This window comes from Paraburkholderia sediminicola (assembly GCF_046026895.1).
Classification (GTDB): domain Bacteria; phylum Pseudomonadota; class Gammaproteobacteria; order Burkholderiales; family Burkholderiaceae; genus Paraburkholderia; species Paraburkholderia sediminicola_C.
In genome coordinates, this window is sequence record NZ_JAQQEU010000007.1 from 115,343 (window position 1) to 173,013 (window position 57,671).

Genomic DNA, 57,671 nt, shown 5'->3' on the forward strand with positions numbered 1-57,671 from the left:
ATTCCGTGGAAATACTACGGAGAAGGCTGGAACACGTTCGTCAGCAACCCGGCGACGAGCGTCTACTGCAACATCTGCAACCCGTTCCTATACGAGACGTCGATCATGACGAACCAGCAGGTCCGCGATACGCACCTTGCCGACACAACCGACCTGTATGCGGACATCAGCGCGGGCAACCTGCCGGCGGTGTCGTTCGTCAAGCCGGGTGGCAAGCTCGACGGGCATGCGACATCGTCAAAGTTTGGCCTGTATGAGGCCTTCGTGCATAAGATCGTCGATGCAGTGCAGAGCAATCCGAAGCTGTGGGCCAGTACAGCGATCCTGATTACGGTGGACGAAGGCGGCGGCTACTACGATTCGGGCTATATCCAACCAGTGGACTTCTTCGGCGATGGCCCACGCATTCCGATGATCGCGGTGTCGCCGTATTCGCAGGGCGGCCACGTCGCACACGGCTATGCCGACCACGCATCGCTGGCCAAGTTCATCGAACGCAACTGGGGGCTGCCGCCGATCACTGACCGCAGCCGCGACAACCTGCCGAACCCGGTCCAGCGGAACAAGAACCCGTACGTGCCTGTCAATGCGCCGGCGCTTGGCGATCTGTTCGACATGTTCAATTTCGATTCGGGTCATGGTCACGGCGGCGATAACCGGCAAATCGGCAACGCGAATGCCGACGAGCCGAGCGGCGCCAAAGGGGCGATGCCGTTCTGATCGGTTTTGAGCTGCGCGTGGCGGGCTAGGTCACTCATCGCCTCGCGTGGCAATTCGTTGATTTGAGGAGCCCGTTCCAGTGGACATGCTGCGAACGGGCTTTTTTGCATGACGGCAAGAGCAGTGTGGCAGTCGCGCGACTGGGGGGTGTTCACCAGCCTGGCGATCGCCGAGAAAAACGGCTTCGTCACGTTAAATAGCGACATATACACGCGACGCAAATGGCCGTTGTTTGAGGATACTGTTGAAAAAGTCGCTGTCTGTCTCTGTCGCAAGGTTTTTAGGGGTCCTCTCACCCTTGACCTGTGTTCGCGAGCGGCTTGTAGGCCGATCTGAGAGGTCGATTTTCTTGCGAGCGAATTGGAAAAGCAACGCAGCGACTTTTTCAACAGTATCTGAGTGTAGGCGACGCTCGAACGTCTGCATTGATGCGCGGGCGAATCACCGCAGATGGCCGACTTCTGCCTGACGCGCGTCGTTGACGGCGAACCGGAGGAGCCGTTCGAGCCGCATGGGCGGCTCACCACTTCAGCCGCCCATAGGAAGGCGCCCTCGCACCCGAAGTGGACTCTCTTTGCTCATTGGCCGCACTCGTTCATCCGATCGTCGTCAAAGCCCGGTGTCAACTGGCAGACTGCGACGCCCATTCGCTGAAGCTGGGTCCACCATGAACGGTTTTACTTCTTGCCCATTCCACCTCGGCGGCAGTGGCATACGTCATCCCTGGCTCCCACCAAAGTGCAGCTTCCTGCTGGAAAGAGGGTCGTCTTGCCATTCGCGCGACCAATGACGCGAGTTTGGGGCGACCCGGAGCGCCCCAGGACAATCGCAATGGGCGTGTTTCAATGAACTGACAGAAACAGGTGAGCAAAATATCCTGCGCGGAGATCACACCGGGGATGAATGCGCCGTCAGTGCCGATGAGCTGAGCCTCAAACCAATCGAGAAGATGCTGGTTCCGAATCGCGCATCGCGTGGCATGGCCATTTTCTTCGTGCCGGACCCCAGACCATTGCAGTTGCGACACCGTCGTCGTCGACACGCCGAAAGTTTGTAGCGTGGCGAGAACGAGCCTGTCGTGCCAGTTTGCCGTCGGGCGCACGTAGTCGGTCGCGAGGGGCTCCATGCCTTGCGGCGCGGGCAAACAGGGATAGTTGGACATGAGGTAATCGATGATCACGGCGGAATCCCAAAGAGCGAGGTTGCCGTCGACCAAGGTCGGAACCTGCAGGGTCGGCGCGATCTTCGCGCGCTCTTCGACGCTGGGCGTCGTGAAGGTCTCGACACGCTCAAAATCGAGCCCCTTCTCGACGAGCACGATGCGCACGGCGCGGGCAAAAGGCGATCCTGTCGTGAAGAATAGCTTGCGCATTCTGGTCCCCCTAAATGATGGACCGCGTTGAGAATCATAGACAGCTAGATTACGCGTCCAGATTCGCAGCGCCTACCGGTTGACTGCCCAGACCCGTGAGTTTGAACGTCCCGACAACTGGGCGGCAGATGCAATTGACGCGCGCCGACCCGCTACCGAAGTCCGAATTGCGACACGGGTAACGCGATGGTGCTCCCGCATGACGCCTCCTGGCCGATTTGTACCGAACGATGGACGACACGTCACGGACGGCGTTTTCGCAGAAGCCCTCGTTTGTCTGCTGTACGTGTTGATTGCTTAACCCCGCTTAACCCAAACGCCCCGCCCACGCCGCCGTTTCCGACTCGGCAATATGCCGCGCGATGGTCGCGTTGACCTTGTCGGCATGCGTGAGCGGCCCCATGTGTCCCGCACCCTCGACGATTGCAAGGCGCGCCGCGGGCAACAGCATCGGCAGGCGCTCGGCAATCGCGCGGGTCGGGAGGGGCGCGTGCTGGCCGCGCAAGATCAGCGCCGGCACACCCAGACTCGTGTACGCGCTTGCGGGCGTGCGTTCGTCGAGCAACGCGCGGAAGTCGAGTGGCGCCTTCGGAGCCCAGCGCGTGAGGGCGGCCTGCACCGAGGGCCGCAGCGCTTCCCATGCGCCCCCGCCGCCCCAGTAATCAACGAACGAAGCCGCCGCGCCCCGATAGTCGCCACAGCTCACGCGGTCGGCGGTGCGCTTCGAGATCGCGATGATTTCCGCAAGCGCGTGCGCTCCGTGCGCGCCCATCACCTTCAGCAGATGAAACACCGAGGGCTCGTAAAGCGTCAGGCTCGCGATCCGCTCCGGCCGCTCGACGGCCGCGCGCAACGCCACGCCACCGCCATATGAGTGCCCGACGAGATGCACCTTGCCCCGCGCGGCGTCGATGATCCCGATGGTCCTCGCGGCCTCGTCGGCGAGCGTGAACGCGCGCTCACCGCTCCACGGGCCCGTGCTATCGCAGCCGTAGTGCTCGGGCGCGACGAACGCGTGGCGCGAGCCGAGCGCCTCGCCGAGCTTGCGCCATTGTGCCGCTCCCGAGCCGGAGCAATGCAGGGCAATGACCGTCGTTGCGGAAGAGAAGACTTGTGATGCAATGGTGCTATTCATGGCGTTCACGGAACTCAGGAGTGGGGCACGCGGATGCCGGACCGGGGAAGGTCTCCACTATCGGCCCGGCGCGGGCGGCTGACTATGATCAGGACGCCGGCGCGCATGCTCCGGCGTCCTGATCGTTCAATGGCGGGTGCGTCGGCTTGTCACCTCAGTGGTCGATCTCCATTGAACGCATGCGGCGTTCGAGCTCGCCCATGTCGACGGCGGACGCGAGGTACGCGTCGCGACGGCTGTGCTCAGCGCGGTCGAGCGCCTTTCTCAGCAGCAGGAAAAGGTAGATGAACATGATGTTCTCCGGTCGGTGATCGGGTCGATTGCGTATCGGCACGAGCGAGCGCGATACGTGGGTCGTGCTACGGCTGGACGTTGTGTAAGGCAGAGTCCATGCCACATGGCAGCAAGCTCTGTCTGGCGGGCATTTCAGCGGTTCTGCGAGATGCGTATCGGGCGGAATGTCGGAGTGGGGCCAACACGTTTTCGAGGGGATGTGGCCGGGACAAACACTAGTTCAGGCGTGTCGCGCGCTGCCGCGGCTCTTAGCTGAGGATGACTCCGCAAGCTGGCCCGCAAACACCGGCGACTATTACCAGCGGCTCGATCGCGCAACGCATTCACCCGGCCCGGTGATACGCAGCGACGACCGGTGGGTGCACCGCGCAATCAGACCGCCAGTGCGCCCGCGTGGGAATCGGGAACGTCCGGTTCCACGACCTGCGCTACACGTGGGCGAGCTGGCACGTTCAGGCAGGGACACGGCTGGATTGGCTGGATCGGCTGAGGGGTTGGGGCGCAGGCGAAGTCCGAACACGTTCTCCGGTATGCTCATCTTGCGCCTGACCATCTGGCGGAACACGCCAACAGGGTCACGATCTCGGCACAACCGGATGCAGACAACCTGCAAACCCTCGCTGCATAAGCCTTGCAGAGGCATCATGCAAGTAGGGACATGCGGAGCGTAGCAAGGTTGGACTGCATATAATGCTTGTTTGCCTCAGCCAAAGTCAGAATTGACTGTTCTCCGAATCCATGAACACACCGCTCGCTACCGCTTCAGGCACCCCTTCAGGCAGCCCGTCCGGCACCCCTTCGCCCGCCGCGCTTGCCGTGCTGCCGCGCCCGTCGGCCGATGAATTCGATGCCGTGCTCCATCACGGCGCCTACATGCCCCTCACGCAATTCGGCGTGATCGATGCGACCGGCGACGAGGCGGCCAGCTTCCTGCACGGCCAACTGACCAACGACACCCAGCATCTGGACGCCGCCCACGCGCGTCTTGCCGGCTACTGCTCGGCCAAGGGCCGTCTGCTGGCGTCGTTCCTGACGTGGCGCAGCGGCGACACGATTCGCCTGCTGGTGTCGAAAGACGTGCAAGCGGCGGCGCAGAAGCGGCTCTCGATGTTCATCCTGCGCGCCAAGGCGAAGCTGGTCGACGCTAGCGGCGAGCTCGCCGTGGTCGGTCTTGCCGGCGACGTGCGTCGCGCGCTGTCCGGCGTGTTCGACGCGCTGCCCGACGGCGTGCACGTGCAGGTGGACGGCACGGCGGGCTCGCTGATTCGCGTGCCGGATGCGCTGCAACGGCTGCGCTATCTGTGGATCGGCCCGAAGGCGCAGGTCGAGGCGCTGCTGCCCTCGCTCGACGGCAAACTCAAGCGCGTGTCGCCGGCAGTGTGGGACTGGCTCGACATCCGCGCGGGCGAGCCGCGCATCACGCAGCCGGTGGTCGAACAGTTCGTGCCGCAGATGGTCAACTTCGACGTGCTCGGCGCGGTGAATTTCCGCAAGGGCTGCTATCCCGGCCAGGAAGTGGTCGCGCGCAGCCAGTATCGCGGCACGATCAAGCGGCGCACGTCGCTCGCCAACGTGGAGGGTGAACTGGCGAGCGTGCGGCCCGGCATGGAACTGTTCCATTCGGACGATCCGGGCCAGCCGTGCGGGATGATCGTGAACGCGGCATCGGCGCCAGGCGATGGGGTCGATCTGCTGGTCGAGATCAAGCTGGCGTCGCTCGAAAGCGGCTCGGTGCATCTGGGCGCGCCCGAGGGCCCGGCGCTACGCTTCCTCGCGCTGCCCTACGGTTTGCCGAGCGAGGTTTGACGCCTGCCATCACGCAAAGCGACGCAAGCAGGCGCCGCTTTATGCCGACTTCTGCAACGCCCACGCTCTCACCGGGAGAAGCTCCCCGATGTGCCTGATCGTTTTTGACTGGCGGCCCGACTCGCTCGACGGCGCGCTTTTCACGCTCGCCGCGAATCGCGACGAATTCTTTCGACGCACGGCCGAGCCGATCAACTGGTGGCGCGCCGCGCCGGGCGTGCTGGCGGGCCGCGACCTGGTGGGCGGCGGCACGTGGCTCGGCCTGTCGCGCGACGGCCGCTTCGCCGCGCTGACCAATTACCGCGCGCCGCACGAAATGCGCGCTGACGCGCCGACCCGCGGCACCCTCGTCAGCGACTGGCTGAGCCGCTCCGCAAGTGACTCGGAGGGCGGCCCGCACGAAAGCCCGCTCGCGTATCTGCACCACGTCGCGCGAACCGGCGACGTCTACAACGGTTTCAATCTGCTGGTGGGCGACTGGACGCGCCGCGAACTCGCCTGGTATTGCAACCGCGCGGACCGCGCGCCTGCCCTGCTCTCGCCCGGCACGCACGGCATCTCGAACGCGGTGCTCGATACCGCGTGGCCGAAGCTCGTGAAGAAGCGCACGGCACTGGGTACGCTGCTCACGCGCGACGCGATGCCGCCGCTCGAACGCCTGATCGATCTGATGCGCGACCCGCGTGTCGCGCGTGACGACGAATTGCCGTCCACCGGCATTCCGCTCGAACGTGAACGGGTGTTGTCGGCGGCGTTCATCGAGTCGCCGGACTACGGCACGCGCGGCACGACCGCGTTGCGCGTGAGCGCGCATGGCGAAGTGATCAGCGTGGCCGTCGCCGAGCGCAGCGACGACAACGGCTCGCATCGGATCGTGCGGCCCGGCGACTTCGAGCGCAGCTTCGCATTCAACATCGAACGTGAGATTGCGTGAAGCGTGCGTGAGGCGCGTTGCGTGGTCCGGCGGTCTGGACTCGTTCCTATGCTCTGAAGCCAACGCGCCGAACCCAACACGCTGAAACGAAACCCACGGCTACTCCAGCCCGAACGCCGCGCGCAAAGCCGCCGCGGCATCCGCATGCGCATGCGCGACCTCGGGCACGTAGCCGCCCATCTTGAAGAATTCGTGGATCATGCCCGGATAGCGCCTGAGCGTGACCTGATTGCCCAGCGCGCGCAGCTTCTCCGCGTACGCATCGCCCTCATCGCTCAACGGATCGTATTCGGCGGTCGCGATCCACGCCGGCGCGACGCCGCGAAAATCGGGCGCGCCGCGCTGACCGTCGAGCGGCGCGAAACGCCAGTCGTCGCGATCGTTTTCGTCGCGCACGTATTGCTCGAAGAACCATTGGATCGTGTCGCCCGACAGCAGGAAACCGTCCGCGAGGCGCGAGTGCGAATCGGTTTGCTGATGGCCGGTCGTGCCCGGATAGATCAGCAATTGCAGCACGAGCCGGATGCCCGCGTCGCGTGCGAGCACCGCGCAGACCGTCGCCAGCGTGCCGCCCGCGCTATCGCCGCCGAGCGCGAGCCGGTCCGCGTCGACGCCATATTCCGCGGCGTGCTCGCGCAGCCAGGTCAACGCGTCGAACGCGTCGTCGACCGCGGTGGGGAATTTGTGCTCCGGCGCGAGCCGATAGTCGACCGACAACACCGTGCATTGACCGTCGCGCGCGAACATCCGGCACAGCGCGTCATGCGTATCGACGCTGCCTACCGTGAAGCCGCCGCCGTGGTAGTACACGAGCGCCGGTGCGGGCTCGGCCCAACTCGGCTCGACCGCCTGATAAAGACGCGCGCGAATCGCTGCGCCTTCGCGCGTGGGGATCGACAGATCTTCCCGCGTGAACATCGGCGCGCTCGCGATCTCCAGGATCGGCGCGCTTTTTTCGTATGACGCGCGCGCCTGTTGCGCGCTCATCTGATGGTATGGCGGACGCTTGGCCCGCTCGATCATGTCGAGCACCTGCTCGATCTTCGGATTCAACGGCATGGTGCGGGTGGCGCATCGGGGCGGCGCCTGCGCGCCGGTGGTTGAAAAGAGCCGGCCCGCAAGATGCCGGCGATGGCTTCGAGCGCCTAACCGGCGTTCTTTACTTCTGGCTTGAGCGACATCGGATCGGTGGGTTCGCGCAATTGCTCGATGTCTTCGTGACGCAGCTTCACGGTCGCCATGATGCCAGGATGCGTGACGATGTAAAAGCGCCGCGCGGCGATCGCTTCGAACGTGATGTCGGCGACATCGGCGGCGCTCAGCTTGCCCGCCTGCACCGCGCGGTGCAACTGCCGGTGCGCGGCGATCTGCGAGCGGGTCGGCGCACCTGCGTTGCGCAGCGCCGACGGACGCGCGCGTTCCGCGTCGGCGATGCCGGTCGGCACGAAGGCCGGGCACAACAGCGAACAGCCGACCTGCGGCCCGGCCGTCTGCGTGCCTGCCGCCGTCCCCGTCACTGGCGCGACTGGCGCCTGCGCCAGTTGCAGGTCGTGATAAAGCGTCTCGGTCAACGACACCACCGCGTGTTTCGACGCGTTGTAGACGCCCATCGCGGGCGGCGACAGCAAGCCCGCGACCGACGCCGTGTTGACGATGTGCGCGGGCTCGTTCTGCGCCAGCATGATCGGCGTGAAGACCCGCACGCCGTGCGCGACGCCCATCACGTTGACGCCGAACACCCACGACCAGTCGTTCGCCGGGCTTTCCCACACGAAGCCGCCCGCGCCCACGCCCGCGTTGCTGAACAGCAGATGGACCTTGCCGAACGCGGCGAGCGCCGCTTGCGCGAGCGCTTCGACCTGGGCCGCGTCCGACACGTCGGTCGGCACGCCGATCGCGTCGGCGCCGCGCTCGCGCAGCGCGTCGACGGTTTGCGCGAGCGCGGCGGGATTCACATCGGCGAGCACCAGCTTCATGCCGAGCGACGCGCCCTTCTGCGCGAACGCCTGGCCCAAGCCGCTGGCCGCCCCGGTGATCACCGCTACCTTGCCTGCGAATTCGAACATCGTCTGACTCCCGGATTGAGTAGCACCTCGCGCGTGCGTGTGCTTTTCGAGTGCGGCGCCGCTCAGATCAGCTTGACGAGTTGCTTGCCGAAGTTCTTGCCTTTGAGCAGGCCGATGAACGCCTCGGGCGCTGCATCTAGCCCTTGCGCGATGGTCTCGCGATACTGCAGTTTTTTCTGCGCGACCAGCGTGCCGAGTTGCTTGAGCGCTTCCGGCCACACGTCCATATGCTCGCTGACGATGAAGCCTTGCACGAGCAGCCGCTGCGTGAGCATCTGCGCCGGGTTCTTGAGCGGCATCGGGTGACCGTCATAGCCCGCGATGAATCCGCACAACGCAATGCGGCCGAACGCGTTCATGCGCGCGAGCGTCACGTCGAGCACTTCGCCGCCGACGTTCTCGAAATAGCCGTCCACGCCGTCCGGCGTCACGGCCTTGAGTTCCTGATACAGATTGCCCGCCTTGTAATCGACGCATGCGTCGAAGCCGAGCGTCTCGACCACGTAGCGGCACTTGTCCGCGCCGCCCGCGATGCCCACCGCGCGCGCGCCGGCCAGCTTCGCCAGTTGACCGACCACGCTGCCCACCGCGCCGCTCGCCGCGCTGACCACCACGGTCTCGCCCGCTTTCGGCGCGATGATCCGGTTCAGCCCATACCATGCAGTGACGCCGGGCATGCCGACCGGGCCGAGATAGGCCGATAGCGGCACATGCGTGTCGTCGACTTTCTGCACGCCGGCTCCGTTCGAGGTGCCATATTCCTGCCAGCCGAACATCGCCACGACCTTGTCGCCGACCGCGAACTTCGGATTCTTCGACTCGACCACTTCACCGACCGTGCCGCCGATCATCACTTCGTTCAGCGGCTGCGGCGTCGCGTACGACTTGCTGTCGTTCATGCGTCCGCGCATGTACGGATCGAGCGACAGCAAGTGATTGCGCACGCGCAACTCGCCATCCGCCAGGGGCGCGAGCGGCGTTTCGACAAGCCGGAAATTGTCGGGCGTGACCGCGCCTTGCGGACGCGAAGCGAGCACGAGTTGACGGTTGATCTGGGGCATGACGGTCGTCTCCACGAGTTATCGATGTGTTAGCGGTGAGTTGGCGATGCGTTAGCGATCGGGTTGGTGAATGGGCTGAACGGCGAGCGTGGTAGGCATGACAGGCGCGCGTGGCTCACCGGGCTCACGCGCTTTGCCATGGTCGCACGATGGTCGCGCGGCGCTCGATCAACCGTCGCTCGGGCCGGGTTTCGCCGACGGGTCGCTGCGCAAGCGCTGCTGCGTCACGTCGCGACCGACCGCCAGGCGTCGCATGTATTTGAAGGTGCCGAGCGCCTTGGCGACGAAGTGGCCTTCGCTGTCGCGGATCTCTCCTTCGCAATAGGCCATGGTGGTCGAGCGGTGCAGTACGCGGCCGGTCGCGCGCAGCTCGCCGCGGCCCGGCTGCATGAAGTTGACCTTCATTTCGACGGTGACGACGCCCACGCCGTCGCCGGCCAGACTGCGCGCGGCCATCGCGAGCGCGACATCGGCGAGCGTCATCGTGACGCCGCCGTGAGCGACGTCCCACGTGTTCATGTGATCGGGCTGCAACGGCAGCACGACTTCGCTGACGCCGTCGGCGGCCGAGCGCAACTGCGCGCCGAGACGATCGACGAACGGGCTCTCGGGCAGCGATGGCGCGCCTCTTTGGGGGGATGAGGATGAATCGGTCATTGCGTATTCAGGGTTCGTTGTCGGCACAGAGAACTGTGGCCGATGGGACTGGCGTCTTCGTCGAGCCTTAACCTCACAATATGATGAATCGTGAAATCGGCCTCGCTGCGTGGCTTCGTATCACGACTCGTCGCGTCCTGTTGCATCCGGAAGCGCGGCGAGCCGCAGGCGCGCGCAGCAGGAAATGATACCCGCTATCGCACCGGCGCATGGGCGGCCAGCCTTTGCGCAAGGCGCCCCAAGCGCCGCACCGCTTCGTCGGCCAGATCGAGATCCGTGCTCGGGCAACTCGAACGGATGAAGTGATCGAAACGCCCCGCGTTCGGAAACACCGTCCCTGGCATGATGCGAATACCGTCATCCAGTGCGGCGTCGAAAAGCGCCGCCGACGACCCCTTGCGACAGCTGCTCGTTGTGCCGCGACTGCGCGAACTTCAGCATGCCGATGCGCGGATGCCAGCGTCCGCCGTTGGTCCAGCCGACCCGCATGCCGGGCGCCAGCGTCTTGTTGAACGACGTGCAGTGGATCTCCGTGCCGTCGGTGTCCCAGGCTTTCAGCGATCTGGGCGGCTGCGCGGCGTCGACGAGTTCGCGGTACGGATCGTCCTCGATCAGCGCGATGCCGGCGCGCGCGCAGAGTTCGACGAGGCTCGCCTTGTGCGCATCATCGTCTGGCCGCGCTCGTCAGAACACGGTGGCGGCGCGCCGCCTGAAACGCTCTGCCCGCGCGATGCCGCCCGGTACAATGCGTGATCAACCCGCTTCCTACGAGGTGCTGGTCATGTCCTTGCCGCGCGCGCCGCTGTCCAGCGGTCTGTCGGGTCTTTATCGGCTGCTCGCCGTCTCCACATTTTTCACGCTTGTTACTCTGACGCTCAATGGCTGCGCCGGGATGTTCGGCGGCGATCCGTTGCGCGTCAGCGTGGCCGGCATCGAACCGCTCCCCAGCCAGGGGCTGGAGATGCGCTTCAACGTCAAACTGCGCGTGCAGAATCCCAACGACTCCACGGTCAGCTTCAACGGCGTGTCGCTCGATCTCGAACTGAACGGCAAGCCGTTCGCCAGCGGCGTCAGCGATCAGGCGGGCACCGTGCAGCGCTTCGCCGAAACCCTCGTCACCGTGCCGCTAACCGTGCCGGCATTCGCCGCCGTTCGCCAGGCCTTCGCGGTCGCCGACGCCGCGCAGTCGGGGTGGTTCCATACATCCTGCGCGGCAAGCTCGCGGGCGGCATGACGGGCACGACGCGCTTCACCAATCAGGGCACGTTGAGCCTGCCATCGCCGGGAGCGGGTTCGCAGTGATCCCGGCGATTCCTTCGGGCAACTGATCCTCGTGAACCACGCGAACAAAAAAAACGAACCCCACGGATTCGGCGCGGATTTCCCGCTACCGCACCGAACCCGCAGCGCCCGCCCTCTCAGGTCCGCACCAGCGGGGCCCGCCTCAAACCACTTCGAACAACCCCGCCGCGCCCTGCCCGCCGCCGATGCACATTGTCACGACGACCAGCTTCGCGCCGCGCCGCTTGCCTTCGATCAGCGCATGGCCGGTGAGCCGCGCGCCGGACACGCCATACGGATGCCCGACCGCAATCGCGCCGCCGTTCACGTTCAGGCGATCCTGGGGAATGCCGAGCTTGTCCGCGCAATACAGCACTTGCACCGCGAACGCCTCGTTCAATTCCCACAGGTCGATGTCCTCGACCTTCAGACCCGCCTGCTTGAGCAGCTTCGGCACCGCGAACACCGGGCCGATGCCCATTTCGTCCGGCTCGCAGCCCGCCACCGCGAAGCCGCGGAAAATGCCGAGCGGCTGCAGCCCTTCACGCTCCGCGACTTTCGCGTTCATCACGACGCAAGCCGACGCGCCGTCCGAAAACTGGCTCGCGTTGCCGGCGGTGACCACGCCGCCCGGCATCGCGGTGCGAATCTTCGACACGCCTTCGAGCGTCGTGTCGGCGCGAATGCCTTCGTCGCTGCCGACGGTCACTTCTTTCGTGTACAGACGGCCACTCGCTTTGTCGGCGACGCCGGCGAGCACCGTCAACGGCACGATCTCGTCCTTGAACCTGCCTGCTTCGAGCGCGGCCGCCGCGCGCTGCTGCGAGCGCACGCCGTACTCGTCCTGACGTTCCTTCGAGATCGAATAGCGCTTCGCGACGTTCTCGGCGGTCTGCAACATCGACCAGTAGATTTCCGGCTTGTTTTTGCTGAGCCAGCCTTCGGCCATCATGTGGCGGTTCATCTCGTTCTGCACGCACGAGATCGACTCCACGCCGCCGGCGACGAACACGTCGCCTTCACCGGCGATCACGCGTTGCGCGGCGAGCGCGATAGTTTGCAATCCCGAAGAACAGAAACGGTTCACCGTCATGCCCGGCACACTGACCGGCAAGCCGGCGCGCAATGCGATCTGCCGCGCGATGTTGCCGCCCGTCGCGCCTTCCGGATTCGCGCAGCCCATGATCACGTCCTCGACGCGCGCCGGGTCGAGCTTCGCGCGCTCGACGGCGGCCTGCGTCACGTGGCCGCCGAGCGTCGCGCCGTGCGTCATGTTGAAACCGCCGCGCCATGATTTGGCAAGGCCCGTGCGGGCGGTCGATACGATTACTGCGTCAGTCATGCATTTCTCCTACTTCCAGATGTCGATGGTGGCGCGCCGGCAAATCGCGGGGCGATTTGCGCTCCGATTCGCGCAACAAGGTACGCTGCGAATCAGGAGGCGGAACGCGCCACCCCAGTCGTTTGATCCGAGGGGCCCTCGGCTCGCTCAGCCGTTGAACCCGCGGCCTTCGGCCGCCAGCCTCGCGATGCCCGGCGCGAGTTGCCACGCGTCGCCGTTCGGCCGCGCCGCGTAACGGCGGATCGCGCGCTCCACGTTGTAGAGGCCGACCGTGTCCGCGTACAGCATCGGGCCGCCGCGATAGAGCGGGAAGCCGTAGCCGGTCAGATAGACCATGTCGATGTCCGACGCTTTCGACGCAATGCCTTCTTCGAGAATCTTCGCGCCTTCGTTGACGAGCGCGAACACGAGGCGCTCGACGATTTCCTCGTCGCTGATCTTGCGGCGCTCGCCGTCGATTTCTTGCGAGTACGCGCCGATCATCTCGTCGACCACTTTCGACGGATACGCGGTGCGGTCGCCCGCCTTGTAGTCGTACCAGCCGCCGCCGGTCTTCTGCCCGAAGCGCCCCATCTCGCACAGACGGTCGGCGATCTTCGAATAATGGATATCAGGACGTTCCTGATAGCGGCGCTTGCGGATCGCCCAGCCGATGTCGTTGCCGGCCAGATCGCTCATGCGGAACGGGCCCATCGCGAAACCGAACTTCTCGATGGCCTTGTCCACCTGTGCGGGCAGCGCGCCTTCTTCGAGCATGAAGAGCGCCTGACGCACGTACTGCTCGATCATCCGGTTGCCGATGAAGCCGTCGCACACGCCGGACACCACCGCCGTCTTCCTGATCTTCTTCGCGAGCTGCATCACGGTGGCGAGCACGTCTTTGGCGGTCTCCTTGCCGCGCACCACTTCGAGCAGCTTCATCACGTTGGCCGGGCTGAAGAAGTGCAGGCCGACCACGTCGTGCGGACGCTTCGTGAACGCGGCGATCTTGTCGACGTCGAGCGTCGACGTATTCGATGCGAGGATCGCGCCGGGCTTGGCGACTTCGTCCAGACGCTTGAACACCTGCTCTTTCACGCCGAGTTCTTCGAACACGGCTTCGACGATCAGGTCGGCGCTCTTCAGGTCGTCGTAGGAAAGCGTGGGCGTGATCAGCGCCATCCGCTGTTCGAGCGCTTCCGGCTTCAACTTGCCTTTCTTGACGGTGGCTTCGTAGTTCTTGCGGATCGTCGCGAGGCCATGGTCGAGCGCTTCCTGTTTCGTTTCCAGCAGCGTGACCGCAATACCCGCGTTGACGAAGTTCATCGCGATGCCGCCGCCCATCGTGCCCGCGCCGATCACGGCCACCCGGCTGATGTCGCGCAGCGGCGTATCGGCGGGCACATCGGGAATCTTGCTGGCCGCGCGTTCGCCGAAGAACGCGTGGCGCAGCGCGCGGCTTTCCGGCGTCCGCACCAGCGCGACAAAGCATTCGCGCTCGAACGCGAGGCCCTTGTCGAAACCGTTCTGCACGCCCGCCTCGACGGCGTCGATACATTTGTGCGGCGCCGGGAAGTTCTTCGCGATCGCCGCCACGCTATTGCGCGCGAACTGGATGAAACCGGCCGCGTTCGGGTGCTCGATCTGGCGATCGCGCACCTTCGGATGGGGGCCTTCCTTGGCGCCGACCTTGCGGGCGAACCCGAGCGCCGCCTCCAGCAGATCGCCTTGCACGATTTCGTCGAACAGGCCCGAGTCGGCCAGCTTCTCCGACAGCACCGGCGCGCCGGAGACGATCATGTTGAGCGCGGCTTCGAGGCCGATTGCGCGCGGCAGGCGCTGCGTGCCGCCCGCGCCCGGCAGGATGCCGAGCTTCACTTCCGGCAGCGCGATCTGCGCGCCGGGCGCGGCGATGCGGTAATGCGCGCCGAGCGCCAACTCCAGGCCGCCGCCCATCGCGACACTGTGGATGGCTGCGATCACCGGCTTCGCGCTGCCTTCGACGAGCTTGATGACCGTGGCGAGCGTCGGCTCCTGAGTGGCTTTCGGCGTATTGAATTCGGTGATGTCGGCGCCGCCCGAGAAGGCCTTGCCCGCGCCGGTCAGCACGATGGCCTTCACGGCCGGGTCGTTCTGCGCGCGCTCGATCCCCTCGACGATGCCCGCCCGCGTCGACAGGCCGAGGCCGTTCACCGGAGGATTGTTCAGCGTGATGACGGCCACGCCGTCTTGAGTTGTGTAATTCACTGCCATCTGCCTGCCTCCATGCGATCCATGCCAATCATGCGATTAGGCGGCGCATTGCGCGCCGGCCATCCGGGTTATCGAACCGGCTCATTGTCCGACTCATTGGCCGGCTCTGCAGCCGACCATTGTTCCCCGGTCTGCAGGCAGGATACACAGAAAAGCACGATCGTTCAATTTATCTCTACGCAGGGTTTCCCCTGACCAGCGGGCAGCGCAGCTCATCGTCGAGCGCGGAAGGCAGCACGTGGCCGCGGAAAGCTTCGCGCAGCTTCAGTTTCTGCAGCTTGCCGGTAGCGGTATGCGGCAGTTCGTCGACGAACGCGACGTCGTCGGGGATCCACCATTTGGGGACCTTGCCTTCGTAGAACGCGAGCAGTGCCTCGCGCGTGACATCGAAGCCGGCGCGCTTGACGACAACCAGCAGCGGCCGCTCGGTCCACTTCGGATGCGCACACGCGATGCAGGCCGCTTCCGCCACTGCCGGATGCGCGATCGCGACGTTCTCGATATCGATCGAGCTGATCCACTCGCCGCCGGATTTGATCACGTCCTTCGAGCGGTCGGTGATATGCAGGAAGCTGTCGCGGTCGATGGTGGCGACGTCGCCGGTCGGAAACCAGCCGTCCACGAGCGGCGAGTCGTCCTTGCGGAAATACCGGTCGATCACCCACGGCCCGCGCACATGCAGATCGCCGAACGCGACGCCGTCCCACGGCAGTTCACGCCCGTCCTCGCCGACGATCTTCATGTCGACGCCGTACAGTGCGTGGCCCTGCTTTTCGAGCAACTTGCGCTGCTCGGCAAGCGGCCGCTGGCTCTGCTCCCAGGTCAGCTTCGACAGCGTGCCGAGCGGTGACATTTCGGTCATGCCCCACGCGTGGATCACCTGCACGCCGTAGTCGTCCTCGAAGGTGCGCAGCATGGCCGGCGGACACGCGGAGCCGCCGATCACCGTGCGCTCCAGCGATGAAAACTTCACGCCCGCGTCGCGCAGGTAGTTCAGCAAGCCGAGCCACACAGTCGGCACGCCGGCCGAATACGTGACGCGCTCGCTTTCCATCAGCTCGTAGAGCGACTTGCCGTCGAGGTCCTTGCCGGGGAACACCAGCTTCGCGCCGGTCAACGGCGCGGCGTGCGGAATGCCCCACGCGTTCACATGGAACATCGGCACGACGGGCAGCACGGCATCGCGCGCGGACAGGCTCATCGCATCGGGCAAGGACGCGCCGAACGCGTGCAGCACCGTCGAGCGATGCGAATACAGCGCGCCCTTCGGATTGCCCGTGGTGCCCGACGTATAGCAAAGGTAGGACGCCTGGCGCTCGTCGAGATACGGCCATTCGAAGTCGCCGTTCCGCGCGGCCATCAGCGTCTCGTAGCTGAGCACCGGCGTTTGCATGACGGGCAGATGCGCGTCGTCGGCCAGCGCGATCCAGCCGCGCACTGTCGGGCACTGCGGCGCGAGCACGTCGACGAGCGGCGCGAAGGTGGTGTCGAACAGCACGTAGGCGTCGTCGGCGTGATTGACGATGTAGGCGATCTGATCGGGAAAGAGCCGCGGGTTGATCGTGTGGCAGACGGCGCCGAAGCCGGTCGTGCCGTAGTACGTTTCCAGATGCCGGTAGCCGTTCCACGCGAGCGTCGCGATCCGCTCGCCGGGTTTCACGCCCAGCGCGATCAACGCCTGCGCGAGCTGCTTCGCGCGCTTCTCGCAATCGCGGTACGTGTAGCGGTGCAGGTCGCCCTCGATGCGCCGCGAAACGATCTCGGTGCCGCCGAAATGCCGCGCGGCATGCGCGAGCAACGAGGGCACGGTGAGCGGCACGTCCATCATCTGGCCCAGCAGCGGGGTCGTCATAAAGCGGGGTCTCCTCGGCTTGTCTGTGTTCGATTGGGTTGCGGTCCGGGAGCCGATTGGACGTGTCTGGCTGCGCGGCGGCGAAATCCGCCAGGCCGGCCACAGAGGGGGTACCACATCGGGGTGCAGCATTGTCCAAAGGCCAGCCAGCAGCTCCGCGGGCGCGGACTTACAATATCGGTTAATCCAGAGGCGCTCAACATGTCGTTTTCCCCAAGCATTGCAGGGTTATCCGAAGCTTTAACGGATCTTTCCAACACTCTTGTCACTCCCCCGCCGAGCGCGTTCGCGCAGCTCGGCAGCGCGTTTCTCACACGTCTGCCCGCCGCGCCGCTCAGCGCGCCGTACATGGTCGGCTTCTCCACGGAGACTGCCGCGCTGCTCGGTCTCGCGCCCGAGCTTCGCAACGATCCGGGCTTCGCCGAACTGTTTTGCGGCAACGCGACGCGTGAGTGGCCAGCCGAGGTGTTGCCTTATGCATCGGTGTACTCGGGCCATCAGTTCGGCGTGTGGGCGGGTCAGCTCGGCGACGGCCGCGCGCTCGGTCTCGGCGAAATCGAACACGACGGCCAGCGCTTCGAGCTGCAGCTCAAGGGCGCGGGACGCACCCCCTATTCGCGCATGGGCGACGGCCGCGCGGTGCTGCGCTCGTCGATCCGCGAGTTTCTGTGTTCGGAAGCGATGCATCACCTCGGCATTCCGACCACACGCGCGCTGTGCGTGATCGGCTCCGATCAGCCGGTGCGGCGCGAGACCGTCGAAACCGCCGCCGTCGTCACGCGCGTGGCGCCGAGTTTCGTGCGCTTCGGCCACTTCGAACACTTCTATTCGAACGATCGCGTCGACGCGCTGCGTGCGCTCGCCGATCACGTGATCGAGCGTTTCTATCCGCATTGCCGCGAAACCAGTGATCCGTATCTCGCGCTGCTGAACGAAGCGGTGCTGTCCACCGCCGACCTGATGGTCGATTGGCAGGCGGTCGGCTTCTGTCACGGCGTGATGAATACCGACAACATGTCGATCCTCGGCCTGACGATCGACTACGGTCCGTTCGGCTTCATGGACGGCTTCGACGCCGGCTACATCTGCAACCACTCCGATTCGCAGGGCCGTTACGCGTACCGGATGCAGCCGCAGATCGCCTACTGGAATCTGTTTTGCCTCGCGCAGGGGCTCTTGCCCCTGCTCGGCGAACAGCACGACGAAAGCGTGCGCAGCGACAAGGCGATCGAAGACGCGCAGCGCGTGCTCGGCGGTTTCAAGGAGCGCTTCGCACCGGCGCTGGAGCGGCGCATGCGCGCCAAGCTCGGCCTCGAAAACGAGCGCGACGGCGACGATGCGCTGATCAATCGCCTGTTCGAGTTGATGCACGCGAACCGCGCCGATTTCACGCTGGCCTTTCGCAATCTGGCGCGCGTGTCGAAACACGACGCGAGCGGCGACGCACCGGTGCGCGATCTGTTTCTCGATCGCGCCGCGTTCGACGTGTGGGCGAACGACTACCGCGCGCGGCTGTCCGAAGAAACACGCGACGACGCCGCGCGCGCCATTGCAATGAACCGTGTGAACCCCAAATTCATACTTCGCAATCATCTGGCGGAAACGGCGATCAGCCGCGCGAAAGAGAAGGACTTTTCCGAAGTGGAGCGTCTGGCGGCAGTGCTGCGCCGCCCATTCGACGAACAGCCCGAGCACGAAGCCTATGCGGGCTTGCCGCCCGACTGGGCCAGCTCGCTGGAAGTGAGTTGCTCGTCGTGACGCCTCTGCGAGACGCTGAAGTGCGCCTGATTCTGTGTGATGTGCCGAGTGAACCGTGCAGCCGCGATACGAGCCGCGATGAAGCGTGAACGGACGCAGAACGAAACCTGATAGAAAGCCGACTGAACGCCGAACCCGGCCCGCCCACCGAGCAGCCCCCAAAACAAGCCCGAGACAGGAACCGACCATGAACAAGCCCGACGACCTGAACCCCGATGCCCCCGCCGTGCAGAAAGACGACGCCGAGTGGCGCAAGCAGCTGTCCGACATCGAATACCAGGTGACCCGCCACGCGGCCACGGAGCGCCCGTTCACGGGCCGCTACCACGATCACTGGGACCGCGGCATCTACGACTGCGTGTGCTGCGGCACGCCGCTGTTCGAATCGGACACCAAGTTCGACGCCGGCTGTGGCTGGCCGAGCTACTTCAAGCCGATCAACGGCGAGGTGATCGCCGAGAAAACCGACCGCTCGCACGGCATGTTGCGCATCGAAGTGCAATGCAAGAACTGCGGCGCGCATCTGGGCCATGTGTTCGAAGACGGCCCGGCGCCGACCGGTCTGCGCTACTGCATCAATTCGGCTGCGTTACAATTCGAGCCCAAGTAACGCTGTGCGAAGTGCGGCGCGTTGCCGGCAGGCGCGCGCCATCGGCGTCCGGCGGCCGCGACGCCCTTGATCCAGCCTGCGGGCTTGCCACCCTCGCGCGGCAGGCTCGCGACGAACAGCCGGGCAAGACGTCCGTTTGTCATCGCGGCCTCGCGCGGCTAGCACTACCGGGCGTTTCGCACTGCGCCCTCACCTTCGACTCACTCTGCGAATTCCCGACCAGATAATGAAATTCCTGTTCGATCTGTTCCCGATCATCCTGTTCTTCGTCGCCTTCAAGATATGGGGCATTTTCACGGCGACGGCAGTGGCGATCGTCGCCACGCTGGTGCAGATCGCGTGGGTGGCCTTCCGCCACCGCAAGGTCGATCCGATGCTGTGGGTGAGCCTCGGCGTCGTCACGGTGTTCGGCGGCGCCACGCTCGTGCTGCACAACGACACCTTCATCAAGTGGAAGCCCACCGTGCTGTACTGGGCGTTCTCCGTCGCATTGATCGTCTCGCAACTGGCCTTCAACAAGAACCTGATCGAAGCGATGATGGGCAAGCAGATCACGCTGCCGCACGCGATCTGGGGAAAGCTGAATATCGTGTGGGCGGTGTTTTTCGTGCTGCTCGGGCTCGTCAATCTGTTCGTCGCGTATCACTACACGACCGACCAATGGGTCAATTTCAAGCTGTTCGGCGCGACCGGATGCCTGCTGGTGTTCATCGTCGGACAGAGTTTGTGGCTTGCGAAATACATGAAGGAAGAATGACATGACGAGCGACGTATTCATGCACGCCACCACCGCCGAGCGCGCCGCGCTGATCGAGGCGCGCCTCGCTGCTGCGCTCGCGCCGGTCGAATCGATTCGCATCACCGACGACAGCGCGCAGCACGCGGGCCACGCGGGAGCCTCCGCCGGCGGTCATTTCAGTGTCACGATCGTGGCTGCCGCATTTGCCGGCAAAGCCCGCGTGGCGCGGCATCGCATGGTGTATGATGCGCTGGCCGATGCCATGCAGCGCGGCATTCATGCCCTTGCCATCACGGCGTATACGCCCGAAGAATTTGCTTTGTTGCCCCGCTAGGAACTTCCGATGACTTTGAAGAAAACCCGCCTTTGGGTCTTGCTGGCTGCGTTTGCGGCCGCACCTGCATTTGCACAGAACATCGCTGTCGTGAACGGCACGCCGATTCCGAAAGCGCGCGCTGACGCACTGATCGATCAGCTGGTTCACCAGGGCCAGCAAAATACGCCGCAACTTCAAATGGCCGTGCGCGAAGAACTGGTGAACCGCGAGATCCTGATGCAGGAAGCGCTGCGCCGTGGCCTGCCGAATCGTCCGGACATCAAGGCGCAAATCGCCGTCGCGCAACAAACCGTCGTGCTGCGCGCGCTGATCGAAGACTTCGTGAAGAACAATCAGCCGAGCGACGCCGAAGTCACCGCGCGCTACAACGCGCTGATCAAGGACGCGGGCGGCAAGGAATATCACCTGCACCACATCCTCGTCGACAACGAGCAGCAGGCGAAGGACCTGATCGCGAAGATCAAGGGTGGCGCAAGCTTCGAAGAGCTCGCCAAGCAATACTCGAAGGACCCGGGATCGGGCAAGAACGGCGGCGACCTCGACTGGTCGGACCCGAAGGCCTACGTGCCTGAATTCGCGGACGCGGCCACCCATCTGCAGAAAGGCCAGATGACCGACACGCCCGTGCATACGCAATTCGGCTGGCACGTCATCCGTGTCGACGACGTGCGCGATACCACGCCGCCGCCGCTGGAGCAGGTGCGCCCGCAGATCGTGCAGCAGATCCAGCAGGAAAAGCTGCAGGCCTTCGAAGAAGGTCTGCGCAAGAACGCGAAGATTCAGTAAGCGGGTTCTCGAGTGACCGCTTCGTCTGAAGCATGAAGCAGAAAAGCCGCCCACGAGGGCGGCTTTTTTATTTGCTGCGGGTTGTGTTGTTGCAGCTTTATGCGTTGTGCGAAGCGTACTGTGAAACCTGGCATGAGGCCCAACCTCGGGCACATCGCAAAGCGCGGCGCACAGCGTGAGCCGCCTTAGCGCGAGCCACACAACAAGGCCGCCACCCAAGGCAAGCGGCGGCCCTGCCTCAGATCACCCCAGCCAGCGGCGCGCGTTCTGGAACACGCGCATCCATGGGCTAGCGTCCGTGCCGCCCTCGCCCCAGCCTTCCGGATGCCAGCTCATCTGCACCGCGCGATGCACGCGTTCGGTGTGCGGCATCAGCACCGTGAAGCGGCCATCGGCGGTCGTGACCGACGTGATGCCGTTCGGCGAACCGTTCGGATTGAACGGATATTGCTCGGTTGCCTGGCCACGGTGATCGACGTAACGCATCGCCACCGCCACCTTCGACGCATCGCCTTGCTGCGAGAAGTCCGCATAGCCCTCGCCGTGCGCGACCGCCACCGGAATGCGCGAGCCTTCCATGCCGGCGAAGAAGATCGACGGCGACGCCTGCACTTCGACCAGCGAGAAGCGCGCTTCGAATTTCTCCGACTTGTTGCGCGTGAACTTCGGCCACGCGTCGGCGCCTGGGATCATCGACGCGAGGCTGCTCATCATCTGGCAGCCGTTGCAGATGCCGAGCGCGAACGTGTCTTGGCGGCCGAAGAATGCGGCGAACATGTCGGCCAGTTGCGCGTTGAAGCGGATCGCCTTCGCCCAGCCTTCGCCGGCGCCCAGCGTGTCGCCGTATGAGAAGCCGCCGCACGCGACCGCGCCGGCGAAGTCCGCCAGGTTCGCGCGGCCCGCGAGCAGGTCGCTCATGTGCACGTCGTGCGCGTCGAAGCCCGCGCGGTCGAATGCGTAGGCCGTTTCGAGGTGCGAGTTGACGCCCTGCTCACGCAGGATCGCCACACGCGGACGCGCGCTCCTGCCGACGCCCCGAAGGAAGTCCCCTTGGGGGATATACGGCGCAGCCACGTCCTCAGCCGGATCGAAGCTCAGCACCGGCGTGATGCCCGGATCAGCGGCATCCAGCAGCGCGTCGTATTCCGCATCGGCGCAGGCCGGATTGTCGCGCAGACGCGCGATACGCCAGCTCACTTCGCTCCACGTGCGATGCAGTTCGGTGCGCGACGCTTCGTAGATCTTCTTTGCGTCGCGATAGATTTCGATCGCGTCGCGCTCGGTGATCTTGCCGATCACATGCGAGCATGCCGACAGCCCGTGTTCGCGCAACGCGACCAGCACCGCGTCGCGCTCCGCCGCGCGCACCTGGATCACGCCGCCGAGCTCTTCGTTGAAGAGCGCGCGCATCGTGCGGTCTTCACGTCGGCCGCTGGTCTGCTTGGCCCAGTCTTTCGCGTCGCCGTAGTCGGATTCGTGATGCGGGTCGAGTATCAGCATGTCCACGTTCAGCGACACGCCGACGTGACCCGCGAACGCCATCTCGCACACAGTCGCCCACAGGCCGCCGTCCGAACGGTCGTGGTAAGCGAGCAGCTTGCCGTCGCTGTTCAACGCCTGGATGGCGTTGAAGAAGCGCTTCAGGTCTTCGGGATCGTCGATGTCGGGCACCGTGTCGCCGACCTGCTGCGTGACCTGCGCGAGGATACTGCCACCCAGACGATGCTTGCCGCGGCCGAGGTCGATCGCGATCAGCACCGAGTCGCCGACCTCGCTCATGCGGCGCAGTTGCGGCGTGAGCTGTTTGCGCACGTCTTCGACCGGCGCGAACGCCGAGATGATCAGCGAGACCGGCGCGACCACTTCCTTCGCGACGCCACGGTCTTCCCACTTGGTGCGCATCGACAGCGAATCCTTGCCGACCGGGATGCTGATGCCGAGTGCCGGGCACAGCTCCATGCCGATCGCCTTGACCGTGTCGTAGAGCGCCGCGTCTTCGCCCGGCACGCCGCACGCGGCCATCCAGTTCGCCGACAGCTTCAGCTTGTCGAGCGACGCAATCGGCGCGGCCGCGATGTTCGTGACCGCCTCGCCGACCGCCATGCGGCCCGAAGCCGGCGCGTTGATCACGGCGAGCGGCGTGCGCTCGGCCATCGTCATCGCTTCGCCGCGGAAACCCGCGTAGTCCATCGTCGTGATCGCGACGTCGGCCACCGGCACCTGCCACGGGCCGACCATCTGGTCGCGCGCGGTCGTGCCGCCCACCGAGCGGTCGCCGATCGTAATCAGAAACGACTTGCTCGCAACCGTCGGATGACGCAGCACGCTCTGTGCGACATCCGGCAACGCGATGCCGGTGACGTCCACCGGTTCGAGCCGCTGCTCGACGCGCTTGACGTCGCGATGCATGCGTGGCGCCTTGCCGAGCAGCACTTCCATCGGCATGTCGACCGGCTGATGCGCGGCGGGGTCGTTCAGTTCGGAGTCGATCAGCTTCAGCTGACGCTCGGCGGTGGCCGTGCCGATCACCGCGAACGGGCAGCGCTCGCGCTTGCACATCGCTTCGAAGGCCGGCAGATCGGCCGGCGCGATCGCCAGCACGTAGCGCTCCTGCGCTTCGTTCGACCAGATTTCGCGCGGCGACAAGCCGCTCTCTTCAAGCTGGATCTTGCGCAGCTCGAACAGCGCGCCCTTGCCCGCGCCGTCCACCAGTTCCGGGAACGCGTTCGACAGACCGCCCGCGCCCACGTCGTGAATGCTCAGGATCGGGTTGTTCTCGCCGAGCTGCCAGCACGCGTTGATGACTTCCTGCGCGCGGCGTTCGATTTCCGGATTGCCGCGCTGCACCGAGTCGAAGTCGAGTTCGGCGGTGTTGGTGCCGGTCGCCATCGAGCTGGCCGCGCCGCCGCCCATGCCGATGCGCATGCCCGGGCCGCCGATCTGGATCAGCAGCGACCCTTCCGGCAGATCGTGCTTGTGCGTGTGCTGGTCCGAGATGTTGCCGATGCCGCCGGCGATCATGATCGGCTTGTGATAGCCGCGCACGAGGCCCGCGACGTTCTGTTCATAAACGCGGAAATAACCGCCCAGATTCGGCCGGCCGAATTCGTTGTTGAACGCGGCGCCACCGAGCGGGCCGTCGATCATGATCTGCAACGGCGATGCAATGCGGTCGGGGCGGCCATAGGCTTCGTGCTGGTCGGCCGGATTGCGATGCGCGAGCGGCTGCGCGGCGTCGCGCGCGTTTTCCCATGCCTCGACGCCGTCCGGCAACGCCAGGTTCGACACCGTGAAGCCCGCCAGACCCGCCTTCGGACGCGCGCCGCGGCCAGTCGCGCCTTCGTCGCGGATTTCGCCGCCCGCGCCGGTCGCGGCGCCCGGGAACGGCGAAATCGCGGTCGGGTGATTGTGCGTTTCCACCTTCATCAGCGTGTGCGTGAGTTCGACGCTGCGGCGGTAGTGCTCCGGCATCGCGCCGGTCCCGGCCGGCGTGCGCGGGAACCAGCGCTCGGCCATGCCGCCCGCCATGATCGCCGAGTTGTCCGAATACGCGACGATCGTGCCCTGCGGGTTCAGCTTCTCGGTGTTGCGGATCATGTTGAACAGCGAGATGTCCTGTTTCTCGCCGTCGATGGTCCAGTCCGCGTTGAAGATCTTGTGGCGGCAGTGCTCGCTGTTGGCCTGCGCGAACATCATCAGTTCGACGTCGGTCGGGTTGCGGCCGAGCTTCGTGAACGCGTCGACCAGGTAGTCGATTTCGTCGTCGGCGAGCGCGAGGCCCAGCTCAGTATTCGCGGTTTCCAGCGCGCCACGGCCGTGGCCGAGCACGTCGACGGTTTGCAGCGGCTTGGCCGGCAGTTCGTCGAACAGATGCAGCGCATGGTCGCGCGAGCTCGACACGCTTTCGGTCATGCGGTCGTGCAGCGCCGCCGCGACGGCCTCGCGAGCTTCGTCGGAGAGCGCCTTCTTGCCGCCCAGCAGGCCGCTTTTCAGCGTGACCGTGTACTCGACGCCGCGCTCGATGCGGCGCACCTGCGTGAGCCCGCACAGATGGGCGATGTCGGTGGCCTTGCTGGCCCACGGCGAGACCGTGCCGAAACGCGGCACCACGAGGAAGGTTTCGGCGGCGCCGCGCTCCTTGCCTGCTTCGAGCGGATCGCCGTAGTGCATCAGCGCCTCGATCTTCGCGGTGTCTTCAGCGGAGAGCGGCGTTTGCGCGTTGACGAAGTGCAGGTATTGCCCGCGTACGCCGGTGATATTCGGGTCGATGCGCGTGAGCGTTTCGAGCAGGCGGGTTTGACGGAAATCGGAAAGGGCCGAAGCGCCGGGGAAACACGAGAAGTGGGCCATGGACTTGACGTTGCGTCGCTCAGTGATGCCGAGAAGTCGCGCATGCAGGCGACGTGAGGCGGAAAGGAAGTCCGGGATTATACCCCGGGAACAGGCTTCCAGCGGGCCTGGCGGTGCGCTTTCGGTCCGCGCGCGGGCGCCGCCGGGCGATGCGCGGCGCGTGGCCGCGGCAGCGGTTTGACTGCTATCATTCGCCCTTTCACCAGATCGGCGCAAGCCGCCCGAGCTAGGCCGGGCAGCGCGCCGCATGCCACGTTCAACGGGAATGCGCCGCTTCGGCGTCCCGTCGGAAATTCGAATCAAAACATGGATGTCATCGTCATTGGCGGCGGGATAGCGGGCGTCGCCACCGCTTATCACCTGCGCGCGGCCGGCCACCGCGTATGCGTCGTCGAGCGCCACGCCACCGTCGCGCAGGGCGCGACTTACGGCCACGGCGGCACTCTCCTGCCGACCCCGCTCGACGTCTGGTTCGGCCCGACTTTCCTCGCGAGCCGTCAGAACGCAAAGAACGGCGTCATCAACAAAATCGGCTTCAACGGGGCGGCGCGTCAGTTCGTCAAGCAGCTCGCCGCGTTGCAGGAACCGGAGGCGTTCGCCCGCCAGTATGGCCGCTTGCGCCCGCTGATCGAAGCGTCGCGCGACGCGATGGCCGACGTCGAATCGCGCTTCGGCCTCGAATTCGAACAAACCAGCGGACTGCTCCACCTGGTGCGCGCCGCGCACGAATGGGAGCAGACCCAGCCCGCGCTCGACCTGCTGCGGCAGTACGAAGTGCCGCATCACGTGCTGACGCCGGCCGAATGCGCCGCGTATGAGCATTCCGTGCGCACCGAGCCGGAATTCGCCGGCGGTGTGCTGTTCGAGCGGGAGCGCACGGCGAACTGTCCGCTGTTCGCCAAGCTCGTCAAGCAGACCCTCGACTCGCAAGGCGGCGTGCAATTCATGCTGGGCTGCGAGGTCTCGGCGATCCGCCTCGAAGGCCAGCGCGCGTCCGTGGAGCTGGCGCCGCGCGCCGGTGCGGCTGTCCGTTCGCGCGAAGTCGAGGTGATCCATGCCGACGCGGTCGTGGTGGCCGCCGGTCACGGCAGCCTTGCATTGCTCGAGCGCGCCGGCTTTCGGCTGCCGCTGCATCCGCTGCGCTTGCACACGCTGGTCGCGCCGATCGCGCATGAGGAATGCGCGCCGCACGTGGCGATCGTCGACGCGGTCAAGCGCATCGGCATCAGCCGCATGAACCACCGGCTGCGGATCGCTGGGGGCGCGGTGCTGCAAGGCGCCGGCCAGATCGACAAGCCGTTGGGCGAAGCCGTGACCAAGGAAGCGCTCGCGCTGCTCGGCCAGGCGACGCACGACTGGATTCCGGGCGCCGCGCGGATTTCGGCAGCGCTACCGTGGGAAGGCGTCAAGCTGCTGTCGCCGGACGGCTTGCCGGTGATCGGCAACGCGCTGCATCCACGGCTGTTCGTCAATGCGGGCCACGGTCCGGCGGGCTGGGGCCTCGCCTGCGGCGCGGGCAAGCTGGTCGCCGGCCTGCTGTCGGGCCACGCACCGGCTTTGCCCGACGACACGCTGGCCGCGCTGCGCGCGGACCGCTTCCAGTAACGTCCGGTTTCAGCGGCGATCCACTTTTCAGCTCTCGCGCGGCCTGCTGTCAGGCCGCCCGGGAGCGGGCTGAAAGAGCCGCGCGCGACGGCTGTATCGGCACTAACATAGCGGTTCCCAAGCTTCCCGCCCCGCACCGGACCGACCGGGACCAGCGGGGACCCACCGGACGAACCGCCAGGCCTCGCCATGACAGACGCCCAACACACGCCCCCGACACTCATCGACCCGCACCAGCGGGCGCTGCCCCTGCTCACGCTGACCGACCTGCGGATCGCGGAAGCGCAAGCCGCGGCGGCGTTGCCGCAGCACACGCTGATGGCGCGCGCGGGCCAGTCGGCCGCGAGCTTCCTCGACGAACAGATCACCCGCGACACCTCGATCGCCCGCTCGAAGCAGCGCGTGTGGCTGATCGCCGGCCCCGGCAACAACGGCGGCGACGCGTTGGTCCTCGCGACCGGGCTGCTTAAAACGGGCATCCCAGTGGAGCTGTGCATGCCGGTCGAAGTGAAACCGGACGACGCGCGCTGGGCGCTCGATGCGGCCCGCGCCGCCGGCGTGCCGATCAGCACGGCGCCGCCCGCGTCGCTCGACGGCTACCGCTGGCTCGTGGACGGGATGTTCGGCATCGGCCTCACGAGACCGCTCGAAGGCGTGTTCGCGAGCGTCGCGCGGCAGTTGTCGCAACGCGCGAAGGCTCGGCCCAGGAAAGGCGGCGTGCTGGCGCTCGACGTCCCCAGCGGCCTCGACAGCGACACCGGCACGATCGTCGGCAATGGCGACGGCGCAGCGGTCCACGCGACCCATACGATCACTTTCATCGGCGCGAAGCCGGGTCTGTTCACCGCGCAGGGCCGCGACCTGGCCGGCGCCGTGACGGTCGCGCCGATCGGCGTCGACAGCAGTCAGCGCACGAGCGTGCAACTGAACGCGCCCGAGCTGTTCGGCGCGTTCCTCCCGCCGCGCGACTTCGCGACCAACAAGGGCACCTTCGGCAGCCTCGCGGTGGTCGGCGGCGACACCGGCATGTGCGGCGCGCCGATCCTCGCGGCACGCGCGGCGCTCTTCAGCGGCGCGGGCAAGGTGCACGTCGCGCTGCTGGGCGACGGCGCCCCGCCCTACGATCCGCCGCATCCCGAACTGATGCTGCATGCGCTCGACGATCTGCCGCTCGACCGGATGGACGCGCTTGCCGTCGGCTGCGGAATGGGGCATCGCGAAAGCGCGACGCGGGTGATGCACGACGTGCTGCAGCTCGACGTGCCGAAGCTGTTCGACGCGGACGCGCTGAACCTGATCGCGAAGGACCCCACGCTCGCCGCCGAACTCACCGCGCGCGGCGTGCAAGGCGACCCGTGCATTCTCACGCCCCATCCGCTCGAAGCCGCGCGCCTGCTCGGCAGCGACGCACCCGGCGTGCAGCGCGACCGGCTCGGCGCGGCCCGCGCGCTGGCCGCGCGCTTTGCCAGCGTGGTGGTGCTCAAAGGCACCGGCACGATCATCGCCGCGCCGGACGGCCGCCTCGCGATCAATCCGACCGGCAACGCCGCGCTGGCGACGGGCGGCACGGGCGACGTACTTGGCGGGATCATCGGCGCGCTGCTCGCGCAACATCTGCCGCGCTACGAAGCGGCGCTGGCGGGCGTCTATCTGCACGGCCTCGCCGCCGACACCCTCAGCGCGCAAGGCCACGGCCCGGCGGGCCTGACGGCGGGCGAACTGGCGCCAATGGTGCGGACCTTGCTTAACCGCCTGTTCTATCCACCTGTGCACACGTGACGCAGCGATCCCAACCTTTGCGCGCCGAAGCCAAACGGGTACAGCCTGTCACGCAACGCCGCTATACTGATTAACTGCGCCGCGCGTCGGATCGATTGCGGGCGCGGTGAGACTTCAACGGACCCCTGCGCTGGATCGCGGCCCGTCGTGGCCTCGCCGGCGCCCATGTGCGAACCCGACCGCGCGGCATCGCTCTACCAGCCTCGTTGCATCATCCGCGGCAGCGCTTAACGCGCGCGCCTTTCTTCGTGCCCCTTGGTTAGACGGACGCTATGACCCAGAACTCGCTCCCCTCCTGGTCCTCGCTGCAAACGCATTACGAGAAGATTCGCAATGCGCACCTGCGCGACTGGTTCGCCCCCGAGAACGATCCCGCCCCTACCCGTGCCGAGCGCTTCACGTTCGCCGGCGGCGGTCTCGCGGCCGATTTCTCGAAGCACCGCGTGACCGACGAAACCCTGCAACTGCTCGTGCAGCTCGCGCGCGAAGCCGGCGTCGAGAAGCGCCGCGACGCGATGTTCGCCGGCGACGTGGTCAACCCGACCGAAGGCCGCGCCGCGTTGCATACCGCATTGCGCGCGACCGATCCGAAAGCGCCGTTCTTCGCCCAGGTGCAGGCCGAGCGCGCGAAGATGGCCGCGTTCGCCGACCAGGTGCGCAACGGCACGTGGACCGGCTACACCGGCAAACGGATTCGCTACATCGTGAACATCGGCATCGGCGGCTCGGACCTGGGGCCGAAGATGGTCGTGCACGCACTGCATCATCTGGCCGCGCCGGAGATCGCCACGCACTTCGTGTCGAACGTCGACGGCGCCGATCTGTACAACGTGATGCAACAGATCGACCCGGAAGAGACGCTCGCGATCATCGTCTCGAAGACCTTCACCACGCTCGAGACCATGACCAACGCGCGCTCGCTGCGCGACTGGTTCATCCAGAAAGGCTGCCCGGAAAGCGCGCTGGCGAAGCACTTCGTCGGCGTGTCGGCCAATCCCTCCGAAGTGGTCAAGTTCGGCATCGCGAAGGAGAATGTGTTCGAGATGTGGGACTGGGTCGGCGGCCGCTATTCGCTGTGGTCGGCCGTGGGTCTGTCGATCATGATCGCGGTCGGCCCGCAGCAGTTCGGCGAACTGCTCGCCGGCGCCAACGAGATGGATCAGCATTTCCGCGACGCGCCGCTCGAGAAGAACCTGCCGGTGCTGCTCGGCATGATCGGCATCTGGTATCGCAACTTCTTCGGCTCGCAGAGCTATCTGGTCGCGCCGTATTCGGAAGCGCTGCATTTTCTGCCGTCGTATCTGCAACAGCTCGAGATGGAGAGCAACGGCAAATCGGCGCGGCTCGATGGCGCGATGGTCGACTATCCGACTTCCTCCGTGACCTGGGGCGAACCGGGCACGAACGGCCAGCATGCGTTCTTCCAGATGCTTCACCAAGGTCCGACCATCGTGCCGATCGATTTCATCGCGGTGCTGACGCCGGAGCACCCGCTCGCGAGTCATCACCCGAAGCTGCTCGCCAACTGCTTCGCGCAAAGCGAGGCGCTGATGCTCGGCCGCACGCTCGAGGAAGCCAAAAAAGTGGCCGGACCGGACAAACCGGAACTCGCGCCGCACCTGGTGTTTCCGGGCAACCGTCCGACCGCGACACTGCTCGTCGACGCGCTCACCGCGCGTTCGCTCGGCGCGTTGATCGCGTTGTACGAGCACAAGGTGCTGGTGCAGGCATCGGTGTGGAACATCAATCCGTTCGATCAATGGGGCGTCGAGTTGGGTAAGATTCTCGGCAAGGTGGTCGAGGCCGATCTGACCGCCGCCAGCGTGGATGCGAAGAAGCATGACTCGTCGACGTCGGCGTTGATCGCGCGGGCGCGTGCTGCATTGAAGCGGTGAGTGTGAGCGGCGCCGCGGTGTCAGTGAGTCGTTGAGTGGCGTGCGGTGGGGTGGTTGCCTGCATCGTTTGGCGCGATGCGGCGTTCCCGCAAGTTGCCGCCTTATGCTCGACAGCCCAACCATGAGCCGCAATGAAAAAGTGGGCCGTCAGTTCACACACGGCCCGCTTTGCTTTTGTATCGATGCTCACCGCTCGTGCCTCGCCGCGCGCGAGCGTCCCGTTCACGCGAGCCGTCCCGCCTCGATCGTCACGGTCGTATCGCAACGACGCGCCAGCTCGATATCATGCGTGACGAGGATCAGCGTCGCACCGTTCGCGCGGTTCATCTCGAACATCAGATCGATCACCGCATGGCCGGTGGCCGCATCGAGACTGCCGGTCGGCTCGTCGGCGAACAGGATGGCCGGGTGCGTGACGAACGCGCGCGCCAACGCGACGCGCTGCTGCTCACCACCCGACAGCAGCTTCGGATAATGACTGGTGCGCTGCCCGAGACCCACCTGTTCCAACAGCGCACGCGCGCGCGACGCAGCCTCACGCGTGCCGATGCCGCCCTGCAGTTCGAGCGGCAAGGTGACGTTTTCGAGCGCCGTCAGATGCGGCATCAGCTGAAACGACTGGAACACGAAACCGACCGAGCCGCCGCGCAATGCGGCCCGTTCGTCTTCGCTCAGTTCGGTCAGCTCGCGGCCCAGCAACCGAACCGAGCCGGAGCTCGCGCTGTCCAATCCTGCGAGCAAGCCGAGCAGCGTAGACTTGCCCGACCCGGATGCGCCGACGATCGCCACACTGCTGCCGGCAGCGATAGCAAGATCGATGTCGTCGAGAATCGTCAGTTCGCCCGTTGCATCCTTAACCTTCTTGCACAAACCCCGCACTTCAATGACTGGATCAGTTTTGTTTAGCATGGTGAAGCGTAGGTTGAAAGTGCTCGCCATAGCGCCTCGCGCAACGGCGCGGATGACTACAGCATTAGGCTCGGTCGTCGCGACCGCTGCGCTGTTTTCGATGCCCTTGCCGGTTCACGCCGCCAATGCGCCGGAACCCGCCAAGCCGGTGATCGTCGTGCTGGGCGACAGCATCTCGGCCGAATACGGCTTGCCCCGCGACACGGGCTGGGTGGCCTTGCTGCGCCAGCGTCTCGCCGACGAGCGACTCGATTATAGCGTCGCCAATGCAAGTATCAGCGGCGACACCACGAGCGGCGGCCGGGCTCGCTTGCCGGCGCTGATGCAACGTCTGAAGCCGAGCATCGTGATTGTCGAGCTCGGCGCCAACGATGCATTGCGCGGCGTGCCGCTCCCCACTACCGAAGACAACCTGCGTACGATCATCGAGCAGGCTCAGCAAGGTCACGCGAAGGTCGTGCTGGTGGGCATGTATGTCCCGCCTAATTACGGCCCGGACTACACCCAGAAGTTCCACGGCATGTACGGCGAATTGTCGAAGCAATTGAAGGTGCCATTGGTGCCCTTCCTGCTCGCGGGCATCGCCGATAAACCGGAAATGTTCCAGGCGGACCAGATTCATCCGACGCAGCAGGCACAGCCAGTGCTACTTCAGAACGTGTGGCCCGCTGTCAGGCCACTTCTTCGCACAAGTTCGCCGCACTGAAAAGCTCGCTAACAACTTGTTTCTGGAACTTCGGGAACACGGGTGGCAACGGTCGCTCTGACACTTTCACACCCGTGCAACCCGGCTCGATTCTGAGCGACTCATGAGGAGATAACGTGAAATACCTACCGTTAATCGCTTTGACCGTGGCAATTTCTGCCTGCGCCGCTCAACCGCCCGCCGGCGTTCAGTCCGTCGGCCAGAGCCAGCAACCGCCCAAGACCGTGGCCAGTTGCATCGCGCAGAAATGGGCGGACGGCTCGCAGCAACAGGTCGTCTCGCAAAACACGCTCGCCAACGATCAGGCGATGGATGTCTATGTGCCCGGCCAGCAGCCGCCTAATGGCGCAGCCGCAGTGGTCCGTCCGTCATACACCGGCAAGGGCACGTGGGTCGGCTTCCGTGGGGCCGGCGCTGCGGACAGCAACGCCACCAGTGCAATCAGCGGCTGCCTGTAACGAAATGCCGCTCACCGTTTGACGCGCGTTGTTATCGTCAAATGGAAAAGCCCCGCAATTGCGGGGCTTTTCTGTGTCTGCACGCAAGCTTCGTTCTGCTGACACTTATTGGTCGTTCGCTTGCGCGTTGCTGCTGTCGAGCGAACCGTAGAACTTCACCTTCGAGCGCGCACGCAGCGCTTCGACATATGCCTCGGCTTCAGACTGCGCATTGACCTGCGCGATCTGTTGCTGAGCAGCGGCGAGACGCTGCGGATCGGTGGGCGCAGCCGCCACCACCGAGTTCACGCGATAGATCGCATAGCCGTCGTCGCCGAGGTCAACACCTACGTAGGCCGGCAATTTTTGCGCATCTGCTTTATAGATTGCGCTCAATGCAGCCGGCGGCACGCCTTGCGCGTCGTTGCGCGACACCTTCAGCGGCGACGAGAAACCGGTCGTGGCCTTCGACTTTTCAAGCTCGGCGAGCTTCGCCACACCGTCCTTGTGCGCGGCTTCGTTCGACTGCGCCGCGATCACCTTCTGACGCACCGCGTCCTTCACCACGTCGAACGCCGGCACGGCTGCGGCCTGGTAGTCGGTGACGTGCGCCGCGATCAACGTGTTGCCGCCGACATCGATGGCCTGCGTGTTATTGCGTTGCACGGCCGCGTCGTTTGCGAACACTGCGGCGAGGAACTTCGCGTTGTTCAGCGGACTGTCAGGCGGCAGCTTCGGATCCGGTTGCGGCGTGACCGTAGCGGTCTGCAATTGCAGCTTGTACTTGTCGGCGGCCGGTTGCAGGCTCTTCGCCTTCTCATACACGAGTGACGTGAAGCCTTCCGAACTGTCGCTGAATGCCTTGCTTGCCAGCTGCGTCTTCAGGTCTTTCGCGATCTGATCCTTCACTTCGTCGAACGGCTTCGTGACTGCCGGCTTCACGTCCGTGACCTTGACGATGTGAAAGCCGAAGTCGGTCTGCACGATGCCGCTGACTTCGTCCTTCTTCAGAGCGAACACAGCGTCGTCGAACGCCTGGCCGCCCGCGATCATGCCGCGGCCGAAGTAACCGAGATCGCCACCCTTCGATGCCGAGCCTGGGTCCTGCGAATTCGCCTGCGCAATCTGCGCGAACTGATCCGGATGCGCCTTGATCTGAGCGAGCAACTCTTCGGCCTTCTGTTTCGCCTTGGCCTTGTCAGCCGCACTCGCGTCTTTCGGCGCGGCGATCAGGATGTGGCTCGCACGCACTTCACCATCCGTGCGGTAGTGCGCGATGTTGTCGTCGTAGTACTTTTTCAGATCCGCGTCGCTCGGCTGTATTGTTGCGGCGAGCGTTGCCGGCGACATCACCAGGTACTGGAGCGTCGCCGTGGCCGGCGTCGCGAACTCGGTGCGATGCGCATCGTAATACGCTTGCAGTTGCGCGTCGGTCGGCTGGACCTTCGCCGCATAATCGCGCGGATGGAACGCAATGCCCTGCACTTCACGCTGCTGCTCGGCCAGCTCCGTCAGATGCTGCGCGAGCAGCTTCGACGTGAACGCACTGCCTTGAATGCTCGCGGGCAACTGCTGCATCGCGAGGCTGTAGCGCACGCGTTCGTCGTACTGGTCGGGCGTCATGCCCTGCATCGCAAGCAGCTGCTTGTAGCGTTCGACGTCGATCGAGCCGTCGGGATTCTTCAGCGACGAAATCACGGGATCGTTGAGCAGGACACGGCGCACGGCGTCGTCGGATGCAGTCAGATGCAGGCGCTGCGTTTCATCGGCCAGCACGCGCTGTTCGATCAGACCGTCGAGCATTTCGCGGCGGCGCTCCGGCGTATCGAACGACTTCGCGTCGAACTGCGCGCCAAGCATCTGACGGGCGCGGTCGAGTTGTTGACGCATAGCGTCGTCATACTCGGCGCGAGTGACCTTGTGACCGTTGACGCTCGCGACGTTGGCACTTTCGTCAAAGAAGCCGCGGAAACCTTGAATACCCACAAAACCCAACCCCGGCACAATGACGAGGATGAGCATGAACATCATCAGGCGTTTGTGATTGCGGAAAAAATCGAGCATGCGTGGAGTGCCAAAAACAGAACGCCCGATCTTACAACAGCGGGCAATAAAAAAGGCGAACCGGAGTTCGCCTTTCGTGGATACTGGCGGAGTGGACGGGACTCGAACCCGCGACCCCCGGCGTGACAGGCCGGTATTCTAACCGACTGAACTACCACTCCTTATACTGCGCGGACTGCATCGAAACACTAGCCTGGATCTGAAACTGGTGGGTGCTGAGAGGCTCGAACTCCCGACCTACGCCTTGTAAGGGCGCCGCTCTACCAACTGAGCTAAGCACCCGTTTCCGATTCAACGTGCTTCTTGCTGCTTCTTGCTGCCCGACTTCTTAAATTTGCTACTTGAGTTTGCCAACTGACATTCCCCAAGCAGCAAGCCCGTTAGTTTAGCGCATCCTTCAGAGCTTTGCCAGGCCTAAATTTAGGGACCTTCGCTGCCTTGATTTTGATCGCAGCGCCGGTGCGCGGATTGCGCCCGGTGCGCGCGGTCCGCTTGCCGACCGCGAACGTGCCAAAACCGACCAACGTGACCGAACCACCTTTCTTCAACGTACCTTTGACGCCACCGATCACTGCATCGAGTGCACGGCCTGCCGCAGCCTTCGAAATGTCGGCTTGCTGTGCAATGTGATCGATCAATTCCGTCTTGTTCATTCCAACCCCCGAGAATGTTTATGGCAATCGCGATGGTGCTCTTTAGCACCTGGCATCACGCGGCTGGCGGGTAACGCCGAGCCGCCTCATTAGAATGGGCCGAAACCCTTGTGTCAAGCCGGGTTGAGCCTGATTTGGGGCGTTTTTTAAGAGGATTCTTATCACCGGATGTTGCTTGCAATCGATACGCATAGAAGCGGGCGGCACAGACCGCGCGCACTGCTCAAAAGATGGGAAAACGCGAGCTGCCAAGCGCGCTCCCAAGATCGCGAGGACAAAAAAACCCGCGGCCGTGACCGCGGGTTTTCGTTCAGCAAACAGTTTCGTTGCCGATTGTTTCAGTGTGCTCAGTGCTTCACGAACTCCGTGGCGGCGTCTTTGCCCGACTCGGCCGCAACAGGTGCGGCAGGCTTGGGCTCTTCTTCCGGCAACGCTTGGGGCACACGTTCGAGCGCCAGTTCGAGCACCTTGTCGATCCAGCGGACCGGCACGATTTCGATCGCGTTCTTCACGTTGTCCGGAATCTCCGTCAAGTCCTTGACGTTTTCTTCCGGAATCAGCACCAGCTTGATGCCGCCGCGATGCGCCGCCAGCAGCTTTTCCTTCAGGCCGCCGATCGGCAGGACCTCGCCACGCAAGGTGATTTCGCCCGTCATCGCGACGTCGGCACGCACCGGAATACCGGTCAATACCGACACCAGCGCGGTCGTCATCGCGATACCGGCCGACGGACCATCCTTCGGCGTAGCGCCTTCCGGCACGTGAATGTGAATGTCCTGCTTTTCGAACGCTTCGTCCTTGACGCCGAGACGCCGCGAACGCGAGCGCACGACCGAGCGCGCCGCTTCGACGGATTCCTTCATCACGTCGCCGAGCGAACCCGTGCGGATCACGTTGCCCTTGCCCGGCATCACCGCGGCTTCGATGGTCAGCAGATCGCCGCCCACTTCTGTCCACGCGAGACCCGTGACCTGGCCAACCTGATTCTCCTTCGCCGCCAGACCAAAGTCGTACTTGCGCACGCCGAGGAAGGTGTCGAGATTGCTGCCGTCGACCTTCACCGCCCCTTCAGCCTTCTTCAGCAGCAGCATCTTCACGACCTTGCGGCAGATCTTCGAAATTTCACGCTCGAGCGAACGGACGCCCGCTTCGCGCGTGTAGTAACGAATGATGTCGCGGATCGCGGTTTCCGTCACATCGACCTCGCCATCCTTGAGGCCGTTGTTCTTCTTCTGCTTCGGCAACAGATAGCGCTGTGCGATGCTGACCTTCTCGTCTTCCGTATAACCCGACAAGCGGATCACTTCCATCCGGTCGAGCAACGGCGGCGGAATGTTCAGCGAGTTCGACGTGGCCACGAACATCACGTCCGACAGATCGAAGTCCACTTCGACATAGTGATCGGCGAACGTGTGGTTCTGTTCTGGATCGAGCACTTCGAGCAACGCCGACGACGGATCGCCGCGGAAATCCTGGCCCATCTTGTCGACTTCGTCGAGCAGGAAGAGCGGATTGCGCACGCCGACCTTGGTCAGGCTTTGCAGAATCTTGCCGGGCATCGAACCGATGTACGTACGACGGTGACCGCGAATCTCGGCTTCATCGCGCACGCCGCCGAGCGCCATGCGCACGAACTTGCGGTTCGTCGCGCGAGCGATCGACTGACCCAGCGACGTCTTGCCGACACCCGGAGGCCCGACGAGGCACAGGATCGGCGCCTTGACCTTGTCGACACGTTGCTGAACCGCGAGATACTCGAGAATGCGTTCCTTCACCTTCTCGAGACCGAAGTGGTCTTCATCGAGCACGCGTTCCGCATTCGAGAGGTCGTTGTTGACCTTGCTCTTCTTGCGCCACGGCAAGCCGATCAGCGTGTCGATATAGTTGCGCACGACCGTCGCCTCAGCCGACATCGGCGACATCAGCTTGAGCTTCTTCAGTTCGGCGTCGGCCTTCTTCTTTGCTTCCTTCGGCATGCGGGCAGCCGTGATGCGCTTCTCGAGTTCTTCGAGGTCCGCACCTTCTTCGCCTTCGCCGAGTTCCTTCTGGATCGCCTTGACCTGTTCGTTCAGGTAGTACTCGCGCTGGCTCTTCTCCATTTGACGCTTCACGCGCCCACGGATACGCTTTTCGACCTGCAGGATATCGATCTCGGCCTCGAGTTGCGCAAGCAGATGCTCGAGTCGCTCGATCACCGGGAACATCTCGAGGATGTGCTGCTTCTGGTCGAGCTTGAGCGGCAGATGCGCCGCGATCGTGTCGGCCAGACGCCCGGCTTCGTCGATACCCGACAGCGACGTCAGGATCTCCGGCGGGATCTTCTTGTTCAGCTTCACATACTGGTCGAACTGCGACACGATCGCGCGGCGCAGCGCTTCAGTTTCAGCGCTGTCGGCGTGGTCGGGTTCGAGCGGCATGACTTCGCACGAGAACTGCGTTTCCTGTTCTTCGATGGAAAGAGTCTTCGCGCGCTGCAAACCCTCGACGAGCACCTTCACGGTGCCGTCGGGCAGCTTCAGCATTTGCAGGATGTTGGCAACACACCCTACTTCGTACATGTCCTTTTCGGTCGGCTCATCTTTCGCAGCCGTTTTCTGGGCGACGAGCATGATGTGCTTGCCGCCTTCCATCGCTGCTTCGAGAGCCTTGATCGACTTCGGGCGGCCTACGAAGAGCGGAATCACCATGTGCGGGAAGACGACTACGTCGCGCAGCGGGAGCAGCGGGAGCGTAATGCGTTCCGGCGGGAGGAGTTGGGTTCCTGACATTTCATTTCCCCATGAGTGGAATCAGTTCGTTCGATAGGTGAGGCCAGCAGAAAATATTGCAAGCCTCCGCGTGTGGGAAAAGTTCAGTGACTCCGAAGGTTCAGTGACTCCATAGTGAAAACAACCATGCTGACCACACGATAAACGAAAAAGCCGTTCACGTCGCCATGAACGGCTTTTTTGCAGAACCCGAAAGCCGATCAGTTCGAACCCGCGACCTTGGGCGCGTCTTCGTAGATCAGTAGCGGTTTGCCGTCGCCGTCGATCACGTTGTCGTCGATGATGACCTTGCTAACACCTTTCATTTGCGGCAGGTCGTACATCACATCAAGCAACGCCTGTTCCAGGATGGAGCGCAAACCCCGCGCGCCCGTCTTGCGACGGATTGCTTTGCGCGCCACGGCCTGCAGCGCAGCCGGGCGAATCTCGAGCTCGACGCGTTCCATGTTGAACAGCTTGTGGTACTGCTTCACCAACGCATTCTTCGGTTCGACGAGAATTTTCATCAAAGCCGCTTCGTCCAGCTTGCCGAGCGTGGCGACCACCGGCAAACGGCCGATCAGTTCAGGAATCAGGCCGAACTTGATCAGATCTTCCGGCTCCACTTCGCGCAGCACTTCACCCGCGTCGCGGTCCTGCTTGCTCTTCACGCTCGCGCCAAAACCAATACCGGTCTTCTCGGTACGATCGACGATGACCTTCTCGAGCCCGTCGAACGCGCCGCCACAAATGAACAGAATGTTGGTGGTGTCGACCTGGATGAAGTCCTGATTCGGATGCTTACGCCCCCCTTGCGGAGGCACCGACGCCATCGTGCCTTCGACCAGCTTCAGCAAAGCCTGCTGCACGCCTTCGCCCGACACGTCCCGGGTGATCGACGGGTTGTCCGACTTGCGGCTGATCTTGTCGATTTCGTCGATGTAGACAATGCCGCGCTGGGCCTTGTCGACTTCGTAATTGCAGTTCTGCAGCAGCTTCTGGATGATGTTCTCGACGTCTTCACCGACATAGCCGGCCTCCGTCAACGTGGTCGCATCGGCGATCACGAACGGGACGTTCAGAAGGCGCGCGAGTGTCTGCGCAAGCAGCGTCTTGCCGGAACCGGTCGGGCCGATCAGCAGGATGTTGCTCTTGGACAGCTCGATCTCGTCCTTCTTGTCGAGATGCTTGAGGCGCTTGTAGTGGTTGTACACCGCGACCGCGAGGATCTTCTTCGCGCGTTCCTGACCGATCACATATTGGTCGAGGATTTCACGGATTTCCTGCGGGCTCGGCAGATCGGACTTGGACAAGCCCGCCTCGATACCCGCGCCGGCAGCTTCGTCACGAATGATTTCATTGCACAAGTCAATACATTCATCGCAGATGAACACCGACGGGCCGGCAATCAGTTTTTTGACTTCATGCTGGCTCTTGCCGCAAAACGAGCAATACAACAGCTTTTCGCTGTTAGAACCTTTTTTGTCCGCCATAGATGTGTGAGCCTCCGGACACTCAGTTACATAATACGCCGTTTGCCCCCGCCTCGCAGTTTGGGCGCGGCGGGACTTGAGCCAAGGTGACGGCGCTTGCCGCAGGCGCTCGGACGATTCTCGATTGTTTCACAACGGATCCGCTGACGGCTTCGCCCCAATTCGGGGCAAAGCCGCACCAGATCAAGGACGCTTGTGTGCGACCTGGTCAACCAGCCCATACGCTTGCGCGTCATCGCCGGACATGAAGTTGTCGCGGTCGGTGTCGCGCGCAATGCGCTCGACCGGCTGGCCCGTATGGTGCGCGAGCAGATGATTCAGCCGTTCCTTCAAATACAGGATCTCGCGCGCCTGGATTTCGATGTCCGACGCCTGACCGCGCGCGCCGCCGAGCGGCTGGTGAATCATCACGCGCGAATTCGGCAACGCGAAACGCTTGCCCTTCGCACCGGCCGCCAGCAGGAACGCGCCCATGCTGGCCGCAAGACCCATGCACAGCGTGGAGACGTCCGGCTTGATGAACTGCATCGTGTCGTAGATGGCCATACCAGCCGACACGGAGCCGCCCGGGCTGTTGATGTAGAAGCTGATGTCCTTGTCCGGATTCTCGCTCTCGAGGAACAGCATCTGCGCGACGACGAGATTGGCCGTCTGATCGTTCACTTCGCCGACCAGGAACACGATGCGTTCCTTAAGCAGACGCGAATAAATGTCATACGAGCGCTCGCCTCGGCCGCTCGTTTCCACGACGATCGGCACCAGTCCGAGCGCCTGCGCTTCGAGATCCCGGGACGACTGGGAGGTCAACGTGTCCAGCATTTGGGCGCGAAAGGTCATGCAATGGATCCTTGTCTGGAAATACTCTGGATATTCGATGCTAGACAGGTTTGTGCGGCGAGCCCGTATTCAAGTGCGCGATCAGTGCGAACGCGTTGTGCTACAGAACGCAACACGCAGTGCACATTAACAGCACAAAAACAGCACAAAAACAGCACAAAAAAACGGCGTGCTGGCCGTCGCTCCGACAGCCGGCACGCCGTTGCAGCGACGCTTACGCTTGCGCCGTTGCGCTTGCCAGTTCTTCGAAGCTCACTTCCTTGTCCGTCACCTTGGCCTTGCCGAGGACGAATTCGACGACGTTGGCTTCAACGACGTACGCTTCCATTTCAGCAAGGCGTTGCTGGTTCGAATAATACCAGCGGACGACTTCCTTCGGGTCTTCATAGCTTTTCGCGAATTCGTCGACTTCGGCGCGAATCTGCTCCGGCTTCGCTTGCAGTTCGTTGGCCTTGACCAGCTCGGCCAGCACGAGGCCCAGCTTGACGCGGCGCTCAGCTTGTTCCTTGAACATCGCGGCCGGGATCGGTGCGTCCTTGGCGTTCGGCACGCCACGTTGCTCCAGATCCTGGCGAGCCATGGCCACGAGACGTTCCTGATCCTGTTCGATCAGCGCGTTCGGCACGTCGAGTTCCGAAATCCTTAGCAGCGCGTCCATCACCTGATTCTTGACGATGGCTTGCGTGCGGCGCTTCGCTTCGCGTTCGAGATTGTCTTTGATCTCGGCGCGCATCTTGGTCTGATCGCCGTCTTCGATGCCGAGCGACTTCGCGAAATCAGCGTCGATTTCCGGCAGGTGCGGCCACTCGATCTTCTTCATCGTGATCGTGAATTGCGCGGTCTTGCCGGCCACGTCCTTGCCGTGGTAGTCCTCGGGGAAGGCCAGATCGAATTCCTTCGACTCGCCGACCTTCAGGCCCTGCGCCGCCTTTTCGAATTCCGGCAGCATGCGGCCTTCGCCCAGCAGGAACGCGAAGTCTTCCGCGCTACCGCCCTGGAACACTTCACCGCCGATCTTGCCGACGAAGTCGACCGTCACGCGATCGCCCTCTTTCGCTGCCGTGTCCGCGCCACCGTCGCCGTGCTCGCCGGCTTCGCCGCGAGCGTGGAAGTGCACGCGCTGCTTGCGCAGGATTTCCAGCGTGCGGTCGATTTCCGCTTCGCTGATGGTGGTCGTGGTGCGCTCGATTTCAGCCGTGGCGACGTCGCCCAGCTTCACTTCCGGGTACACCTCGAAGGTCGCGTCGAACGCGTAGTCGCCTTCGACCGCGTCGGCCTTCGGCGCGAAGCTCGGCTGGCCGGCGACGCGCAGGTTTTCGGCGCGGCTGATGTCGAAGAATTCCTTGCCGACCTTGTCGCTCAGCACTTCGGCTTCCACCTGGCCCGAATACTGTTGCGTCACCATCTTGAGCGGCACCTTGCCCGGGCGGAAACCCGGCATGCGCACGTTCTTCGCGAGTTGACGGATACGCGAGTCCACTTCCTTCTGCACGGCGTCCTTCGGCAGGGAAATCGTTACGCGGCGTTCGAGCTTGCCGAGGTTTTCAACAACGTTAGCCATGGCTTCAATCGTCCTAAAATTATTCGAGCGAATCAGTTATCTTCTCCGTGCCGCTTTTCGACGTCGCTTCGCGTCGATTGCGCGCCTGCGCCGCGGGCTTGCAGGCCGCCGGCAGCACGGTTGGGTCCAAAGAGCCGAATATTTTAGCAAACTATTTGCGCGCCTAGCCGGGATTCGATGAATGGGCGCGTTTTTATCGACATTCCGGCTGCTTTCCGGGCCGTTTCGGCGCGGTTTACGTCTGGGGCGCGCGCGGTTTCCGGCGTCCGCTTGAGGGGTTGCCAGCGCCTTTCGCGGCGTTTGTGCGTCCGGCTCGCGCAGCTGGTTCGGCGGCCTTGCGTCGTTCGAACGACAGCGGCGGGCAGCAGGCAGCGCACGCCTCGCCGCGGACGATTCCGGCTATGCCGTTCGACATATTCAGTCAGCGCGCCCATGCTGATAAGCTAACGAGCGCGCTCGGGGCTGCGCCGCAGCCGTTTCCCCATCTTCGCAACGAATCCAACCATTCAGAGACACCATGCCGAATTCGCCGTCCTCGCCTGTCGTCGTCATTGCTCCCGATTCCTTCAAAGGCTCGCTTAGCGCAGAACAGGTCGCACAGGCGATCGCGACCGGCATCCAGCGCGCCCGGCCCGACGCCAGCGTGCGCATCTGTCCGATGGCCGACGGCGGCGAAGGCACGCTCGACGCAATGCTCACGAGCGGCGGCGAACGCCGCGCGCTGAGCGTGCGCGGCGCGGCCGGTCCGCTGCGCGAGGCGCTCACCGGCCTGCTCGCAGACGGCAGCGCGATCATCGAAACGGCCGAGATCGTCGGCATCACGGACCCGGTGGGGATGGGCGTGCCGGTCCAGGCGCGCAGCACCCGCGGGATGGGCGAGGCGGTTCGCGCGCTGCTGGATGCCGGCGTGCGACGCTTTTTCGTCGCGCTGGGCGGCAGCAGCACGAACGACGGCGGCGCCGGCCTGCTGACCGGCCTCGGCCTCAAGCTGTTCGACGCGCAAGGCGGCGAACTCGACGGCACGCCCGAACAGCTCGCGCGCGTTGCCCGCGTCGACGCCTCGCAACTCGACGCCCGGCTCGCGGACACGCAGTTCGTGGGCATGTCGGACGTGGACAACCCGCTGACCGGCGAGCACGGTGCGACCGCGGTGTTCGGTCCGCAAAAAGGCGTCAAGCCGGATCAGGTGGCGGCGATCGACGCCGCCCTCGCCCGCTTCGCCGATCTGCTCGAAGCCGCGCTCGGGCGCACCGCGCGCGAGCTGCCCGGCGCGGGCGCAGCGGGCGGCCTCGGCTTCGCGCTGCATATGCTCGGCGCGCAGTTCGAGCCGGGCGCGGAAACGGTCGCGCGGCAGATCGGTCTCGATGCCGCACTCGCAGGCGCGGACTGGCTGATTACCGGCGAAGGCCGCTCGGACGTACAAACGCTGCATGGCAAGGCGCCCTTCATCGCCTGCCGTCATGCGCAGGCGGCCGGTGTGCCCGCCACGCTGCTGTCCGGTGCGGTCGATTCCGCGGCCTTGCCGCGCCTCGCCGAATACTTCAGCGGTTGCTTCTCGCCGGCGCCCGGCCCGATCACGCTCGAAGTCGCGATCAGCGACGCGGCGCGCCTGCTCGCCAACGAGGCCGAACAACTGACGCGCCTCAAATACGGCACGCGTTGACCGGCGAGACGGTTGCGGCAACAATCACAGCGCCGCGACCGCTCCACTCACCACGGGATGACCATGAAGGACTCCGCTAAAGCCGGGCTCGAACAATTCCTCACGTACCGGCTGCATGTGCTGAACAAACTCGCGGAGCGTGGCATCAGCGAACGCTATCAGGCGAAGCTCGGCGTGACCCTGCCCGAGGCACGGGTGATTGCGTCGGTGGGCTCGTTCGGACCGTTCTCGATCATGGATCTGGCGAGACACGCCAATCTCGACAAAAGCCAGGCGAGCCGCGCGGCCGAAGCGATGATCCGGCAAGGACTCGTGCAGCGCCAGCCGAGCGCCGAAGACGGCCGTGTGGTGCTGGTTTCGCTGACACCGGACGGGCGTGCGCTATACCGGAAGGTGATGCCGATCGCGCGCAAGTGGAACGGCGATATGTTCGACTGTCTCGACGAGCAGGAAAAGGCCGCATTCGGCGCCGCGCTCGACAAGATCATCGAGACGATGACAGCGCGCGCGCAATGATGCGTGGCGCGTGACGCGAGTGGCAGGTGCGCTGCCATGTGATTGGCGTACGGGGCCGCTGCTGGCAGCCTTCTTCAGCGTCGTAGTGATCTGGTGATTGATTGGTGAACCGTTTGGCTGAACGGTCCAGGCACTGCTCGCGCTTGGCGAGCATGTAACGTCCGCTTCAGCGGCGCCGCGGCTCTTCGCGGTGCGTCCGCCCAACCACCGGAATCACCCCTTTTCGTTGCGGGGTCCCTTTTCGTTGCCGGGTCCATCTGCATCAGCACCAGCAGTTCCCGCAGTGTCCGCCGTAGTCCCCGCCGCGCCGGCACCGCCCGGCGGACCACCGGCCACTCCACCGGCGCGCGTCCGCCACCACGCGATCACCCCGAGCGAACCGACCGCCAGCGCCAAAGCCGCCCATAGCAGAGAGCGACGCGACAGCGCCGGATCGCCGGCCACAGGCGTAGCGCCCGTCTGCTGTGCAACGTGGAGCGCATCGCCGAGACGCGCCGTCGCGGCAACCGACGACGCGTCCTTCAACAACTCGTCGCGACTCACCGCCGCCGATGTCGCCGCCGTGCTCCCCACCGCCAGCGTGAACGGCGCGCTCCCGTGTGCGGCGAAAGTCAGCGTCGCCGGATGCCAGCCGGCCGCAACGGTTAATGCACCGACGCCGACTCCACCGTTGCGCGTGTCGACCACTACGCGCCATTGACGATCTGTGTCGGGCTTCAATTCGAGTGCGGCGTTACTCTGCTCCACCTCGCCGTTATGGAGGCGGAACAGCGTCGCGTGGGTGAGCTCCCGCCACGGCGCGTCCAGACCCGTCCGCGAGTAGACGACCGCCTGTGCCACGGTATTGGGCTGAGGCAAACCGATCACCAGCCGGTCGACCGGATACGGCCGGCCCGTCGAGAAGAAATATTCGCCGGGCTTCACGCCGGCCTGAGCGACGAGGCCTTTGCGCCATTCCCGCTGCGTGTCCGCCCGGCGCGCAGCATCGACGCCAGCCGCCAGCACCTCGGCATCAATCGAATCGACATAGGGCGAGCCGTCGAGCCAGTGCAGACGCAGGTAACGCATGTGAACGGCGTCCAGTTCGATCCGGTTCTGGCTCAGGGTGCTGCCGTTGTAGTTGACCTTGAGCAGTTGCGCATCGCCCGCTGGCTGCCAGCGACGCAAATCGTCGCTGGCTTCGACGCGCACGCGGCCCTGGTAGTTGTCGTCACGCAGATGCACGAGCAATGCACCGACGCGGCCGGCCTGCGCCGCGCGGCCGGCATCGATCAGGTCCACATCGTGCTGGGCGCGCGGCGGCGGCGCCGAGGTCGCGCGCAACGAGCCGTCGGGCGAAATCGCGACCCCAGGCGGCGGCCCATCGCCACCGGGCGCGGCGGGCGGCAAAGGAAACCAGCGCACCTGGCGCAGCACAGGCGGAGTGCGCGCGGGCTCGCGCGGCGCGTCGAGCGAATACGGCACCGCTTCGCCGGCGCCGTTGAGGACGCGCAGATCGCCGAGATCGCCGCGGCGGCTGGCCTCATACACGGAAGCTGAGAGCGTCACGCTATAAAACGCGGCGCCGTCTCCGAGCTCGAGCGGGAAATGCTGCGCGAAAACATCGGTGGCCGCCGCGGGCGCCGACGTCCATAGGGCTGCGAGCGCCAGGCACCCGCCGGTCAGTCTCAAGAGACGCTTCATCGCTCAGTTTCCGGGAGCACAACCTTGGATGGCAACGATGAAAGGTGGCCGGCCAGCGGCAACCTCGAACCGATACCGATAAAAGACGCGAGCCGCTCGATGTCAGTGGCGAGTGACAGTCGAACAATGAACACACCGTCGCCGGCTTGCTGCCAGCAACACGCCGCCGATGAAGCAAAAACAGCCGCATCGCTCCAATCATCGCCGCGGGCGCGCTGCGCGTCCAGATTTCCCCGATTGGCGCGCGCACGTGCGCGCGTTCGCACAACCACCAGGCCGCCACAGAGCCGCCACACCCGCGCGAATTCGCGACAACCCGTCAACCATGTCAAAATTCGCGATTGGCCATCGCGCCTACCCGCCCCCCACTTTTCATCCAAGGAAGTTTCAGTGGACATCAACAAGCAGGTCGCGGCACTCACCGCTTCGGAACTCCAGACCGCCGGCGCGAGCCAGGCGACGGCGATCGCGGTCAGCGTGCTGCTGCGTCATCTTCGCTCGCCCGAGCTGGCAAAACTGTTGTCGTCGGCATTCGAAAACCATCAGGCGGTCATGTTGCAAACGCCGTGGCCAGATCCAATGCTGCAAGCCTTCGAATCGACCCGCCGCTTCCTCGAAGGCGCGGCGCAGGCAGAACTGCCGGGCGCACAGTCGCAATCCGGCACGCCGGGCGTCTGAGCGATGTCGGGCAGGCCCTGCCCGATGCGCGTCAGAAACGAAAAACCCCGTCAGTCCAACGACTTAACGGGGTTCTTCGCTACAGATAAATGGTGCGAGGGAGGGGACTCGAACCCCTACACCCTTGCGGGCGTCAGGACCTAAACCTGGTGCGTCTACCAATTTCGCCACCCTCGCAGCCGGGCACGCCGCTGTGCGTCTGCCCGATGTCCTGCCTGCTCGCGAGCGCGCCGGAAACAAGGCGCCCGAAAGCGTAAGCGCGAGATTCTAACTGATTGATTCGCGCTTGTCTGCACCTTCGCCGCATCTGTAGAAGCGGCGCCGATGCTACAATTTTTGGCTTGATGCAGGCATGCCGAGCCCCTTCTTCGCCTGCCCTTCCCCACATTTCCAATCCAGTGAATTTCGACGAATATTGCCAGCAGAAAGCGGCGCCGCCAGGATCGAGCATTTACTATGCGCTTCGGCAGGCGCCCTCAGCAAGTCAACCGCTGTTGACGGCGCTGTTCGCGTTGCGCCGCGAATTCGAGGAGACAGTCAAGGAGATCAGCGATCCGACGATCGGCCGCACGAAACTCGCGTGGTGGCAAAACGAAATCGCTGCGCTCGCGTCGGGCTCGCCTTCGCATCCGGTTTCCTATGCGCTCGCGGCTCATCTGCCCGATGTGAAGGCGGAATATCCAGCGCTGCAGGCATTGCTCGCCGGCTTCGAAATCGACCTCGACCAGGCGCGTTACCTCGACTATCCGAATCTGCGGCGCTATCTACAAAGCGTGGGGGGCACCTTCGCGTCGTTGGCCGCGCGCGCCACCGCGAAAGACGCCGCGCGGGCGCAGGACTGGTCGGCGCCGCTGGGCGAGGCGCTGCTGCTTGCCCAATTCGTCGTCGAGACGGGCAGCGATGCGCGTCACGGCCGCATCTACATTCCTGTCGACGAAATGCAGCGCTTCAACGTCACCGCTGCCGATCTGATCAATCGAAAATATAGCGATGCTTTCACCGAGTTGATGCGCTTCGAAACCCGGCGTGCCCGCGATGCGTTGCAGACCGCGCTCGCCGCTGTGCCCGCCGCCGAACGCCGCGCGCAGCGCACCTTGCTTGCGCTGGCGGCGCTGGCGCTGGCGTTGCTGGAGGAAATCGAACGCGATGGTTATCACGTTCTGCATCAACGCATCGGGTTGACGCCGATCCGCAAACTCTGGATTGCGTGGCGCGCGAAGTAGATTGACTATCCGAGGCGGCTCGATGCGCCGCTTCGCGTCGGCGTCGACTTGAAGCTGGTAATCGTGTCACGCGCTGGCGCCAGGTCTTGCAGCAGCGCCACTTAAAACAGGCGCGCTTCGGGCAGCATCACACGCGTAGTAGTGGCAACGGCTCGAACCGTTGCTGCAGAATCGCCGATGCGTCGAGCCTCCACCATGCCCCAAGCACGGTCGCATACAGCTGTCGGAAATCGATGCCGAGCGGTAATTCGCCATTGCCGTCGAGCCGCGCGAGCGTCGGCGGCAGCCCGTACAAACCGCCGCGCACGCGTGCGCCCATGAGAAAATGCGGCGCCACGGTGCCGTGGTCGGTGCCGTTGCTGTGGTTCTCCTGCGCACGACGCCCGAACTCGCCATAAGTCATCACCAGCGTGCGGTCCCAGCGGCCCAGTTCGACGAGCGCTGCTTTCATCGACACCAATCCTTCAGCGAGTTGTCCCAGCAACGCTGCCTGCTGCACCGGCTGGTTGTGATGCGTATCGAAACCACTCAGCGTCAGACGGATCGCGGCGACGCCCCGCCCGCTTCGCCGTTGTTCTTGCGGCGTGCCGCACGCGGCGAGCATCTGCATGGCAGCCTTGACCGAGCTGCCGAATAAGCCGCCGGGAAACACAGTATTCGACTGCACATGATGCCGCGGGGCGCACAGACCGTCGTCGGCGTTCCCGGTCTCGTTAGCCGCGTCAACAATCCGCGACGCCGTGACGTTGCGCTCGTGCAGCAGCGCGGGACTTGCGAGGCGCGATGCGTTGCCGGGTTGCGTCGAAGCGCCCAGCGCGATCGCCCGTGCGCCGTTCGCGAACGGCCCCATCTCGGCATTGCCTATCCATACTCCGTCGGCGGCGAAACCGGCGGGCGTCCGCATCTGCGCAAACGCACGCGTCAGCCATCCATCGCGCAGATACTGATCGGAGCGCGACGCGGTATCCCAGATCTCGGTCGAGCGGAAGTGCGAGAGATTCGGTTGCGCGTAGCCGACGCCTTGCACGATCGCGAGTTGCCCGTTGCGCCAAAGCGGCATCAAAGGCAGCAGCGAGGGATGCAGCGCAGTGCGCTCATCGAGCGCAATCGCGTGCTCGCGCTTGATGCCGATGTTCTTGCGCAGCTTGTAATAGGCAGGGTCGGCAAACGGAATGACGGTATTCAAACCGTCGTTGCCGCCTTTCAGTTCGACGAGAATCAGCAGGTTGTCGGAGCCGGAGCTCGACCATGCGCGTGCCGTGGGCGCCTGCGCACCGAACGCGCTCCGTAGCGAGAGTGTTGCGCCGGCGGCTGCGCCCATCGAAAGAAAGCTGCGACGTTTCATCCTGCTCCTCGTTCGGTTGGGATGGCGCGCGCCGAGCCGCCGTCGACGCAGTTCCGGAATGAGGGTGCCCGGTTGTGACATCGAAGCGTACGCTACCTGGTCGGCTCCCGCTATTTCACACGACAACGGCACGCGGCCAGGCAACTTTTGATGCACGCGCAACGACTTGCGCATTCACCTTGCACGGAATGTTTCGTAACGTTGTGCACGCACGCAGCGCGCCGGGATTACAAACCATCGGCCGCGATTACCGCGCTTTTCCTGCCCCATGCCTAGTCGCCAGGAATGACGGGCCGTCACGTAGAGAAGCGCCCACACGGTATGCGCGTCGCAAAGACCGCTCAGCGGCCGTCTGCACGGAAGACACCGACCATGGAAGTGCAAGGGAATATTTCACGCACGATGCCTGCGCGACACCCGTGCCTCGAGCAGGCACGAAAAAAGCTACCGCTTGTAGAGTTCGCGGACAGCATCTTCGATGTGCTGCCGCAACAGACGCCGTTCGTCGGGCGTCATATGGCCATCGCGACGACGTTGATCAAGATCGGGGGGAACTGCCGTGCGCAACATCACGTCTGACGCCGGGTGCTCGGGAGTTGGGGTGCGGTGGTTAGCCCGGGAGTTGCCGGGCTTGGGGGCGTGCTCACTCGCCGCTCTGTCGGCAGAAGGCTGGGCATGGGCGAGCGTTGGTCCCAGCGAGCCTGCGAGCGTACTGGCTACTGCCAGTGCAATGACGCTCAGGCGCACATTCGGCCAAACCCCTCCCTTCATGTTGTTCCCTTCGTGGCGCGGCAACCGGCTACCTCAAATGCGTATACAAACCCCAGTAACGAGCCGGGTGCGAGAGTTATTGTCGAGTGAAGTATCCACCGAACAGCCGCATTCAGTAAAGGAGTCTAACTGCCCGTGCTTTACGTCGTGCCACAGTGGGGGTAAATTTTGTAACTGACTGTAACCCGGTAAACGATGCAACCGCGCACCACTTTCTAATCGCGCTAAGATGCCGACCATGGAAACCAAAAACCCTTCGAAAATCCTCGTCGTCGACGACGATCCACGCCTGCGCGATCTGCTGCGCCGCTACCTCGGTGAACAGGGCTTCAATGTCTATGTCGCCGAGAACGCGCCGTCCATGAACAAGCTCTGGGTGCGCGAGCGCTTCGATCTGCTGGTGCTCGATCTGATGCTGCCCGGCGAGGACGGCCTGTCGATCTGCCGCCGCTTGCGCGGCAGCAATGACCGTACGCCGATCATCATGCTGACGGCCAAGGGTGAAGACGTCGATCGTATCGTCGGCCTCGAAATGGGCGCGGACGACTATCTACCCAAGCCGTTCAATCCGCGCGAACTGGTCGCACGCATCCACGCGGTGCTGCGCCGCCAGTCGCCGTCGGAGTTGCCGGGCGCGCCGTCCGAAACCACTGAAGTGTTCGAATTCGGCGAATTCGCGCTGAACCTCGCCACCCGCACGCTCACCAAGGCCGGCCAGGAAATCCCGCTGACCACGGGCGAATTCTCGGTGCTCAAGGTGTTCGCGCGTCATCCGCGCCAGCCGCTGTCGCGCGAAAAACTGATGGAGCTCGCACGTGGCCGTGAATATGAAGTCTTCGACCGAAGTCTCGACGTGCAGATCTCGCGCCTGCGCAAGCTGATCGAACCCGATCCGGGCAGCCCGCGTTTCATTCAGACCGTGTGGGGGCTGGGCTACGTCTTCATCCCGGACGGTGCAGCCTGAGTTCGCTTTCATCTACAGTGTCGACCCGAGTTGGCGCTTTAGCACCCCCTCTAGTCCCATGCAAGATACTTGCTGTCTTTGATCTCAGATAAGAAGGGCCCATGCGGATCGACCGGCGCCTCCTGACGCTCGCGTTCGGCGGCCTTTTCTGGCGGACCTTTCTGTTGATCGCACTGCTGATCGCAGTCAGTCTCGCCGCGTGGTTCCAGAGCTTCCGCGTGATCGAACGCGAGCCGCGCGCGCAGCGCGTGGCTTTGCAACTCGTCGCGATCGTCAAGCTCACACGCACCGCCCTCCTCTATTCCGATCCCGACCTGCGGCGTGCGCTGCTGCAGGATCTGGAAAGCAATGAAGGGGTGCGGGTGTACCCGCGCGAAGCAACCGACAAGTACAAGCTCCAACCCGACGAGTCGCTGAACCGTCTGATCGAGCACGACATCCGCGGCCGCCTCGGCGACGACACCGTCATCGCGCAAAGCGTGAACGACATCAACGGCGTGTGGATCAGCTTCAAGATCGACGACGACGATTACTGGGTCGCGCTCGACCGCGATCAGCTCGACAACGCCACCGGCTTGCAATGGGCCGGCTGGGGCGTATTCGCGCTGGCGCTCTCGCTGTTCGGCGCGGCGTTCATCACGAGTCTGGTGAACCGGCCGTTCGCGCGTCTCGCGATGGCCGCGCGCAAAGTCGGCTCGGGCCAGTCGCCTGAGCCGCTGCCCGAGCGCGGCATGGGCGTGGCCGCCGAAACCAACCGCAGTTTCAACCAGATGGTGCAGGATCTCGAACAGCTCGAAGCCGACCGCGCGCTGATGCTCGCGGGCATCTCGCACGATCTGCGCACTCCGCTCGCGCGGCTGCGGCTCGAAACCGAAATGAGTCCGTCGGACCAAAGCACGAAAGACGCGATGGTCGACGACATCGAGCAGATGGACATGATCATCGGCCGGTTCCTCGATTACGCGCGCCCCGTGCAGCGGGTGCCGGAGCCTGTCGACCTGTCCGTGATCGCCGGCGAACTGGCCGCGCGCATGCAGAGCGAGGACAGCATGCGCCTGATCACGCGGCTCGCGCCGTCGGCGGTGATCGAGGCTGACGAGACCGATATGCGACGCGTGGTCGGCAATCTGCTGGAGAACGCGCGCAAATACGGCCTGAGCGACGGCGACGGCATCCCGCACGTGATTCTGGAGACCCGGGTGTCGCACTCGCGGGTCGAGCTGTCGGTGGTCGATGAAGGCCCGGGCATTCCGGAGGATCAGTTGGCGCTCGTCACCCGTCCCTTCTATCGCGTGAATTCCGCGCGCACGCAGGCCAACGGCACGGGCCTGGGCATGGCGATTGTTCAGCGGCTGGTCGGCCGCTACCGCGGGGCGCTGCGCTTGCGCAATCGCACGCCAGGACCGGGACTCGAAGTCACGATCGAGTTTCCGCTGGCAAAAGGCGCCTGAGCACGACAGCCGTTTTGCGACCCTTGCAACGTTGCGCCCCCGCGCCGTGGCGAATATAGCGATCCATCTTGTTAGAAGAAAACTATTGAACGAATAATTTCATAAACTATAGTGAAGCGGTGTAATCCCCTCGTTACCACGAGCTGGTAGCCTCACCAACACACGAAGGAGCACTTGCATGAAAACCGTTGGCGATAAGGTCGACGCGTTCACCGTCACTGCTGCGAAGCCGGGCTTCAACAACCACGAAGAAAACGGCGCGTCGGCGTTCGAAGAGATCACGGAGCAGTCGTTTCCGGGCAAGTGGAAAATCATTTATTTCTACCCAAAGGATTTCTCGTTCGTGTGCCCGACCGAAATCGTCGAGTTCGACAAGCTTGTGAAGGACTTCGAGGAACGCGACACGGTACTGCTGGGCGGCAGCGTCGACAACGAATTCGTGAAGCTGGCATGGCGCCGCGAGCTCAAGGACCTGAGCAAGCTGAACCACTATTCGTTCGGCGACGTGAAGGGCGAGCTGATCGACCAGCTCGGCGTGCGCGACAAGGAAGCGGGCGTCGCGCTGCGCGCCACCTTCATCGTCGATCCGGACAATACGATCCAGCACGTGTCAGTGAACAACCTGAACGTGGGCCGCAATCCGGAAGAAGTGCTGCGTATTCTGGACGGTTTGCAAACGGACGAACTGTGCCCTTGCAATCGCGCCGTCGGCGGCGCAACGCTGTAAGCCGTGCCGTCAAAAGCCCGCGTCGCTTGAAAGAGCCGCGGGCTTTTTTATCGACAAGCCGATAGCGCCACCCTCAGGCGAACCGAAGGCCACCCCACAACCCGATCAATTCCTGATCAGCAGCACCACGGCCTGCGCTTCGATCCCCTCGCTCCGACCGAGATAGCCGAGCTTCTCGTTGGTCTTGGCCTTGACGTTGACCTGCTCGACCGGCACGTCGAGATCGGCTGCGATATGCGCCCGCATCCCTTCGATATGCGGCGCGAGCTTCGGCGCCTGCGCGACCACGCTGCTATCCACGTTGGCGATCGCAAAGCCCGCCGCCTTCACACGCGCGACACACTCGCGCAGCAGCACCCGGCTGTCCGCGCCGGCGAACTTCGCGTCGGTGTCGGAGAAGTGCCGGCCGATATCGCCGAGCGCCGCAGCGCCGAACAGCGCGTCGGTAATCGCGTGCAGCAGCACGTCCGCGTCCGAATGACCGAGCAGCCCGCGCTCATAAGGAATCGTCACGCCGCCGATGATCAACGGACGCCCCGGCACCAGCGCATGCACGTCATACCCTTGCCCCACTCTCAAATCCATATGCGTCAAGTCCTCAAGTCCGCTCATTAAAACTGGAATCCATCACGATGCCGCAGGCCGGCTCAGAATCGCCTCGGCCAGGTCGAAATCTTCCGGATACGTCACCTTGAAGTTGCGCAAGCTGCCTTGCACCAGCTTCGGCGCATGCCCCAACCATTCGATTGCGCTCGCTTCGTCGGTGAGATCGTGACCGTCGGCCTGTGCGCGCAGGATCGCTTCGCGCAACATGCCGATGCGGAACATCTGTGGCGTCTGCGCCTGCCACAAGCCGTCGCGCGCCTCCGTGCGGGCGATGCGGCCACCCGTGGATGCGGCGTCGATCCGCTTCAACGTATCCGCGACCGGCAACGCCATGATGCCGCCCACCGGGTCGTCCTTCAGCGCGGCGACCAGCGTGCGGATCAGCGCGGGCGTAATGCCCGGGCGTGCCGCATCGTGCACCAGCACCCAGTCGCCGTCGCGCGCGCCGAACTCGGCAAGCGCATGCAGGCCGTTGAGCACCGACGCCTGGCGCGACGCGCCGCCCGAACGGCGCACCGCGAAGCGCAGGCCCGCGAAGCGGCGCGCGTCGAAGTGCTGGTCGTCGGGGGCGATCACGACCAGGGTCTGCGCAAACTCGCTGCACGCGTCGAACGCGGCCAGCGAGTAATGCAACATGTCACGACCGGCGACAGTGCGATATTGTTTGGGCATCGCGGCGCCGGAACGGCTGCCGGTGCCTGCGCACGGAATCAGGGCAAATAAACGGGAAGTCACGAGTGCGGATGCCGCGAAGTCGAAGTAAAGGAGGGATTTTATAATAGGTCCTTCGCATCCACGCCCTGACGCGCGTAAACTTGGCCGTCCGTGTGAGCCCGAGGCCGCTTTCTCTCTTCTATGCCAGACATCGCCGCATCATCGCAGTACTCCCCGCCCGTCGCGCTCGTCAAGGCCGGCCAGCGCTTCGCCTTCGACGGCACGCACGGCTCGTCCGACGCGCTGCTGATCGCCCGCTACCATCAGGCCTATCGCGACAAGGTGCCATTGCTGGCGGTCGTGTGCGAGAGCGCCGTCGATGCGCAGCGTCTGTCGCAGGAAATCGGCTTCTTCGCGCCCGAAGCGCGGGTGCGCCTGCTGCCCGATTGGGAGACGCTCCCTTACGATACCTTTTCGCCACATCAGGATCTGGTCTCCGAGCGCCTCGCCACGCTGCACGATCTCGGCGAAGGCCGCTGCGACATCCTGCTGGTGCCGGCCACCACGGCGCTCTACCGGATGCCGCCGGCGTCGTTCCTCGCGGCCTACACGTTCTCGTTCTCGCAAGGCGAGCGCCTCGACGAAGCGCGCCTGAAGGCGCAACTGACGCTGGCCGGCTACGAGCACGTGAGCCAGGTGGTGCGTCCCGGCGAATACTGCGTGCGCGGCTCGCTGCTCGACCTCTATCCGATGGGCTCGCCGCTGCCGTACCGGATCGATCTGTTCGACGACCAGGTCGATTCGATCCGCGCATTCGATCCGGACACGCAACGCAGTCTCTATCCGGTGAAAGACGTGCGCCTGCTGCCGGGCCGCGAATTCCCGTTCGACGAAGCCGCGCGCACCGCGTTCCGCAGCCGCTGGCGCGAAACCTTCGAAGGCGATCCGAGCCGCGCGTCGGTCTACAAGGACATCGGCAACGGCGTGCCGTCGGCGGGCATCGAATACTATCTGCCGCTCTTCTTCGCGGAAACGGCGACGCTGTTCCACTACCTGCCCGAAGGCGCGCAACTGGCGCTGGTCGGCGATCTCGAGGCTGCGATCCGGCGTTTCACCAACGACACGAAACAGCGCTACAACTTCCTCTCGCACGATCGCGACCGGCCGATCCTGGAACCGGAGCGGCTGTTCCTGACGGACCAGGACTTCTTCACGTTCGCCAAGCCGTTCGCGCGGCTCGCGCTGCCTGCCAACGCGGGCGGCGGCTGGTCGACGCCGCTGCCCGATCTCGCGATCGACCGTCACGCGGACGACCCCGTGCTGGCCTTGCGCGCGTATCTGAACACCACGCCGAACCGCGTGCTGTTCGCCACCGAATCGGCGGGCCGGCGCGAGACGCTGCTGCAGTTGCTGGCCGACAATCATCTGAAGCCCGCTTCGAGCGACAGCTTCCAGGACTGGCTGCTCGGCGACGCGCGCTTTTCGCTGGGGGTCGCGCCGCTCGCCAACGGTTTTGCCGTGCCGGCCGACGGCATCGCGATCATCACCGAAACGGAACTGTACGGGCCGCTCGCGCGGCGCGCGGGACGCCGCCGCCAGGAACAGGCAAGCAACGTCGATTCGATGGTGCGCGACCTGTCGGAGCTGAAGCTCGGCGATCCGGTCGTGCATTCGCAGCACGGCATCGGCCGCTACATGGGTCTCGTCACGATGGACCTCGGCGAAGGCGAGACCGAGTTCCTGCACCTCGAATACGCGGGCGACAGCAAGCTCTATGTGCCGGTCGCGCAATTGCACGTGATCTCGCGCTACAGCGGCGCCGATCCGGAAAGCGCGCCGCTGCACGCGCTCGGCTCGGGCCAGTGGGAAAAGGCCAAGCGCCGTGCCGCGCAGCAGATTCGCGACACCGCGGCCGAGCTGCTCAATCTCTACGCCCGCCGCGCCGCGCGCGCCGGCCATGCGTTCGCGCTCGAACCGAAAGACTACGTGAAGTTCGCCGAGAGCTTCGGCTTCGAGGAAACGCCCGACCAGGCCGCCGCGATCGCGGCCGTGATCGGCGACATGACAAGCGGCAAGCCGATGGACCGTCTGGTATGCGGCGACGTCGGCTTCGGCAAGACCGAGGTCGCGTTGCGCGCGGCGTTCATCGCGGTGATGGGCGGCAAGCAGGTGGCGCTGCTCTCGCCCACCACGCTGCTCGCCGAACAGCACACGCAGACCTTCACCGACCGCTTCTCCGACTGGCCGGTGCGCATCGCCGAACTGTCGCGCTTCAAGTCCACCAAAGAGGTCAACGCGGCGATCCAGCAGATCAACGAAGGCACGGTCGACATCGTGATCGGCACGCACAAGCTGCTGTCCTCGGATGTGCAGTTCAAGCGCCTCGGGCTCGTGATCATCGACGAGGAACATCGCTTCGGCGTGCGTCAGAAAGAGGCGCTGAAGGCGTTGCGCGCGGAAGTGGACGTGCTCACGCTAACCGCCACGCCGATCCCGCGTACGCTCGGCATGGCGCTCGAAGGGCTGCGCGATTTCTCGGTGATCGCCACCGCGCCGCAAAAGCGCCTCGCGATCAAGACCTTCGTGCGCCGCGAGGAAGACAGCGTGATACGCGAGGCGATGCTGCGCGAGCTCAAGCGCGGCGGCCAGGTCTACTTCCTGCACAACGAAGTCGAAACCATCGAGAATCGCCGCCAGATGCTCGAAGCGCTCGTGCCCGAAGCGCGTATCGCGGTCGCGCACGGACAGATGCATGAACGCGAACTCGAACGCGTGATGCGCGACTTCGTCGCACAGCGCGCGAACGTGCTGCTTTGCACGACCATCATCGAAACCGGCATCGACGTGCCGAGCGCCAACACGATCCTGATTCATCGCTCCGACAAGTTCGGCCTCGCGCAATTGCATCAGTTGCGTGGCCGGGTCGGCCGCTCGCATCACCAGGCGTATTCGTATCTGCTGGTGCACGATCCGCAAGGGCTCACCAAGCAGGCGCAACGCCGGCTCGAAGCGATCCAGCAGATGGAGGAACTCGGCTCGGGCTTCTATCTGGCGATGCACGACCTCGAGATTCGCGGCACCGGCGAAGTGCTCGGCGACAAGCAGTCGGGCGAGATCCACGAGATCGGTTTCCAGCTCTACACCGACATGCTGAACGACGCGGTGACGGCGCTCAAGCAAGGCAAGGAGCCCGACCTCACCGCGCCGCTCGCCGCGACCACCGAAATCAATCTGCACGCGCCGGCGATTCTGCCCGCCGATTATTGCGGCGACGTGCAGGAGCGTCTGTCGCTTTACAAGCGCCTCGCCAACTGCGAACACAACGACTCGATCGACGGCATTCAGGAGGAGCTGATCGACCGCTTCGGCAAG

The 57,671-nt window shown here is 64.4% G+C and carries 45 protein-coding genes, 3 tRNA genes and 2 pseudogenes (2 of these 50 running past the window's edge); 22 read left to right on the forward strand and 28 right to left on the reverse strand.

The window, feature by feature from the left end; genetic code table 11:
- Window positions 1-720: the 3' end of an alkaline phosphatase family protein gene (locus PQR02_RS07470; RefSeq protein WP_408227732.1), read on the forward strand. 1,323 nt of this gene lie to the left of the window's left edge; only the last 720 of its 2,043 coding nucleotides appear in the window; the start codon falls outside the window, past its left edge; its stop codon occupies window positions 718-720.
- Window positions 721-1,342: 622 nt separating this feature from the next.
- On the opposite strand, the gene PQR02_RS07475 is transcribed toward PQR02_RS07470, so the two are convergent.
- The 3 genes from PQR02_RS07475 to PQR02_RS07485 all read right to left on the reverse strand — a co-directional run bounded on the left by PQR02_RS07475 (window position 1,343) and on the right by PQR02_RS07485 (window position 3,519).
- Entirely contained in the window at window positions 1,343-2,092 is a 750-nt protein-coding gene (locus PQR02_RS07475) for a glutathione S-transferase family protein (RefSeq protein ID WP_408227735.1), read from the reverse strand.
- Between the two features lie 307 nt (window positions 2,093-2,399).
- Window positions 2,400-3,227, reverse strand: a complete 828-nt coding sequence (locus tag PQR02_RS07480; RefSeq protein WP_408227738.1) for an alpha/beta fold hydrolase — start codon at window positions 3,225-3,227, stop codon at window positions 2,400-2,402.
- A gap of 154 nt (window positions 3,228-3,381) precedes the next feature.
- The gene (locus tag PQR02_RS07485) at window positions 3,382-3,519 is read right to left on the reverse strand and encodes a DUF3563 family protein (protein ID WP_408227741.1); all 138 of its coding nucleotides are present in this window, start codon (window positions 3,517-3,519) and stop codon (window positions 3,382-3,384) included.
- A gap of 740 nt (window positions 3,520-4,259) precedes the next feature.
- Here PQR02_RS07485 and ygfZ point away from each other — a divergent pair.
- Complete coding sequence (gene ygfZ / locus PQR02_RS07490; RefSeq protein WP_408227744.1) at window positions 4,260-5,327, forward strand: CAF17-like 4Fe-4S cluster assembly/insertion protein YgfZ; 1,068 nt, start codon at window positions 4,260-4,262, stop codon at window positions 5,325-5,327.
- 88 nt (window positions 5,328-5,415) lie between these two features.
- Window positions 5,416-6,261 carry an NRDE family protein gene (locus tag PQR02_RS07495; RefSeq protein ID WP_408227747.1) on the forward strand — a complete coding sequence of 282 codons (846 nt, stop codon included), beginning with the start codon at window positions 5,416-5,418 and terminating at the stop codon, window positions 6,259-6,261.
- Window positions 6,262-6,360: 99 nt separating this feature from the next.
- Here the strand turns inward: PQR02_RS07495 and PQR02_RS07500 are convergent, their stop codons facing one another.
- The 5 genes and pseudogenes from PQR02_RS07500 to PQR02_RS07520 all read right to left on the reverse strand — a co-directional run.
- Window positions 6,361-7,320, reverse strand: coding sequence for an alpha/beta hydrolase (locus PQR02_RS07500; protein ID WP_408227750.1), 960 nt, complete (start codon window positions 7,318-7,320; stop codon window positions 6,361-6,363).
- Window positions 7,321-7,406: 86 nt separating this feature from the next.
- Window positions 7,407-8,327: an SDR family oxidoreductase gene (locus tag PQR02_RS07505; RefSeq protein ID WP_408227753.1), complete on the reverse strand. Its 921-nt coding sequence runs from the start codon at window positions 8,325-8,327 to the stop codon at window positions 7,407-7,409.
- A 62-nt stretch (window positions 8,328-8,389) separates the two neighbouring features.
- Window positions 8,390-9,388, reverse strand: coding sequence for an NADP-dependent oxidoreductase (locus tag PQR02_RS07510; RefSeq protein WP_408227756.1), 999 nt, complete (start codon window positions 9,386-9,388; stop codon window positions 8,390-8,392).
- Between the two features lie 168 nt (window positions 9,389-9,556).
- Window positions 9,557-10,045, reverse strand: a complete 489-nt coding sequence (locus tag PQR02_RS07515; protein WP_408227759.1) for a PaaI family thioesterase — start codon at window positions 10,043-10,045, stop codon at window positions 9,557-9,559.
- Between the two features lie 194 nt (window positions 10,046-10,239).
- Window positions 10,240-10,711 (reverse strand): annotated as a pseudogene (locus PQR02_RS07520) (PLP-dependent aminotransferase family protein); the annotation flags it as partial.
- 115 nt (window positions 10,712-10,826) lie between these two features.
- Between PQR02_RS07520 and PQR02_RS07525 the strand changes: the two are divergent.
- Window positions 10,827-11,347, forward strand: a pseudogene (locus PQR02_RS07525) (LEA/WHy family protein).
- 142 nt (window positions 11,348-11,489) lie between these two features.
- On the opposite strand, the gene PQR02_RS07530 reads toward PQR02_RS07525, so the two are convergent.
- The 3 genes from PQR02_RS07530 to PQR02_RS07540 all read right to left on the reverse strand — a co-directional run bounded on the left by PQR02_RS07530 (window position 11,490) and on the right by PQR02_RS07540 (window position 16,752).
- Entirely contained in the window at window positions 11,490-12,668 is a 1,179-nt protein-coding gene (locus PQR02_RS07530; RefSeq protein WP_408227762.1) for an acetyl-CoA C-acyltransferase, read from the reverse strand.
- A gap of 147 nt (window positions 12,669-12,815) precedes the next feature.
- The gene (locus PQR02_RS07535; protein ID WP_408227765.1) at window positions 12,816-14,900 is read right to left on the reverse strand and encodes a 3-hydroxyacyl-CoA dehydrogenase NAD-binding domain-containing protein; all 2,085 of its coding nucleotides are present in this window, start codon (window positions 14,898-14,900) and stop codon (window positions 12,816-12,818) included.
- 175 nt (window positions 14,901-15,075) lie between these two features.
- Entirely contained in the window at window positions 15,076-16,752 is a 1,677-nt protein-coding gene (locus PQR02_RS07540) for a 3-(methylthio)propionyl-CoA ligase (protein WP_408227768.1), read from the reverse strand.
- Window positions 16,753-16,953: 201 nt separating this feature from the next.
- Between PQR02_RS07540 and PQR02_RS07545 the strand changes: the two genes are divergently transcribed.
- From PQR02_RS07545 to PQR02_RS07565, 5 genes are all read left to right on the forward strand, one after another.
- Window positions 16,954-18,510, forward strand: coding sequence for a protein adenylyltransferase SelO (locus PQR02_RS07545; RefSeq protein ID WP_408227771.1), 1,557 nt, complete (start codon window positions 16,954-16,956; stop codon window positions 18,508-18,510).
- 187 nt (window positions 18,511-18,697) lie between these two features.
- Complete coding sequence (gene msrB, locus PQR02_RS07550; RefSeq protein ID WP_149670429.1) at window positions 18,698-19,120, forward strand: peptide-methionine (R)-S-oxide reductase MsrB; 423 nt, start codon at window positions 18,698-18,700, stop codon at window positions 19,118-19,120.
- Between the two features lie 226 nt (window positions 19,121-19,346).
- Complete coding sequence (locus PQR02_RS07555; RefSeq protein ID WP_149670430.1) at window positions 19,347-19,877, forward strand: septation protein A; 531 nt, start codon at window positions 19,347-19,349, stop codon at window positions 19,875-19,877.
- Between the two features lies 1 nt (window position 19,878).
- Window positions 19,879-20,193 (forward strand): BolA family protein, encoded by a 315-nt coding sequence (locus PQR02_RS07560; RefSeq protein ID WP_408227776.1) that lies wholly within the window; start codon window positions 19,879-19,881, stop codon window positions 20,191-20,193.
- Window positions 20,194-20,202: 9 nt separating this feature from the next.
- The gene (locus PQR02_RS07565; RefSeq protein WP_408227778.1) at window positions 20,203-20,982 is read left to right on the forward strand and encodes a peptidylprolyl isomerase; all 780 of its coding nucleotides are present in this window, start codon (window positions 20,203-20,205) and stop codon (window positions 20,980-20,982) included.
- 243 nt (window positions 20,983-21,225) lie between these two features.
- On the opposite strand, the gene purL is transcribed toward PQR02_RS07565, so the two are convergent.
- Complete coding sequence (purL, locus tag PQR02_RS07570; protein WP_408227781.1) at window positions 21,226-25,332, reverse strand: phosphoribosylformylglycinamidine synthase; 4,107 nt, start codon at window positions 25,330-25,332, stop codon at window positions 21,226-21,228.
- 306 nt (window positions 25,333-25,638) lie between these two features.
- On the opposite strand from purL, the gene PQR02_RS07575 reads away from it, so the two are divergent.
- The 3 genes from PQR02_RS07575 (at window position 25,639) to pgi (ending at window position 30,611) form a co-directional block, all read left to right on the forward strand.
- Window positions 25,639-26,937, forward strand: a complete 1,299-nt coding sequence (locus PQR02_RS07575; RefSeq protein WP_408227784.1) for an FAD-dependent oxidoreductase — start codon at window positions 25,639-25,641, stop codon at window positions 26,935-26,937.
- Between the two features lie 189 nt (window positions 26,938-27,126).
- A complete protein-coding gene (locus PQR02_RS07580; protein WP_408227787.1) occupies window positions 27,127-28,716 on the forward strand; it encodes an NAD(P)H-hydrate dehydratase in 1,590 nt (529 codons plus the stop codon).
- Window positions 28,717-28,988: 272 nt separating this feature from the next.
- Window positions 28,989-30,611, forward strand: coding sequence for a glucose-6-phosphate isomerase (gene pgi / locus PQR02_RS07585; protein ID WP_408227790.1), 1,623 nt, complete (start codon window positions 28,989-28,991; stop codon window positions 30,609-30,611).
- Window positions 30,612-30,833: 222 nt separating this feature from the next.
- Here the strand turns inward: pgi and PQR02_RS07590 are convergent, their stop codons facing one another.
- The gene (locus tag PQR02_RS07590) at window positions 30,834-31,520 is read right to left on the reverse strand and encodes an ABC transporter ATP-binding protein (RefSeq protein WP_408227793.1); all 687 of its coding nucleotides are present in this window, start codon (window positions 31,518-31,520) and stop codon (window positions 30,834-30,836) included.
- A 52-nt stretch (window positions 31,521-31,572) separates the two neighbouring features.
- Between PQR02_RS07590 and PQR02_RS07595 the strand changes: the two genes are divergently transcribed.
- Window positions 31,573-32,226 (forward strand): arylesterase, encoded by a 654-nt coding sequence (locus tag PQR02_RS07595; RefSeq protein ID WP_408227796.1) that lies wholly within the window; start codon window positions 31,573-31,575, stop codon window positions 32,224-32,226.
- A 116-nt stretch (window positions 32,227-32,342) separates the two neighbouring features.
- Window positions 32,343-32,684 carry a hypothetical protein gene (locus PQR02_RS07600; protein WP_408227799.1) on the forward strand — a complete coding sequence of 114 codons (342 nt, stop codon included), beginning with the start codon at window positions 32,343-32,345 and terminating at the stop codon, window positions 32,682-32,684.
- 105 nt (window positions 32,685-32,789) lie between these two features.
- Here PQR02_RS07600 and PQR02_RS07605 read toward each other — a convergent pair whose 3' ends face one another.
- The 8 genes from PQR02_RS07605 to tig form a co-directional block, all read right to left on the reverse strand.
- On the reverse strand, window positions 32,790-34,727 hold the full coding sequence (locus PQR02_RS07605) for a SurA N-terminal domain-containing protein (protein WP_408227802.1): 1,938 nt from the start codon (window positions 34,725-34,727) through the stop codon (window positions 32,790-32,792).
- Window positions 34,728-34,811: 84 nt separating this feature from the next.
- A tRNA-Asp gene (locus PQR02_RS07610) sits at window positions 34,812-34,888 on the reverse strand.
- A 45-nt stretch (window positions 34,889-34,933) separates the two neighbouring features.
- Window positions 34,934-35,009, reverse strand: a tRNA-Val gene (locus PQR02_RS07615).
- A gap of 98 nt (window positions 35,010-35,107) precedes the next feature.
- Complete coding sequence (locus PQR02_RS07620; RefSeq protein ID WP_007585907.1) at window positions 35,108-35,380, reverse strand: HU family DNA-binding protein; 273 nt, start codon at window positions 35,378-35,380, stop codon at window positions 35,108-35,110.
- Between the two features lie 347 nt (window positions 35,381-35,727).
- The gene (gene lon, locus PQR02_RS07625; RefSeq protein WP_408227806.1) at window positions 35,728-38,148 is read right to left on the reverse strand and encodes an endopeptidase La; all 2,421 of its coding nucleotides are present in this window, start codon (window positions 38,146-38,148) and stop codon (window positions 35,728-35,730) included.
- Between the two features lie 200 nt (window positions 38,149-38,348).
- Window positions 38,349-39,620: an ATP-dependent Clp protease ATP-binding subunit ClpX gene (gene clpX / locus PQR02_RS07630; RefSeq protein WP_006048928.1), complete on the reverse strand. Its 1,272-nt coding sequence runs from the start codon at window positions 39,618-39,620 to the stop codon at window positions 38,349-38,351.
- A 183-nt stretch (window positions 39,621-39,803) separates the two neighbouring features.
- Window positions 39,804-40,457, reverse strand: coding sequence for an ATP-dependent Clp endopeptidase proteolytic subunit ClpP (gene clpP / locus PQR02_RS07635; protein WP_007182010.1), 654 nt, complete (start codon window positions 40,455-40,457; stop codon window positions 39,804-39,806).
- Window positions 40,458-40,671: 214 nt separating this feature from the next.
- Complete coding sequence (tig, locus tag PQR02_RS07640) at window positions 40,672-42,018, reverse strand: trigger factor (protein WP_408227809.1); 1,347 nt, start codon at window positions 42,016-42,018, stop codon at window positions 40,672-40,674.
- 517 nt (window positions 42,019-42,535) lie between these two features.
- Between tig and PQR02_RS07645 the strand changes: the two genes are divergently transcribed.
- Together PQR02_RS07645 and PQR02_RS07650 are read left to right on the forward strand one after the other, a co-directional pair.
- Window positions 42,536-43,681 (forward strand): glycerate kinase, encoded by a 1,146-nt coding sequence (locus tag PQR02_RS07645; RefSeq protein ID WP_408227812.1) that lies wholly within the window; start codon window positions 42,536-42,538, stop codon window positions 43,679-43,681.
- 63 nt (window positions 43,682-43,744) lie between these two features.
- The gene (locus tag PQR02_RS07650; protein WP_149673101.1) at window positions 43,745-44,197 is read left to right on the forward strand and encodes a MarR family winged helix-turn-helix transcriptional regulator; all 453 of its coding nucleotides are present in this window, start codon (window positions 43,745-43,747) and stop codon (window positions 44,195-44,197) included.
- A gap of 213 nt (window positions 44,198-44,410) precedes the next feature.
- Here PQR02_RS07650 and PQR02_RS07655 read toward each other — a convergent pair whose 3' ends face one another.
- The gene (locus PQR02_RS07655) at window positions 44,411-45,880 is read right to left on the reverse strand and encodes a DUF3999 domain-containing protein (RefSeq protein ID WP_408227816.1); all 1,470 of its coding nucleotides are present in this window, start codon (window positions 45,878-45,880) and stop codon (window positions 44,411-44,413) included.
- Window positions 45,877-46,278, reverse strand: a complete 402-nt coding sequence (locus PQR02_RS07660) for a hypothetical protein (protein WP_408227819.1) — start codon at window positions 46,276-46,278, stop codon at window positions 45,877-45,879. Before PQR02_RS07660 ends, PQR02_RS07655 begins: the two co-directional genes overlap by 4 nt.
- Here PQR02_RS07660 and PQR02_RS07665 point away from each other — a divergent pair.
- Window positions 46,271-46,558, forward strand: coding sequence for a hypothetical protein (locus PQR02_RS07665; RefSeq protein ID WP_408227822.1), 288 nt, complete (start codon window positions 46,271-46,273; stop codon window positions 46,556-46,558). The genes PQR02_RS07660 and PQR02_RS07665 overlap by 8 nt on opposite strands.
- Before the next feature lie 90 nt (window positions 46,559-46,648).
- Here PQR02_RS07665 and PQR02_RS07670 read toward each other — a convergent pair.
- Window positions 46,649-46,735 (reverse strand) — tRNA-Leu (locus tag PQR02_RS07670).
- 221 nt (window positions 46,736-46,956) lie between these two features.
- On the opposite strand from PQR02_RS07670, the gene PQR02_RS07675 reads away from it, so the two are divergent.
- Entirely contained in the window at window positions 46,957-47,781 is an 825-nt protein-coding gene (locus PQR02_RS07675) for a squalene/phytoene synthase family protein (RefSeq protein WP_408227825.1), read from the forward strand.
- Window positions 47,782-47,908: 127 nt separating this feature from the next.
- Here the strand turns inward: PQR02_RS07675 and PQR02_RS07680 are convergent, their stop codons facing one another.
- Together PQR02_RS07680 and PQR02_RS07685 are read right to left on the reverse strand one after the other, a co-directional pair.
- The gene (locus PQR02_RS07680) at window positions 47,909-49,126 is read right to left on the reverse strand and encodes a DUF1501 domain-containing protein (protein WP_408227828.1); all 1,218 of its coding nucleotides are present in this window, start codon (window positions 49,124-49,126) and stop codon (window positions 47,909-47,911) included.
- A gap of 444 nt (window positions 49,127-49,570) precedes the next feature.
- Entirely contained in the window at window positions 49,571-49,897 is a 327-nt protein-coding gene (locus tag PQR02_RS07685) for a hypothetical protein (protein ID WP_408227831.1), read from the reverse strand.
- 229 nt (window positions 49,898-50,126) lie between these two features.
- On the opposite strand from PQR02_RS07685, the gene ompR reads away from it, so the two are divergent.
- From ompR to PQR02_RS07700, 3 genes are all read left to right on the forward strand, one after another.
- Window positions 50,127-50,861 carry an osmolarity response regulator transcription factor OmpR gene (ompR, locus tag PQR02_RS07690; RefSeq protein ID WP_006048917.1) on the forward strand — a complete coding sequence of 245 codons (735 nt, stop codon included), beginning with the start codon at window positions 50,127-50,129 and terminating at the stop codon, window positions 50,859-50,861.
- 101 nt (window positions 50,862-50,962) lie between these two features.
- Window positions 50,963-52,312, forward strand: coding sequence for an ATP-binding protein (locus tag PQR02_RS07695; protein ID WP_408227834.1), 1,350 nt, complete (start codon window positions 50,963-50,965; stop codon window positions 52,310-52,312).
- Between the two features lie 178 nt (window positions 52,313-52,490).
- Window positions 52,491-53,039 (forward strand): peroxiredoxin, encoded by a 549-nt coding sequence (locus PQR02_RS07700; RefSeq protein ID WP_408227837.1) that lies wholly within the window; start codon window positions 52,491-52,493, stop codon window positions 53,037-53,039.
- A 105-nt stretch (window positions 53,040-53,144) separates the two neighbouring features.
- On the opposite strand, the gene ispF is transcribed toward PQR02_RS07700, so the two are convergent.
- Both ispF and ispD read right to left on the reverse strand, forming a co-directional pair.
- Window positions 53,145-53,624: a 2-C-methyl-D-erythritol 2,4-cyclodiphosphate synthase gene (gene ispF / locus PQR02_RS07705; RefSeq protein ID WP_408227840.1), complete on the reverse strand. Its 480-nt coding sequence runs from the start codon at window positions 53,622-53,624 to the stop codon at window positions 53,145-53,147.
- A 42-nt stretch (window positions 53,625-53,666) separates the two neighbouring features.
- Complete coding sequence (ispD, locus tag PQR02_RS07710; RefSeq protein WP_408227843.1) at window positions 53,667-54,380, reverse strand: 2-C-methyl-D-erythritol 4-phosphate cytidylyltransferase; 714 nt, start codon at window positions 54,378-54,380, stop codon at window positions 53,667-53,669.
- 120 nt (window positions 54,381-54,500) lie between these two features.
- On the opposite strand from ispD, the gene mfd reads away from it, so the two are divergent.
- Window positions 54,501-57,671, forward strand: the 5' portion of a protein-coding gene (mfd, locus tag PQR02_RS07715) for a transcription-repair coupling factor (protein WP_408227846.1). 312 nt of this gene lie beyond the right edge of the window; 3,171 of the gene's 3,483 nt are visible here — the first part of the coding sequence; the start codon lies at window positions 54,501-54,503; the stop codon falls past the right edge of the window.

Excerpts from the sequence above, each read along its gene's own strand:
- PQR02_RS07475 (WP_408227735.1), bottom strand. The coding sequence starts at position 2,092 with ATGCGCAAGCTATTCTTCACGACAGGATCGCCTTTTGCCCGCGCCGTG.
- PQR02_RS07480 (WP_408227738.1), bottom strand. The coding sequence starts at position 3,227 with ATGAATAGCACCATTGCATCACAAGTCTTCTCTTCCGCAACGACGGTC.
- PQR02_RS07485 (WP_408227741.1), bottom strand. The coding sequence starts at position 3,519 with ATGTTCATCTACCTTTTCCTGCTGCTGAGAAAGGCGCTCGACCGCGCT.
- ygfZ (WP_408227744.1), top strand. The coding sequence starts at position 4,260 with ATGAACACACCGCTCGCTACCGCTTCAGGCACCCCTTCAGGCAGCCCG.
- PQR02_RS07495 (WP_408227747.1), top strand. The coding sequence starts at position 5,416 with ATGTGCCTGATCGTTTTTGACTGGCGGCCCGACTCGCTCGACGGCGCG.
- PQR02_RS07500 (WP_408227750.1), bottom strand. The coding sequence starts at position 7,320 with ATGCCGTTGAATCCGAAGATCGAGCAGGTGCTCGACATGATCGAGCGG.
- PQR02_RS07505 (WP_408227753.1), bottom strand. The coding sequence starts at position 8,327 with ATGTTCGAATTCGCAGGCAAGGTAGCGGTGATCACCGGGGCGGCCAGC.
- PQR02_RS07510 (WP_408227756.1), bottom strand. The coding sequence starts at position 9,388 with ATGCCCCAGATCAACCGTCAACTCGTGCTCGCTTCGCGTCCGCAAGGC.
- PQR02_RS07515 (WP_408227759.1), bottom strand. The coding sequence starts at position 10,045 with ATGACCGATTCATCCTCATCCCCCCAAAGAGGCGCGCCATCGCTGCCC.
- PQR02_RS07530 (WP_408227762.1), bottom strand. The coding sequence starts at position 12,668 with ATGACTGACGCAGTAATCGTATCGACCGCCCGCACGGGCCTTGCCAAA.
- PQR02_RS07535 (WP_408227765.1), bottom strand. The coding sequence starts at position 14,900 with ATGGCAGTGAATTACACAACTCAAGACGGCGTGGCCGTCATCACGCTG.
- PQR02_RS07540 (WP_408227768.1), bottom strand. The coding sequence starts at position 16,752 with ATGACGACCCCGCTGCTGGGCCAGATGATGGACGTGCCGCTCACCGTG.
- PQR02_RS07545 (WP_408227771.1), top strand. The coding sequence starts at position 16,954 with ATGTCGTTTTCCCCAAGCATTGCAGGGTTATCCGAAGCTTTAACGGAT.
- msrB (WP_149670429.1), top strand. The coding sequence starts at position 18,698 with ATGAACAAGCCCGACGACCTGAACCCCGATGCCCCCGCCGTGCAGAAA.
- PQR02_RS07555 (WP_149670430.1), top strand. The coding sequence starts at position 19,347 with ATGAAATTCCTGTTCGATCTGTTCCCGATCATCCTGTTCTTCGTCGCC.
- PQR02_RS07560 (WP_408227776.1), top strand. The coding sequence starts at position 19,879 with ATGACGAGCGACGTATTCATGCACGCCACCACCGCCGAGCGCGCCGCG.
- PQR02_RS07565 (WP_408227778.1), top strand. The coding sequence starts at position 20,203 with ATGACTTTGAAGAAAACCCGCCTTTGGGTCTTGCTGGCTGCGTTTGCG.
- purL (WP_408227781.1), bottom strand. The coding sequence starts at position 25,332 with ATGGCCCACTTCTCGTGTTTCCCCGGCGCTTCGGCCCTTTCCGATTTC.
- PQR02_RS07575 (WP_408227784.1), top strand. The coding sequence starts at position 25,639 with ATGGATGTCATCGTCATTGGCGGCGGGATAGCGGGCGTCGCCACCGCT.
- PQR02_RS07580 (WP_408227787.1), top strand. The coding sequence starts at position 27,127 with ATGACAGACGCCCAACACACGCCCCCGACACTCATCGACCCGCACCAG.
- pgi (WP_408227790.1), top strand. The coding sequence starts at position 28,989 with ATGACCCAGAACTCGCTCCCCTCCTGGTCCTCGCTGCAAACGCATTAC.
- PQR02_RS07590 (WP_408227793.1), bottom strand. The coding sequence starts at position 31,520 with ATGCTAAACAAAACTGATCCAGTCATTGAAGTGCGGGGTTTGTGCAAG.
- PQR02_RS07595 (WP_408227796.1), top strand. The coding sequence starts at position 31,573 with ATGACTACAGCATTAGGCTCGGTCGTCGCGACCGCTGCGCTGTTTTCG.
- PQR02_RS07605 (WP_408227802.1), bottom strand. The coding sequence starts at position 34,727 with ATGCTCGATTTTTTCCGCAATCACAAACGCCTGATGATGTTCATGCTC.
- PQR02_RS07620 (WP_007585907.1), bottom strand. The coding sequence starts at position 35,380 with ATGAACAAGACGGAATTGATCGATCACATTGCACAGCAAGCCGACATT.
- lon (WP_408227806.1), bottom strand. The coding sequence starts at position 38,148 with ATGTCAGGAACCCAACTCCTCCCGCCGGAACGCATTACGCTCCCGCTG.
- clpX (WP_006048928.1), bottom strand. The coding sequence starts at position 39,620 with ATGGCGGACAAAAAAGGTTCTAACAGCGAAAAGCTGTTGTATTGCTCG.
- clpP (WP_007182010.1), bottom strand. The coding sequence starts at position 40,457 with ATGACCTTTCGCGCCCAAATGCTGGACACGTTGACCTCCCAGTCGTCC.
- tig (WP_408227809.1), bottom strand. The coding sequence starts at position 42,018 with ATGGCTAACGTTGTTGAAAACCTCGGCAAGCTCGAACGCCGCGTAACG.
- PQR02_RS07645 (WP_408227812.1), top strand. The coding sequence starts at position 42,536 with ATGCCGAATTCGCCGTCCTCGCCTGTCGTCGTCATTGCTCCCGATTCC.
- PQR02_RS07650 (WP_149673101.1), top strand. The coding sequence starts at position 43,745 with ATGAAGGACTCCGCTAAAGCCGGGCTCGAACAATTCCTCACGTACCGG.
- PQR02_RS07655 (WP_408227816.1), bottom strand. The coding sequence starts at position 45,880 with ATGAAGCGTCTCTTGAGACTGACCGGCGGGTGCCTGGCGCTCGCAGCC.
- PQR02_RS07660 (WP_408227819.1), bottom strand. The coding sequence starts at position 46,278 with ATGTCCACTGAAACTTCCTTGGATGAAAAGTGGGGGGCGGGTAGGCGC.
- PQR02_RS07680 (WP_408227828.1), bottom strand. The coding sequence starts at position 49,126 with ATGAAACGTCGCAGCTTTCTTTCGATGGGCGCAGCCGCCGGCGCAACA.
- PQR02_RS07685 (WP_408227831.1), bottom strand. The coding sequence starts at position 49,897 with ATGAAGGGAGGGGTTTGGCCGAATGTGCGCCTGAGCGTCATTGCACTG.
- ompR (WP_006048917.1), top strand. The coding sequence starts at position 50,127 with ATGCCGACCATGGAAACCAAAAACCCTTCGAAAATCCTCGTCGTCGAC.
- PQR02_RS07695 (WP_408227834.1), top strand. The coding sequence starts at position 50,963 with ATGCGGATCGACCGGCGCCTCCTGACGCTCGCGTTCGGCGGCCTTTTC.
- PQR02_RS07700 (WP_408227837.1), top strand. The coding sequence starts at position 52,491 with ATGAAAACCGTTGGCGATAAGGTCGACGCGTTCACCGTCACTGCTGCG.
- ispF (WP_408227840.1), bottom strand. The coding sequence starts at position 53,624 with ATGGATTTGAGAGTGGGGCAAGGGTATGACGTGCATGCGCTGGTGCCG.